The organism is Ruegeria jejuensis, from assembly GCF_041537905.1.
Taxonomy (GTDB): Bacteria; Pseudomonadota; Alphaproteobacteria; order Rhodobacterales; family Rhodobacteraceae; genus Ruegeria_C.
In genome coordinates, this window is sequence record NZ_JBGRUO010000008.1 from 1 (window position 1) to 56,344 (window position 56,344).

At 61.1% G+C, this 56,344-nt stretch carries 55 protein-coding genes and 1 tRNA gene (1 of these 56 cut by a window edge); 30 read left to right on the forward strand and 26 right to left on the reverse strand.

The window, feature by feature from the left end; genetic code table 11:
• Positions 1-166 precede the first annotated feature (166 nt).
• From AB1E34_RS10965 to ccmI, 3 genes are read right to left on the reverse strand one after another with little or no spacing between them, the layout of a single operon-like run.
• Positions 167-397, reverse strand: a complete 231-nt coding sequence (locus AB1E34_RS10965) for a DUF1289 domain-containing protein (RefSeq protein WP_372572386.1) — start codon at positions 395-397, stop codon at positions 167-169.
• Positions 398-412: 15 nt separating this feature from the next.
• The gene (gene ruvX / locus AB1E34_RS10970; RefSeq protein ID WP_372572387.1) at positions 413-877 is read right to left on the reverse strand and encodes a Holliday junction resolvase RuvX; all 465 of its coding nucleotides are present in this window, start codon (positions 875-877) and stop codon (positions 413-415) included.
• Complete coding sequence (gene ccmI, locus AB1E34_RS10975; RefSeq protein ID WP_372572388.1) at positions 874-2,097, reverse strand: c-type cytochrome biogenesis protein CcmI; 1,224 nt, start codon at positions 2,095-2,097, stop codon at positions 874-876. Before ccmI ends, ruvX begins: the two co-directional genes overlap by 4 nt.
• A gap of 176 nt (positions 2,098-2,273) precedes the next feature.
• On the opposite strand from ccmI, the gene AB1E34_RS10980 reads away from it, so the two are divergent.
• From AB1E34_RS10980 to rarD, 11 genes are all read left to right on the forward strand, one after another.
• Entirely contained in the window at positions 2,274-3,518 is a 1,245-nt protein-coding gene (locus AB1E34_RS10980; protein ID WP_372572389.1) for a sarcosine oxidase subunit beta family protein, read from the forward strand.
• A 4-nt stretch (positions 3,519-3,522) separates the two neighbouring features.
• Complete coding sequence (locus AB1E34_RS10985; RefSeq protein WP_372572390.1) at positions 3,523-4,029, forward strand: hypothetical protein; 507 nt, start codon at positions 3,523-3,525, stop codon at positions 4,027-4,029.
• A complete protein-coding gene (locus AB1E34_RS10990) occupies positions 4,016-4,354 on the forward strand; it encodes a TfoX/Sxy family protein (protein ID WP_372572391.1) in 339 nt (112 codons plus the stop codon). The genes AB1E34_RS10985 and AB1E34_RS10990 overlap by 14 nt, the downstream gene beginning before the upstream one ends.
• 157 nt (positions 4,355-4,511) lie before the next feature.
• The gene (locus AB1E34_RS10995) at positions 4,512-4,745 is read left to right on the forward strand and encodes a hypothetical protein (protein ID WP_372572392.1); all 234 of its coding nucleotides are present in this window, start codon (positions 4,512-4,514) and stop codon (positions 4,743-4,745) included.
• Between the two features lie 177 nt (positions 4,746-4,922).
• Positions 4,923-5,252, forward strand: a complete 330-nt coding sequence (locus tag AB1E34_RS11000) for a sarcosine oxidase subunit delta (protein ID WP_372572393.1) — start codon at positions 4,923-4,925, stop codon at positions 5,250-5,252.
• 50 nt (positions 5,253-5,302) lie between these two features.
• Positions 5,303-8,320, forward strand: coding sequence for a sarcosine oxidase subunit alpha family protein (locus AB1E34_RS11005; protein ID WP_372572394.1), 3,018 nt, complete (start codon positions 5,303-5,305; stop codon positions 8,318-8,320).
• Complete coding sequence (locus AB1E34_RS11010; RefSeq protein WP_372572395.1) at positions 8,313-8,879, forward strand: sarcosine oxidase subunit gamma; 567 nt, start codon at positions 8,313-8,315, stop codon at positions 8,877-8,879. Before AB1E34_RS11005 ends, AB1E34_RS11010 begins: the two co-directional genes overlap by 8 nt.
• 103 nt (positions 8,880-8,982) lie before the next feature.
• The gene (locus AB1E34_RS11015) at positions 8,983-9,393 is read left to right on the forward strand and encodes a hypothetical protein (protein WP_372572396.1); all 411 of its coding nucleotides are present in this window, start codon (positions 8,983-8,985) and stop codon (positions 9,391-9,393) included.
• A gap of 230 nt (positions 9,394-9,623) precedes the next feature.
• Entirely contained in the window at positions 9,624-10,223 is a 600-nt protein-coding gene (locus AB1E34_RS11020; RefSeq protein ID WP_372572397.1) for a superoxide dismutase, read from the forward strand.
• Positions 10,224-10,227: 4 nt separating this feature from the next.
• Positions 10,228-11,109, forward strand: coding sequence for a metallophosphoesterase (locus tag AB1E34_RS11025; protein ID WP_372572398.1), 882 nt, complete (start codon positions 10,228-10,230; stop codon positions 11,107-11,109).
• Positions 11,110-11,124: 15 nt separating this feature from the next.
• Entirely contained in the window at positions 11,125-12,036 is a 912-nt protein-coding gene (rarD, locus tag AB1E34_RS11030; RefSeq protein ID WP_372572399.1) for an EamA family transporter RarD, read from the forward strand.
• A 76-nt stretch (positions 12,037-12,112) separates the two neighbouring features.
• Here rarD and AB1E34_RS11035 read toward each other — a convergent pair whose 3' ends face one another.
• Positions 12,113-12,271, reverse strand: a complete 159-nt coding sequence (locus AB1E34_RS11035) for a hypothetical protein (protein WP_372572400.1) — start codon at positions 12,269-12,271, stop codon at positions 12,113-12,115.
• Between the two features lie 202 nt (positions 12,272-12,473).
• Positions 12,474-13,523, reverse strand: coding sequence for a pyridoxal-phosphate dependent enzyme (locus AB1E34_RS11040; protein ID WP_372572401.1), 1,050 nt, complete (start codon positions 13,521-13,523; stop codon positions 12,474-12,476).
• A gap of 100 nt (positions 13,524-13,623) precedes the next feature.
• Here AB1E34_RS11040 and AB1E34_RS11045 point away from each other — a divergent pair, with 100 nt between their 5' ends.
• From AB1E34_RS11045 to AB1E34_RS11060, 4 genes are all read left to right on the forward strand, one after another.
• Positions 13,624-14,088, forward strand: coding sequence for an Lrp/AsnC family transcriptional regulator (locus AB1E34_RS11045; RefSeq protein WP_372572402.1), 465 nt, complete (start codon positions 13,624-13,626; stop codon positions 14,086-14,088).
• Positions 14,089-14,275: 187 nt separating this feature from the next.
• Positions 14,276-15,427, forward strand: a complete 1,152-nt coding sequence (locus AB1E34_RS11050) for an amidohydrolase (protein WP_372572403.1) — start codon at positions 14,276-14,278, stop codon at positions 15,425-15,427.
• On the forward strand, positions 15,427-16,590 hold the full coding sequence (locus AB1E34_RS11055) for a M24 family metallopeptidase (protein ID WP_372572404.1): 1,164 nt from the start codon (positions 15,427-15,429) through the stop codon (positions 16,588-16,590). Before AB1E34_RS11050 ends, AB1E34_RS11055 begins: the two co-directional genes overlap by 1 nt.
• 8 nt (positions 16,591-16,598) lie before the next feature.
• On the forward strand, positions 16,599-17,342 hold the full coding sequence (locus AB1E34_RS11060; RefSeq protein WP_372572405.1) for a maleate cis-trans isomerase family protein: 744 nt from the start codon (positions 16,599-16,601) through the stop codon (positions 17,340-17,342).
• A gap of 83 nt (positions 17,343-17,425) precedes the next feature.
• On the opposite strand, the gene AB1E34_RS11065 is transcribed toward AB1E34_RS11060, so the two are convergent.
• The 6 genes from AB1E34_RS11065 to AB1E34_RS11090 all read right to left on the reverse strand — a co-directional run bounded on the left by AB1E34_RS11065 (position 17,426) and on the right by AB1E34_RS11090 (position 25,131).
• A complete protein-coding gene (locus AB1E34_RS11065; RefSeq protein ID WP_372572406.1) occupies positions 17,426-19,240 on the reverse strand; it encodes a BCCT family transporter in 1,815 nt (604 codons plus the stop codon).
• A gap of 68 nt (positions 19,241-19,308) precedes the next feature.
• Positions 19,309-20,337, reverse strand: coding sequence for an Ldh family oxidoreductase (locus AB1E34_RS11070; RefSeq protein ID WP_372572407.1), 1,029 nt, complete (start codon positions 20,335-20,337; stop codon positions 19,309-19,311).
• Positions 20,338-20,349: 12 nt separating this feature from the next.
• A complete protein-coding gene (locus tag AB1E34_RS11075; RefSeq protein WP_372572408.1) occupies positions 20,350-20,979 on the reverse strand; it encodes a DUF3726 domain-containing protein in 630 nt (209 codons plus the stop codon).
• The gene (locus tag AB1E34_RS11080; RefSeq protein WP_372572409.1) at positions 20,976-22,664 is read right to left on the reverse strand and encodes a hypothetical protein; all 1,689 of its coding nucleotides are present in this window, start codon (positions 22,662-22,664) and stop codon (positions 20,976-20,978) included. The genes AB1E34_RS11075 and AB1E34_RS11080 overlap by 4 nt, the downstream gene beginning before the upstream one ends.
• Entirely contained in the window at positions 22,664-23,644 is a 981-nt protein-coding gene (locus AB1E34_RS11085; RefSeq protein ID WP_372572410.1) for a membrane dipeptidase, read from the reverse strand. Before AB1E34_RS11085 ends, AB1E34_RS11080 begins: the two co-directional genes overlap by 1 nt.
• Positions 23,644-25,131: an aldehyde dehydrogenase family protein gene (locus AB1E34_RS11090; RefSeq protein ID WP_372572567.1), complete on the reverse strand. Its 1,488-nt coding sequence runs from the start codon at positions 25,129-25,131 to the stop codon at positions 23,644-23,646. The genes AB1E34_RS11085 and AB1E34_RS11090 overlap by 1 nt, the downstream gene beginning before the upstream one ends.
• 63 nt (positions 25,132-25,194) lie before the next feature.
• Here AB1E34_RS11090 and AB1E34_RS11095 point away from each other — a divergent pair, with 63 nt between their 5' ends.
• Positions 25,195-26,082 carry a LysR family transcriptional regulator gene (locus AB1E34_RS11095; protein WP_372572411.1) on the forward strand — a complete coding sequence of 296 codons (888 nt, stop codon included), beginning with the start codon at positions 25,195-25,197 and terminating at the stop codon, positions 26,080-26,082.
• 177 nt (positions 26,083-26,259) lie between these two features.
• A complete protein-coding gene (locus AB1E34_RS11100) occupies positions 26,260-27,468 on the forward strand; it encodes an aminopeptidase P family protein (protein ID WP_372572412.1) in 1,209 nt (402 codons plus the stop codon).
• An 81-nt stretch (positions 27,469-27,549) separates the two neighbouring features.
• On the opposite strand, the gene AB1E34_RS11105 is transcribed toward AB1E34_RS11100, so the two are convergent.
• The 3 genes from AB1E34_RS11105 to AB1E34_RS11115 form a co-directional block, all read right to left on the reverse strand.
• The gene (locus AB1E34_RS11105) at positions 27,550-29,151 is read right to left on the reverse strand and encodes a BCCT family transporter (RefSeq protein ID WP_372572413.1); all 1,602 of its coding nucleotides are present in this window, start codon (positions 29,149-29,151) and stop codon (positions 27,550-27,552) included.
• A 31-nt stretch (positions 29,152-29,182) separates the two neighbouring features.
• Positions 29,183-30,343 carry an extracellular solute-binding protein gene (locus tag AB1E34_RS11110; RefSeq protein ID WP_372572414.1) on the reverse strand — a complete coding sequence of 387 codons (1,161 nt, stop codon included), beginning with the start codon at positions 30,341-30,343 and terminating at the stop codon, positions 29,183-29,185.
• Positions 30,344-30,684: 341 nt separating this feature from the next.
• Positions 30,685-30,927 (reverse strand): hypothetical protein, encoded by a 243-nt coding sequence (locus tag AB1E34_RS11115; protein WP_372572415.1) that lies wholly within the window; start codon positions 30,925-30,927, stop codon positions 30,685-30,687.
• Positions 30,928-31,207: 280 nt separating this feature from the next.
• Here AB1E34_RS11115 and AB1E34_RS11120 point away from each other — a divergent pair, with 280 nt between their 5' ends.
• The gene (locus tag AB1E34_RS11120; RefSeq protein ID WP_372572416.1) at positions 31,208-32,428 is read left to right on the forward strand and encodes a hypothetical protein; all 1,221 of its coding nucleotides are present in this window, start codon (positions 31,208-31,210) and stop codon (positions 32,426-32,428) included.
• Between the two features lie 263 nt (positions 32,429-32,691).
• Here the strand turns inward: AB1E34_RS11120 and AB1E34_RS11125 are convergent.
• The 5 genes from AB1E34_RS11125 to AB1E34_RS11145 all read right to left on the reverse strand — a co-directional run bounded on the left by AB1E34_RS11125 (position 32,692) and on the right by AB1E34_RS11145 (position 37,469).
• Positions 32,692-32,766: transfer RNA gene (locus AB1E34_RS11125), tRNA-Glu, on the reverse strand.
• Positions 32,767-32,870: 104 nt separating this feature from the next.
• Positions 32,871-34,622, reverse strand: coding sequence for a single-stranded-DNA-specific exonuclease RecJ (recJ, locus tag AB1E34_RS11130; RefSeq protein ID WP_372572417.1), 1,752 nt, complete (start codon positions 34,620-34,622; stop codon positions 32,871-32,873).
• Positions 34,623-34,707: 85 nt separating this feature from the next.
• On the reverse strand, positions 34,708-35,685 hold the full coding sequence (glpX, locus tag AB1E34_RS11135; RefSeq protein ID WP_372572418.1) for a class II fructose-bisphosphatase: 978 nt from the start codon (positions 35,683-35,685) through the stop codon (positions 34,708-34,710).
• A gap of 102 nt (positions 35,686-35,787) precedes the next feature.
• Positions 35,788-37,074: a homoserine dehydrogenase gene (locus AB1E34_RS11140; protein ID WP_372572419.1), complete on the reverse strand. Its 1,287-nt coding sequence runs from the start codon at positions 37,072-37,074 to the stop codon at positions 35,788-35,790.
• A 107-nt stretch (positions 37,075-37,181) separates the two neighbouring features.
• Positions 37,182-37,469, reverse strand: coding sequence for a hypothetical protein (locus tag AB1E34_RS11145; protein ID WP_372572420.1), 288 nt, complete (start codon positions 37,467-37,469; stop codon positions 37,182-37,184).
• Positions 37,470-37,563: 94 nt separating this feature from the next.
• Between AB1E34_RS11145 and AB1E34_RS11150 the strand changes: the two genes are divergently transcribed.
• Positions 37,564-38,151 carry a TetR/AcrR family transcriptional regulator gene (locus AB1E34_RS11150; RefSeq protein WP_372572421.1) on the forward strand — a complete coding sequence of 196 codons (588 nt, stop codon included), beginning with the start codon at positions 37,564-37,566 and terminating at the stop codon, positions 38,149-38,151.
• Between the two features lie 3 nt (positions 38,152-38,154).
• On the opposite strand, the gene AB1E34_RS11155 is transcribed toward AB1E34_RS11150, so the two are convergent.
• From AB1E34_RS11155 to AB1E34_RS11165, 3 genes are all read right to left on the reverse strand, one after another.
• Complete coding sequence (locus AB1E34_RS11155) at positions 38,155-38,445, reverse strand: antibiotic biosynthesis monooxygenase family protein (RefSeq protein ID WP_372572422.1); 291 nt, start codon at positions 38,443-38,445, stop codon at positions 38,155-38,157.
• 50 nt (positions 38,446-38,495) lie between these two features.
• Positions 38,496-39,407: a pirin family protein gene (locus AB1E34_RS11160; RefSeq protein WP_372572423.1), complete on the reverse strand. Its 912-nt coding sequence runs from the start codon at positions 39,405-39,407 to the stop codon at positions 38,496-38,498.
• A 169-nt stretch (positions 39,408-39,576) separates the two neighbouring features.
• Positions 39,577-40,755: a reductive dehalogenase gene (locus AB1E34_RS11165; protein ID WP_372572424.1), complete on the reverse strand. Its 1,179-nt coding sequence runs from the start codon at positions 40,753-40,755 to the stop codon at positions 39,577-39,579.
• A 97-nt stretch (positions 40,756-40,852) separates the two neighbouring features.
• Here AB1E34_RS11165 and AB1E34_RS11170 point away from each other — a divergent pair, with 97 nt between their 5' ends.
• Positions 40,853-41,323: a hypothetical protein gene (locus tag AB1E34_RS11170; protein WP_372572425.1), complete on the forward strand. Its 471-nt coding sequence runs from the start codon at positions 40,853-40,855 to the stop codon at positions 41,321-41,323.
• Here the strand turns inward: AB1E34_RS11170 and AB1E34_RS11175 are convergent.
• From AB1E34_RS11175 to AB1E34_RS11185, 3 genes are read right to left on the reverse strand one after another with little or no spacing between them, the layout of a single operon-like run.
• A complete protein-coding gene (locus AB1E34_RS11175) occupies positions 41,320-41,868 on the reverse strand; it encodes a TadE/TadG family type IV pilus assembly protein (protein WP_372572426.1) in 549 nt (182 codons plus the stop codon). The two genes, AB1E34_RS11170 and AB1E34_RS11175, sit on opposite strands and share 4 nt — an antisense overlap.
• Before the next feature lie 4 nt (positions 41,869-41,872).
• Positions 41,873-42,409 (reverse strand): TadE/TadG family type IV pilus assembly protein, encoded by a 537-nt coding sequence (locus AB1E34_RS11180; RefSeq protein WP_372572427.1) that lies wholly within the window; start codon positions 42,407-42,409, stop codon positions 41,873-41,875.
• The gene (locus AB1E34_RS11185) at positions 42,406-44,106 is read right to left on the reverse strand and encodes a pilus assembly protein TadG-related protein (protein WP_372572428.1); all 1,701 of its coding nucleotides are present in this window, start codon (positions 44,104-44,106) and stop codon (positions 42,406-42,408) included. Before AB1E34_RS11185 ends, AB1E34_RS11180 begins: the two co-directional genes overlap by 4 nt.
• A gap of 446 nt (positions 44,107-44,552) precedes the next feature.
• Here AB1E34_RS11185 and AB1E34_RS11190 point away from each other — a divergent pair, with 446 nt between their 5' ends.
• The 10 genes from AB1E34_RS11190 to ribD all read left to right on the forward strand — a co-directional run bounded on the left by AB1E34_RS11190 (position 44,553) and on the right by ribD (position 54,478).
• Positions 44,553-45,983, forward strand: coding sequence for a Glu/Leu/Phe/Val family dehydrogenase (locus tag AB1E34_RS11190; protein ID WP_372572429.1), 1,431 nt, complete (start codon positions 44,553-44,555; stop codon positions 45,981-45,983).
• A gap of 6 nt (positions 45,984-45,989) precedes the next feature.
• Entirely contained in the window at positions 45,990-46,559 is a 570-nt protein-coding gene (locus tag AB1E34_RS11195) for a DUF6151 family protein (RefSeq protein WP_372572430.1), read from the forward strand.
• Between the two features lie 168 nt (positions 46,560-46,727).
• On the forward strand, positions 46,728-47,063 hold the full coding sequence (locus tag AB1E34_RS11200) for a hypothetical protein (RefSeq protein WP_372572431.1): 336 nt from the start codon (positions 46,728-46,730) through the stop codon (positions 47,061-47,063).
• A gap of 1 nt (position 47,064) precedes the next feature.
• Positions 47,065-49,014, forward strand: coding sequence for a DNA primase (gene dnaG, locus AB1E34_RS11205; protein WP_372572432.1), 1,950 nt, complete (start codon positions 47,065-47,067; stop codon positions 49,012-49,014).
• A 115-nt stretch (positions 49,015-49,129) separates the two neighbouring features.
• On the forward strand, positions 49,130-51,127 hold the full coding sequence (rpoD, locus tag AB1E34_RS11210) for an RNA polymerase sigma factor RpoD (protein ID WP_372572433.1): 1,998 nt from the start codon (positions 49,130-49,132) through the stop codon (positions 51,125-51,127).
• A 156-nt stretch (positions 51,128-51,283) separates the two neighbouring features.
• Entirely contained in the window at positions 51,284-51,691 is a 408-nt protein-coding gene (locus tag AB1E34_RS11215) for a hypothetical protein (protein WP_372572434.1), read from the forward strand.
• A 278-nt stretch (positions 51,692-51,969) separates the two neighbouring features.
• Positions 51,970-52,299, forward strand: a complete 330-nt coding sequence (locus AB1E34_RS11220; protein WP_372572435.1) for a hypothetical protein — start codon at positions 51,970-51,972, stop codon at positions 52,297-52,299.
• 34 nt (positions 52,300-52,333) lie between these two features.
• The gene (locus AB1E34_RS11225; RefSeq protein ID WP_372572436.1) at positions 52,334-52,774 is read left to right on the forward strand and encodes a secondary thiamine-phosphate synthase enzyme YjbQ; all 441 of its coding nucleotides are present in this window, start codon (positions 52,334-52,336) and stop codon (positions 52,772-52,774) included.
• A 136-nt stretch (positions 52,775-52,910) separates the two neighbouring features.
• On the forward strand, positions 52,911-53,381 hold the full coding sequence (gene nrdR, locus AB1E34_RS11230) for a transcriptional regulator NrdR (RefSeq protein WP_372572437.1): 471 nt from the start codon (positions 52,911-52,913) through the stop codon (positions 53,379-53,381).
• On the forward strand, positions 53,378-54,478 hold the full coding sequence (gene ribD / locus AB1E34_RS11235; RefSeq protein ID WP_372572438.1) for a bifunctional diaminohydroxyphosphoribosylaminopyrimidine deaminase/5-amino-6-(5-phosphoribosylamino)uracil reductase RibD: 1,101 nt from the start codon (positions 53,378-53,380) through the stop codon (positions 54,476-54,478). The genes nrdR and ribD overlap by 4 nt, the downstream gene beginning before the upstream one ends.
• 102 nt (positions 54,479-54,580) lie before the next feature.
• On the opposite strand, the gene AB1E34_RS11240 is transcribed toward ribD, so the two are convergent.
• On the reverse strand, positions 54,581-56,344 hold the 3' portion of the coding sequence (locus AB1E34_RS11240; protein WP_372572439.1) for a capsule polysaccharide biogenesis protein. The gene runs 237 nt beyond the window's last position; 1,764 of the gene's 2,001 nt are visible here — the last part of the coding sequence; its start codon lies beyond the right edge, outside the window; the stop codon is at positions 54,581-54,583.

Sequence of the window (56,344 nt, forward strand, 5' to 3'; positions counted from 1 at the left end):
AGCCCTCTTCGATATAGTCCTGAAACCGCGCCCGAAGCGCAGATGGCAGTGCTGCTGACATAAAACATCCTCCTAATAAGGAGGAATCACAAATCAATTGCGCTTGGAAGCCCCCGATTCACGTTTCAGGCGCGCCGCTTTAGATCTCAAGTTGCCTCCGGGAAGCTCAGCCCTTGAGCCGGGCCGCCCGTCCGCCGCGCCGTTTGATCAGGCGTGGGGCGCGGTCTGGCAGTTCCTCCATGATGGCGGTGCGCTCGGCAGGGTCCATCTTGGACCAGCGGGTGATCTCGTCGATGGTCCGGTAGCAGCCTGTGCAGATGCGTTCGACCGGATGCACGACGCAGATATCCACGCAGGGGCTGTCGATCTCGTTTCGTTTCCAGACCGGTTTGTCCATCAGGTCAAAGGCTTTCTACAACAGGCGCAATCTGTCCAGCGCTCCTTGCAAGATATAGCTTGCGGCCACGTGATCAATCACCTCGGCGCGACGTTTTCGTGTCGTATCCGCCTCAAGCAGGGCTTTTTCCGCCGCAACGGTGCTGAGCCGTTCATCCCAGAAGCCGATCGGCAGCTCGGTCAGCCGGGTCAGATTGCGCGCAAAAGCCCGCGTCGACTGGCAGCGCGGCCCTTCGCTTCCGTCCATGTTGCGGGGCAGGCCCAGAACGATGCCGCCAATGTCGCGATCCGCGATAATTTCAAGCAGGCGGGCCGCGTCTGTCGTGAATTTCTTGCGTCTGACAGTCTCCAGCGGGGTGGCGACGGTGCCCATCCGATCCGACACTGCGACGCCGATGGTCTTGTCGCCCAGATCCAGTCCGATCAGCGCGGTATAGCCGGGCAGGGCGGCGGCAAACTCTTCGAACGGATCAGCGATCATTGCAGGATTTCCGCCGCTTGGCCGGCCTGTCTGATCAGGGCGAGCGCTGCGTCATCGCCCGCAAAGACCTGTTGGGCCTCGTGGAAGACGCGATTGGCCTGCGCGCGCTCGTCCAGCACGCCCAACGACCGGATCAGCCGCGCCCATTCCTCGGGCGTGCCGCCGTCGGTTGCCAGCCGTTCGGACAATCCGGCGACCATGCCGCGAATGGCGTCAAGCCGCGCCTCGGGCGTCATCTCTTCCATGGCGGCCATGTCCTCGGCGCTGGGGCCGGGTTGGGAGGCGGGCTGTGGCGCATCATATCTGACGCCTGCGCGCGCGGCCACGTCCTCGATCCGCGCCCGGATCGCGTCGACCCAGGGGGCAGGGGCCGGGTTGGCCCGCAGCGCCTCTTGCCAGACGCGGAAGGTCGCATCGGGGCGACCCACCTGCAGCAGCATCACGCCCCAGTAGTATTGCGCCGGGCCGTTGTCGGGATCGATATCCAGCGCCTTTTGCAGCGCCGCCTCGGCTTCGGGCGAGACATAGCCACCCGCCGCCGCGATCATCATCTCCGCCATCTCGGAATAGTCACGTGCCGAGGCGTCGTCGCCCATAAGCCGGATCGCTTGCGCCATCGCCTCGTAAGAGGCTTTGAAATTGCCCAGATTGGCCTCGTTCTGCGCCAGCAGGATGTTGCCGCGCAGATCATCCGGCCGGGCGGTGACCGCAGCGCGCAACTGTTCCATCAGCTCGGCATATTGCTGCTCGATACGGGGCTTGGGCCGCTCTGGCTGTTCCGCCTCGGCGCTGGCCTGATCGGGACGCGTCAGGCGTCTTTCCTCGGCGATCTCCTTGCGCAGGCTCAGCGGCAGGTCGCCATAGCCGGGCGCGCCCAGCGACCGGTAGAGCATCAGGCCGCCCCCCATCAGCGCGGCGACGAGCAGCAGAGCAACCACCCATGTCACGCCACGCGGTTGCGCCACACCCTCGGCCTCTTTGCGGATCATCGCATCGGCGGCCAGAATGCGGCGCGAAATCTCGGTACGGATGCGGTCGGCATCGGCCTCGCCGATCACCCCGCGTGCCAGATCACGATCCACCCCGGTCAGCTGTTCGCGATAGACGCGCAGGTCATAAGCCGCGGTGGGCTCGTCCTTGCTGCGGCCTCGCAATAGCGCCAGCACCAGCAGGGCAGCGACAACCAGCGCGGTCAGCGAAATGAGGATCCAGAACGTCATGTTGTCTTCCTTCGGATTGCCCTCATCTAGCCCCGCAGGCGTACGGGAAAAAGATAAAAAGCATCACACGGGTTACCATGTCGCAATAAGACGATATTGCGACGTAACGCGGCGTTGGTATTCTTGGCCCGCGCGGCATACCTGCCGCAATCCCGCAGACCCGGATGGATTCGCTCATGAAACACTATTCTGCCTTTGCCGTCGCTCGCGAAGCCTTGCGCTCTCATACCGGATGGGATCGCGCCTGGCGGTCGCCTGAACCCAAGAAACGCTATGACGTGATTATCGTGGGCGCGGGCGGGCACGGGTTGGCGACAGCCTATTACCTGGGCAAGAATTACGGCATACAAAATGTCGCGATCATCGAGAAAGGCTGGCTGGGCGGCGGCAATACCGGGCGTAATACGACGATCATCCGCTCGAACTATCTGCAAGACCCGTCAGCGGCGATCTATGAGAAATCCCGCAGCCTCTATGAACATCTCAGCCAGGATCTGAACTACAACCTGATGTTCAGCCCCCGCGGCGTGATCATGCTGGCGCAGACCCATCACGAGGTGCGCGGTTACCAGCGCACGGCCCATGCCAACGCGTTGCAGGGCGTGCCGACCGAATGGATCGGGCCGCAGCGGGTCAAGGAACTGGTGCCGATCATCAATCTTGAGGGGCCACGCTATCCGGTTCTAGGCGGGCTCTGGCAGGAACGCGGCGGCACCGCGCGCCACGATGCGGTGGCTTGGGGCTATGCGCGGGCCTGCTCGGCCATGGGTATGGATATCATCCAGAAATGCGAAGTCACCGGCGTGCGCTCCGATCAGGGCCGTGTTGTTGGCGTCGACACCACCAAAGGCGCGATTGACTGCGAGAAGCTGGGCGTGGTGGTTGCGGGCCATTCCGGGCAGCTGGCCGAGATGGCCGGGTTCCGACTGCCGCTAGAGGCGGTGGCGCTACAGGCGCTGGTCAGCGAACCGATCAAACCCTGCATGGATGTGGTGGTGATGGCCAACACGGTGCATGGCTACATGTCCCAATCCGACAAGGGTGAGATGGTGATCGGCGGCGGTACGGACGGGTTCAACAACTATACCCAGCGCGGCAGCTTCCACCATATCGAGGAAACCGTGCGCGCGCTGGTCGAGACCTTCCCGATGATCTCACGTCTGAAAATGCTGCGCCAATGGGGCGGGATCGTCGACATGACCGGCGACCGCTCGCCCATCCTGTCGAAAACACCGCTGGGCAACTGCTTCATCAATTGCGGCTGGGGCACCGGCGGGTTCAAGGCCATCCCCGGCTCGGGCTGGGGCATGGCGCAGCTTATGGCCACGGGACATTCCCCGCTGACCGAGGCGTTTTCGCTCGACCGCTTCAAAGAAGGCCGCTTCATCGACGAAAGCGTCGCGGCAGGGGTGGCGCATTGATGTCATGTTAAAAGTAATCTGGGCATCCATGCGACAGTTGACGATCGCGATGTGGATTTGGCTTCTGTTGTCTTTTGCCATTCTGATCTGGGGATCTGCCGAGTCATTCCAAAGGCTGGGTTCTCTCGGGGTAGCTACGACCATAATTGGTATTGGTTGGGCGCTAAGGCGGGCAGACGAACTTGAGGGTCGGCTGCAATCGAATTTTCGAGGTCAGACAAGTCGCGGATTGGAAGCGCTAATGAAAGTTTCTTCGACCATAAGTCGGATTCTAAAATCCGACAAAGTCGAGGAGGAAATTAAAGCTGACTTAACCGAACTTTCTTCGCTATTGGCAGAAGTAGCCGAGGACCAAAAGAAGAACTCACAAGTTGATGACGAGACTTCGCGAGACTTAAGTTTTCTCAAAGGACAATTTCTTCGAAATGAAGTCTTGCTGCTTTCCCTAGGGACGCTCCAATGGGGCTACGGTGATCTGTTTCATACTGGAGTAAGAAATGTCTTATTCTGAAACCATGGCCGACCTGATGCGCGCCGATCTGGGTGTCGAACCCGGCCTCTCCGAGAAGAAGATGTTCGGCGGGCTCTGCTTCCTGCTGCATGGCAACATGGTCTGCGGGGTCCACAAGGACGGCGCAATGTATCGCCCCGGCAAACCCCGCGAGGCGGAGGCGCTCGCCGCGGGCGCGCAGCCACTCAGCTTCACCGGCCGTCCGATGGGCGGGATGGTGGAACTGGATGCGGGCGGCTTTGAGGATGCTGATCTGCGTGCCAAACTGACGGAACTTTCGCTGGTCAACGCGGCCAGCCTGCCGCCGAAGGGTGCGCAGTCATGAACGCGTACTCCGTCATGTTCTCACGATGCGCTGGAAATGGCCGGGTCATTGCAGGGATTCCAGCCAGCCCATGCCGATCCGGGCGGGGGATTTCCGCCTATGTTGCCGCCCGGCTGGCTCGCGTCAAACTGGTGCTCCCACCATTGGAGGAGTACCCATGGACGACCTCAAGCAAAGCCAATACTATCCGCCGTCCCGCACCGGTTCCGGTAGCGGCTGGATCATCGGCGCGGTTATCGTGTTCATCCTACTGCTGCTCATCACCCTGCTCAGCCTCAGCGGCACACCGTCCGGTGACGGCGCGCAGGCCCCGGCTGATCCGGCAGCTGCATCCGGCACGGCACCGGCAACCGAGACCGAACCGGCTGCTCCGGCAACAACGGTCGACTAACAGCTTTCGCGACACACGCTTTGGCGGGCACCTGATGGTGCCCGCCCCGATAGCGGCTTTCGGAGCCGCGCTCTCACCAGAAATCCAATCTTACACCGCCCGTACCGCGATCCGGCACGGGTGCATCCGCGTTTGCGCTCCGGTCCCGGCGACCGGGGCCCACCAGGGAGGCTGTTCATGCTGATCCTTCATTGTCCCTATTGCGGCGTCGATGCCGAAGAAACGGAACTGCACGCGGGTGGCGAGGCGCATGTGAAGCGCTTTGGCCCCGGCTCTGACGACGATCAGTTCCACGACTATCTCTTCATGCGCGAGAACCCCAAGGGCGTGCATTTCGAACGCTGGCACCATTCCAACGGCTGCGGCAAGTGGTTCCATGCCGCCCGCTGCACGGCAACGCTGGAGGTGTTCGGCACCTATCCGGCGCAAACCACCGAGCCGCCGCAAGAGGTCCGCGACGCCATCACCGCCAAGCGACCCGGCTGGACCTGGAGGGAATTCTCCTGATGCCCAGCACATTCCACCTTATGACCTCCCTCTGCGAAAGGTCCGCATAAATGAGCATCCGTCTTTCGAAACTCGGCCGTCTGATCGACCGGACCAAACAGGTTACCTTCAGCTTCAATGGCACGACCATGCGGGGCTATGCGGGCGACACGCTGGCCTCGGCGCTGCTGGCCAATGACCAGATGATGATGGGCCGGTCGTTCAAATACCACCGCCCGCGCGGCGTCGTGGCGAGTGGGGCCGAAGAACCCAATGCGCTGGTTGGTCTGGGCGAGGGCAGCACGTTCGAGCCGAACCAGCGCGCCACTACGACCGAGCTGTTTGAGGGGCTGAAGGCGCAGTCGCAGAACCATTGGCCGAACCTCGATTTTGATATCGGTGCGGTGAACTCGCATCTGGCGCGGTTCCTGCCGGCGGGCTTTTACTACAAGATGTTCATCCACCCGCAGCCCTTCTGGAAACATGTCTACGAGCCGTTCATTCGCAAATCCGCAGGTCTGGGCAAAGCACCCGATGCCGAGACGCGCGATGCAGATACCTATGAGCATTTCTATGCCTTTGCCGATGTCGTGATCATCGGCGGCGGCGTGGCGGGTCTGCAGGCGGCCAAGGCAGCCGCGCTGACCGGTGTAAAGGTCCTGCTGGTCGAGCAAACCGCCCATTGGGGTGGGCGTGCGCCGGTCGATGGTGGAGGTATCAATAAAGAACCTGTGGATAAGTTCGTGGAACAAATCGTCTCTGAACTGGAGATGATGGAGAATGTCACCATGCGCCTGCGCTGCATGGGGGCAGGAATCTATGATCATGGCTATGCGCTGGCTTATGAGCGTCTGACGGACCACGCGCCGCAGGTTGCAGGCCCGCGTCACCGGTTGTGGCGCATCCGGGCCAAGCAGATCGTGACCGCCACCGGCGCGATCGAACGGCCTTTGTCTTTTGCTGGCAACGACGTGCCCGGCGTGATGCTGGCTTCGGCTATGCGCGACTATGTGGTGAACTGGGGCGTGACCCCCGGCGAGCAGGTGGTTGTGGCCACCAATAATGACGACGCCTACCGCACCGCGATCACCCTGAAAAACGCCGGCGTCGATGTGCTGCGTATCCTTGATACGCGCGCCTCTGGCGGCGGCGCTTTGGCGGATGAGGCGCGGGCGCTGGGCATCCGGGTCGATCCGGGCAAGGCCATCGCCAAGGTCTCGGGCGGCAAACGTGTTAAGAAAATCTCAATCTGCAACCAGGAGGGGATTGGCGGTGCGCGCGACGAGGTGGACTGCGACGCGGTTGCCATGTCCGGTGGCTGGTCGCCGGTTGTGCATCTGTGGTCTCATTGCGGCGGCAAGCTGATCTGGGATGAGGCGCAGGCCCATTTCCGCCCCGACCCCGACCGCCCGCCGCTGGGGGCGGATGGCGCGGGTTTCGTCAGAGCCGCGGGATCGGCCAATGGCGCGCTGGCGCTGGGCGGCGTGCTGAGCGATGCCAATGCGGCGGGTCTGGCCGCAGCAAGGGCGGCGGGCGGCAAGGCCAAACGGCCCAAGGCTCCGGTTGGCGACAGCACCGCCGAACTGCCGATGGAGCCGGTCTGGATGATGCCTGCAAATGCCGACACGCCGCTGCGGATGAAATCCTGGCTGGATTTCCAGAACGACGTAAAGGTCTCGGACGTGCAACTGGCCGCGCGCGAAGGCTATGAAAGCGTCGAACACACCAAGAGATATACCACGCTGGGTATGGCAACGGATCAGGGTAAATTAAGTAACATCAACGGCTTGGCGATTCTGGCTGACTCCTTGAACGCGGAAATTCCGCAGGTCGGCACCACCACGTTCCGCCCGCCCTATACCCCGATCTCAATGGGGGCCATTGGTGGCGAGGCGCGGGGCGAGGTGTTTCAGCCGATCCGCCGTACTCCGATGCATGACTGGCATGACCGAAACGGCGCCGACTGGGAGCCGGTCGGCCATTGGCGACGCCCGTATGCCTATCAGCACCCCGGCGAAAGCGTTGAGGCGGCAGTGAATCGCGAGGTGAAGAACACCCGCGAAAACCTTGGTTTGCTTGACGCTTCCACGCTGGGCAAGCTGATCGTCAAGGGCCCCGATGCGGGCCGCTTCCTCGATATGATGTACACCAACATGATGTCGACGCTGAAACCCGGTAAATGTCGCTATGGGCTGATGTGTTCCGAAAACGGGTTCCTGATCGATGACGGCGTGGTGGCGCGGATCGACGAGGACACCTGGCTGTGCCATACAACCACAGGAGGCGCCGAGCGCATTCACGGCCACATGGAAGAGTGGTTGCAGACCGAGTGGTGGGACTGGAAAGTCTATGTCGCCAACGTGACCGAGCAATATGCACAGGTGGCGGTTGTTGGCCCCAATGCGCGTAAAGCACTGGAAAAGCTGGGCGGCATGGATGTCAGCAAAGAGGCGCTGCCGTTCATGGAGTGGCGCGACGGTCAGATCGGTGGCTTCGACTGCCGGGCCTACCGCATCTCTTTCTCGGGTGAGTTGAGCTATGAAATCGCGGTGCCCGCCTCACAGGGGCGGGCCTTCTGGGATGCGTTGATGGAGGCCGGGAAAGAGTTCGGGGTGTTTCCTTATGGCACCGAATGCCTGCACATCCTGCGCGCCGAAAAAGGCTTCATCATGATCGGGGACGAGACCGACGGCACCGTGATCCCGCAGGACCTTGGCCTGCACTGGGCGCTGTCGAAAAAGAAAGAGGATTTCCTGGGCAAGCGCGCGCAGCAGCGCAGCCACATGGCCGACCCGGATCGCTGGAAACTGGTCGGTCTTGAGACTGTGGATGGTTCGGTTCTGCCTGACGGAGCCTATGCGGTGGGCGAGGGCACCAACGCCAACGGGCAGCGCAACATGATCGGGCGGGTCACCTCGACCTATTACTCGGCCAATCTGGATCGCGGCATCGCCATGGGCTTGGTAAAGCACGGTCCGGACCGGATGGGTGAGGTGATCGAGATCCCCGGAACCGATGGCAAGAGTTACAAGGCCAAGATCGTTGATCCGGCCTTTTTCGACAAGGACGGGGAGAAGCAGAATGTCTGAACCCATCAGCGCATTAAACGGCGCCCGCACCGAGGGCATCGCCACCATCGAAGAGTTGGGCCTGCAAGGCATGATCACCCTGCGAGGCGATCTGGACAACAAGGGGCTGGCCAAGGCCGCGACCGGGGCGACGAACCAAAAGATGCCCGGCCAGCGACAGGCCAGCGTCTCGGGTGACAGCGGGCTGTGCTGGATGTCGCCCGATGAGCTTCTGGTTCTTGTGCCTTATGCCGAGGTCGAGGCCAAACTCGCCGAGATGGTCAAGACGCTTGGGTCGAGCCACGCGCTGGCGGTCAACGTCTCGGATGCCCGCGCGGTGTTCCGGGTCTCAGGCGATTACGCCCGCGAAGTGCTGGCGAAACTGGCTCCGGTCGATCTGAGCAAAGAGGCGTTCAAACCCGGCGACTTCCGCCGTACCCGCCTGGCACAGGTCGCAGCCGCGTTCTGGATGGAGGAGGATGGCTCTTTCCGGGTTGTCTGCTTTAGGTCCGTAGCAGGTTACGTGTTCAACCTGTTAAAGGTAGCCGCACAGCCGGGTTCAGAAGTTGGTGCTTTCTGAACCCTCATACCGCTACATGACAGCAATCATTGATTTTATGAAATTGGGTTGAATCTCCAATCCATTCCTGTTTTTTGCTGATGCAAACAGGAGTAGATCGAATATGAAGAAACTTTCCTTAGCCGCGATCGGTGTTATAGCAGTTTGCGGTGCGGCAAATGCTGGTGAGAAAATCTACGATTGCGAGCTCAGTAGCAACGAAAAATACGGCTGGATTCCTGATCAAATGATATTTTTGGTCAACGAGGACGACCAGTCGGTTACGGTAGCTGATCCAATCATACACAATACGGTTGGCGGCCCGATTTCCGCTACTGTTCGGTCGGTAAAGGATGGAAAATACAAGCTGAAATGGACGTTGAGAAACCTGAAGGCGCGTAGGGGGTCGCTAACGGGTAACTATCAAGCGACCCTCGATACGACGAAAGGTTATGTCAGGGCGCGCGCGAACCTCTCTGGTCTGGACAACCGACCGAGCGGGCAAGGAGCTTGCAAAATCTCCAACGCGAAATAAGTGCGCTACAAGCCGCCGATGAGTTTCTTTATGGCGGGAGGCTTTGCCCCTTTTGCCCTCTCTCGGCGTCCACTGACAGCCGAAAACCAACGAGGCTAGGGCAGAAATGTGCGACCTTACAAGTACGCTAGAAGAACCGAGTTTGTTTTATCATCCGCTCTTGACCTGCGGGCACCATCGCCGCATGTAACCGGGGGAAACGCAACATTCATTTTCAACAGGGGTCCACGATGGCTTTTGAACTTCCTGATCTTCCTTACGCACATGACGCTCTGGCATCGAAGGGTATGTCAGCGGAAACGCTGGAATATCACCACGACCTGCACCACAAGGCCTATGTCGACAATGGCAACAAGTTGATCGCGGGCACCGAATGGGACGGCAAGTCACTGGAAGAGATCATCACCGGCACCTATGACGCGGGTGCCGTGGCGCAGAATGGTATCTTCAACAACATCAGCCAGCTCTGGAACCACAACCAGTTCTGGGAGATGATGGGGCCGGGCGACAACACGATGCCGGGTGAATTGGAAAAAGCCCTGACCGAAAGCTTCGGCTCGGTTGACGAGTTCAAGTCACAGTTCAGCGCCGCCGGTGCTGGTCAGTTCGGTTCGGGCTGGGCCTGGCTGGTCAAGAATGCCGATGGCTCGCTGGCCGTGACCAAGACCGAGAACGGGGTGAACCCGCTCTGCTTCGGTCAGACCGCGCTGCTGGGCTGCGATGTGTGGGAGCACAGCTATTACATCGACTTCCGCAACAAGCGTCCTGCCTACCTGTCGAACTTCCTCGACAGTCTGGTGAACTGGGAAAACGTCGCCAGCCGGATGTAATCGGTTGAAACGAAGAAAACTACTGAAAGGCCTGCTGGCGCGAAAGCGAGCAGGCCTTTTTCGTGCCGGCTACGAGTTTTTTCTTGAACCATCCTTAAGTTTGCGTGTTCGAAAATGGCACGTCCGGCGGGAGGACTGGCCAGTTCCGCCGCTTCGTATCGCGGTTGTGTCTGATCTGCACGCGGGCGAACCTTTTGTCGGACTGAAGAGGATCGAACGGATCGTACGGCGTACAAATGCGATCGCACCGGACCTAGTACTGCTGTTGGGCGATTTTGCCCGAGGCCACAAGTTTGAGACCCGTGAGGTAAAAATTGACGATATCGCACCCGTATTGGCGCAGCTAGAGGCACCTCAGGGGGTTTATGCGGTTTTGGGTAACCATGATTGGTGGGCAGACCGAGCTGCTCAACGGCGCAAAAGCGGGCCGAACATCTATGGCGAAGCGCTTGAGCGCAACGGGATACCGGTGCTTTCGAACTCTGCCCTAAAGTTGCAAAGTGCCGGTATCTGGCTTGCCGGGCTTGAGGTCCAGCGGGCTATCCTGCGTGGATTGCGAAGGTGTCACGGATTGGATGATCTGCCCGCGACCCTGGCGCAAATCACTGATGATGCACCGGTGGTGATGATGGCACACGAACCGGACGCGTTTCCCGAGATGCCCAAACAGGTTGCACTGACTCTGTCGGGTCATACTCATGGCGGGCAAATAAGGGTCTTCGGGTGGGCCCCTTTCGTTCCTTCGCGTTTTGGGAACCAATATGCATATGGGCATGTGCGCGAGAATGGGCGCGACCTAGTTGTGTCTGGCGGTATCGGTTGCTCGATTCTACCCGTGCGATTGGGAGTGGTACCAGAGATCACCGTGATCGAGCTGTCCGCTTGACCGCAGGCGATGCGCATGACACCGGTGGCGGTGGAGGGGCCGATGACCGAAACTGCCAAAGGCATCGCCGCGATGATTGTGGCCTGCACGATCTGGGGCCTGTCGCCGCTGTTCTACAGGCAGCTCGATATGGTGCCCCCGCTGGAGCTTTTGTCGCATCGGGCTGTCTGGTCAATTGTCTTCTTTGCCGCGGTGCTCGCGCTGCAGGGCAGGCTGCGCGAAATCCCCGACGCCTATAAAGGTCGGCAGGCGGCCAAACTGTTGCTGGCGGGGCTGATGATTTCACTGAATTGGCTGGTCTTCCTTGTCTCGGTCCAGATCGGCAAGGTAACCGAGGCGTCGTTGGGGTATTACATCTTTCCGCTCTGTGCAGTGTTGGCCGGTCGCTTCTGGTTCGGTGAAAGGCTCTCCCGCGCGCAAGGGGTTGCGATCGGCTTTGCCGCGCTGGCGGTTTTGGTGCTGAGTTTCGGGGCGGGCGTGCCTCCCTGGGTCGCTTTGATGATCGGGACGGCCTTTGCGCTTTACGGGGTGATAAAGAAGGGTTTGCGGCTGGGACCGGTCCTGTCGGTGACCTGCGAGATCCTGATCCTGCTGCCGCTGTGGTTGGCGATCCTGGCCTATGCAGGCTGGGCGGGGGATGGCATGTTCGGACGTGATGCGTGGGTCACGGTATTACTGGTCCTGTCCGGGCCGGTGACGGCGGTGCCCTTGATCCTGTTCAGCTATGCCGCGCAACGGACCAAGATGTCGACCATGGGTGTGCTGCAATATATCAACCCATCGATGCAATTCATCTGTGCGGTTGTTGTCTTTGGCGAGCCGTTCACCTTCTGGCATGTGCTTGCCTTTTTGCTGACCTGGCTGGCGGTGCTGGTGTTTTCCGTCAGTTCCCTGTCAGCGGCGAGGCGGCACCGGGCGCAGGGTTGATCCAAAATAACCGCGCCCCCGTCGGAGGAAGGACGGAGGCGCGGCGGTGCCGGGGGAGCGAGAGGAGGGGTTCGATTTACTGTTTCAGAACAGTGACGGATTTGGTCACCGGCTGCTGGGTTGTCTCGGGAAATGTAAGCGGCTTTGCGATCCCATCGACCGAAAATCCAAACGCCATCACGGGTGCTGCGGCGGTTGTCAGGATCAGTGCTGCTGCAATCAAAAGGGGTTTCATCGTCTTCTCCAATCTGAACTGTTCGGTTCATATCACTTGATCTAAACAGGTCAGTTCAGTTTTCAAGAGCCGCTGAACCGAATAGTTCACTTTTTTCAAAAAAGCCGACTCAACCCCCGACTCCCAAGCCGAAGACCGAGGGTAAAACCTGTGGTTGAATTGACGTGAAAGGTGGCGCTGGATCGGCGTCAAAAGGCCCCGCTCAGGCGGGTCCTTCTGAGACGATCACCAGTGGCCGGAATTCCTGATCGTCATCCGGGTGAGGAACATCCTTGCGCAAGCCGGCAAACCCGGCAGCACCGGAGGGGGAGGTAGCGAGGCCCATCGCACCCATGGCGTCCGAGGCTGCGCGGCCTTCCTCCTCGGACAGCGTCTCATAGCGCGCGCCGCAGCGCTCTAGAACGTGCCAGGCGACAATCGAGGGTTCTTTGCAGTCCAGCCGACCCATATTTGATTCCGGCCCATCCGCGCGGGTGGGCTGCCCGGCAAGGTGGCTGGCTTTGAGACAGGGCGCGGCCTCGGGCTCCACGGTGATCAACTCGGGCTGCTCCGCCCAGTTCAGGCGGATCATATGCGCCACCGCGGCAGCGAGTCCGCCAACGCCCGCCTGCAGATACACATGGGTCGGCCAGTTGCCAGAGGTCTCGAACTCCCGGCGCAGTTCCTCGGCAATGACGCAATAGCCTTCCATGACCAGCTTGGGGATTTCGGTGTAGCCTGGCCATGTACCATCGGCCAGAAGGATCGCGCCGCTGGTATTGGCATCAGCGATGGCTGCGGCGACACTCTCGTCATAGACCTCGCCCGAGCGCACGACCTCGGCCCCCAGCGCCCGCAGCCGGTCGGCAAAGCCTTCGGGCACGGTATTGGCAAGATGAACCCGCGCCTTCGCCCCCATGGCCTGCGCGCCCGCCGCAACGCCCATACCATGATTGCCCGCGCTGGCGCAGACAAAGCTGAGGCTGCCGGCAAAGGCGCGGATGTCCGCGGCGCGCATGCGATCTGGCGTCAGGACCTCGCCGGTTCGGGTCAGCCATTCCGCCTCGATGATCCGGGCCACTGCATAAGGTGCGCCAAGCGCCTTGAATGCGCCCAGCCCCATCCGACCGGTTTCGTCCTTGGCCAGAATCTCCTGTCCGTCCGGCCCCTGCAGGCGCAGTAGGGGCGAGGTGGAATAGGCGTCCTGGCTGCTAAAAAAGCGTTGGGCGCGTTCAAAGTCCGGGGCAAAGTGAATGCTGTCGGTGTGTTTCATCCTATTAGGGTTACACCATCGTTGTGATCCGTATTTTCACGATGTAGCATTCACGCAATTACTTTTCTCCTTCGAGGACATACTGGCGAGGCGAAATTGCATGACCACAGAGATCGACGATTCTGATCGGATCATCCTTCAGGCGATTCAGGAAGACCGCCGAATCGGCCTAGATGCGCTGGCTGACAGATGCGGATTATCGGTGCCCTCGGTGCAGCGCCGCCTGAAACGGCTCAAGGACACGGGCGTCATTCAGCGCGAGGTTGCGATCCTCAACCCGTCCAGTTTCGACTACAAGATGACCTTTATTGTCCTGGTCGAGCTTGAGAGGGAGTCGCTCCAACAGCTTGATCTGTTTCGCAAACGGGTCAGGGCAGAGCCGCAGGTTCAGCAATGCTACTACGTAACGGGGGATGCGGATTTCATTCTGGTTTGCACGGCACAGGACATGCAGGATTTCGAGGCGTTGACCCACCGGTTGTTCTTTGAAAATTCCAACGTTCGCCGGTTCAGAACATCCGTCGCGATGGAGAGGACCAAAGTAGGCTTGTCTATTCCGGTCTGAATGATGCCGCGCTGGCCTGCGGTCCTGAATCAGTCAACATACATGCGGGTTTTTGAGTGGCATGTGAAAATTAAAATCGCAAATTCGGCCATTCGCGAAAAATTTCATCGCCGTCTTCCGCCATTAGTATGCCACAAGGCGATCCGTTCATCGTAGCATACAGCACCTTCATCCATGCCGTGACGCCATGACCGATTTTCACACTCGCCTGATCCAACAGCGCCGCGACTTACACCGCAACCCCGAACTCGGATTTCAGGAGGCGCGAACAAAATCCATTGTCGCGCAATCCCTGCGCAACCTCGGGATCGGTACGCATGAAGGCAGAGGTGTTGTCGGGGTATTGCGGATGGGCCAGGGCAATCGCGCCATCGGGCTGCGTGCGGATATGGATGCGCTGCCAATCACCGAAACCTCCGCCCATGGCTATCCTTCGCAGACCCCCGGTGTCATGCACGCCTGTGGCCATGACGGTCATATGACGATGCTGCTGGGCGCCGCCGAACGGCTGGCGGTTGAAGGCGGGTTCGATGGCACCGTGGTTTTTCTGTTCCAGCCCAACGAAGAGCATGGGTTGGGCGCGCAGGCCATGATCGACGAAGGCGTGCTGGAGAGATTTCCGATTGACGAGGTCTATGCCATCCACAATCTGCCCGGCGCGCCGGTGGGACAGGTCTCGACCCGCTCTGGCATCATCTGCAACAGCGAGACATTGTTCGAGATCACCCTTCACGGGCAGGGCGGGCACGCCTCGATGCCGCAGGCCGGGGTGGATGCGATCACCGTTGGCGCGGAACTGGTGCTGGCGTTGCAGACCATCGTGGCCCGCAAGCTGGCACCGGGGGCGGGCGCGGTTGTCTCAGTCACCGAGTTTCTGAGCGACGGGCAGCGCAACGTTCTGCCCGGCAAGGCCGTGCTCAAAGGCGATTTCCGGGCGCGGTCTCCGCAGGATCGGGCCGCCATCGAAACGCATATGCGCCGGATCGCCGAGGGCATCGCTGCGGCGCACGGCATTCAGGCGAGGGTGACCTTCAACACCGAGTTCATCGAAACCATCAATGCCGACGGGCCGACCCAAGCGGTCTATCGCGCCGCTGACGCTGCGGGGTGCGATCTGATCCGCAACCGCGCACCGATGAGCTTTTCCGAGGATTTCGCCCATCTCTGCGCCGCCGTTCCCGGCTGCTTCCTGCTGCTGGGCAATGGTGAGGAGGGGGCAAATGGCCAGCCGCTGCACGCCTCGGACTATGATTTCAACGACGATCTGCTGCCCATCGGGGCAGAGTTCTGGGTGCAACTGGTGCGAGACCGGTTGCCGCAGCACAAGGAACAAGCCTGATGGCAGCCCCGGATCGTGGCTTTCCCGAGGTCGAGTTCGCGGCGCGGACCAAGCGCGCGCAGGCTCTTATGGCGAGGACCGGCATGGCCGGTCTGCTGCTGATGACAGAGGCCGAGCTGCGCTATTTCAGCGGCTTTCACACGCTGTTCTGGCAAAGCCCGACCCGGCCCTGGTTCCTGTTCGTGCCAGCAAGCGGAAAGCCGATTGCGATCATCCCCGAAATCGGGGCGGAACTGATGCGCGGCACATGGATCGGCGATATCCGCACCTGGAGCGCCCCCGCGCCGGATGATGACGGTATCAGCCTGCTCACCGACCTGCTGACCCCGCTCGCACAAAATGGCGAGGCGATCGGCATCCTGAAAGGGCACGAGACCGCGCTGCGCATGCCGCTGGGTGATTATGAACGTTTGATGCGGGGGCTGACCGGGTTGCGCGTGACCGACTGCACCGGGTTGATCCGCGCCTTGCGCATGGTGAAATCCGAGGCCGAGATCGAAAAACTGGCCCATATCTGTGCCATCGGCTCGCGCACGTTTTCCCGCGTCCCCGAGCTTGCCCGCCAAGGCCTGCCGTTGGAGGATTTGTTCCGGGCCTTCCGGCGCGAGGCGCTGGCGCAGGGGGCAGATGACGTGCCCTATCTGGTCGGCGGTGCAGATACCGGTGGCTATCGCGATGTCATCTCACCCCCCTCGCGCCGTCCCTTGGCGCCGGGCGATATCCTGATGCTGGATACCGGGGCCAATTGGGACGGGTATTTCTGCGATTTTGACCGCAACTTTGCCATTGGCGTGGCCGACAGCGCCTCGCAGCGCGCCTATGAGGTGCTCTGGCGCGCGACCGAGGCCGGTATTACCGCCGCGCGCCCCGGCACCACCTGTCGAGCGTTGTTTCAGGTGATGCAGAATGTGATCGCGGAACTGGACGATCAGGGCGGCGATGTCGGGCGATTGGGGCATGGGTTGGGGATGCAACTGACCGAATGGCCCTCCCACGCCGCGTTTGACGACACCGAGATTACCGAGAATATGGTGCTGACGCTGGAACCCTCGCTCAGCTACGGCGATGGCCGGATCATGGTGCATGAAGAGAATATCGTGATACGTGCGGATGGCGCGCAGCTTTTGTCCGAGCGCGCCGCGCCAGACCTTCCGATCATATGAGGTAGGGCATGAAACTGGATTACGACACGGACCAAGGCATCGGAACACGCGCCACGCTGGGTGTGATCGTGCTGGAAACCGACGAGACGATCGAGGCCGAGTTTGCGCGGATCATGGCTTTGCGGGGGATTGCGCTCTATCATAGCCGCATTCCTATGGTCCCTGAAATCCGGCCCGATACGCTGGCCCGGATGGAAGATGATCTGCCCGCCTCGGCGCGGCTCTTTCCGCAGTCGCTGGATTTCGATGTCATCGGATATGGCTGCACCTCTGCCTCGACCGTGATCGGATCGGACAATGTGGCCCGCGCAATCCAATCGGTATTTCCCGATGCCAAGGTGAGCGACCCGCTCGCCGCCGTTATCGCCGCCGCGCAGGCGCTTCAGGTGAAACGGTTGGGCTTCATTACGCCTTACGTGCCCGAAGTCTCTGGCCGGATGCGGCAGAAACTGGAAGAGGCCGGGTTCGAGATCGCCGGGTTTGGCTCATTCGAGGAAGGCGATGATCGGGTTGTCGCCCGCATCACCGAGGCTTCGATTACAGCGGCGGCGATGCAGGTCGCCGCCACAGCCCTTTGCGATGCCATCGTGATTTCCTGCACCAACCTGCGCTGCCTGAGGGTCATTGACGAGATCGAGGCCACGACCGGCTTGCCCGTGATCACCAGCAATCAGGCGCTTGCCTGGCACATGCTGCGGCTTGCGAATGTCGGGGATGCTCTGCCGATCCTGGGCCAGCTTGGTCACCAGTAGAGCGGGCGCGTTCACTTGATGTTGTCGTAGGAACGGGCGCACATGCGGGCGACCCTCAAGTCAGGGCCGCCCGCTGTAGTGTCTTACTCTGCGGCGACGGTGTGCTTCTCACGCAACCCGTCACGATAGAGCGCTTTGGCAAGGGCAATGCACATCAGACCCATCACCATGGTAAAGGGCAGCGCGCCGATGATCATCGCGTTGCGCAAGGCATCCATCGGGTTGTTTTCGCCCGCTGCCAGGATCAGCGCTCCGATCACGGCGGTCAGGATGCAACCCCAGATGATCTTGTGCTTGTTGCCGACCTTCTGATCGCCACCCGACATGATCGTATTCATCACCAGAATGCCGGAATCCGCCGAGGTGACCAGGAAGGTCATGATCAGCACGACGCACATCACGGTGATGCCCGAAAGCAGACCGCCCGTGATCATCTCTTGCAGGGTCACGAACAGCTTGGCCGTGTTCGAGGCGCCGATGATGGCGCCCTCGGCGGTGCCGTTCAGCTCAAGATCGATCGCGGTGCCGCCCAGGATGGTCATCCAGGCAAAGCAGACCAACGCCGGAGCAAAAACGCATCCGATGATGAATTCGCGCACCGAACGCCCCTTGGAGATACGCGCCAGGAACAGACCGACAAAGGGCGAGAATGCGATCCACCAGGCCCAGTAGAAGGTGGTCCAACCGGCCTGCCAGCCAAACTGACGTCCTTGCTCGCCGGCCGCATAGGTGGCGGTCAGAACATCGTCGGGCAGCGCGGCGGCGTCGCCTTCGAGGCCCGATTTGAACGCATCGAACGACCCCCACGCATTGGTTGCACCACTGTAAAGCGCGTCAGCCATCGGGGCGGCCTCGGCTGGCAAAGCCGATGCAAAGGCGGCCTCTGACTGCGGGCTATAGGCGCTGAAGCTGAGCGAGACGAAATGCAGGATATAGTCCACAAATGCGGTTGCGTAGCTGGTCATCGCAAACAGGAACGACCCGAAGACGACGAAGACCAAGAGCAGGATCAGTGACAGCACAAGGTTGAGGTTCGACAGGTATTTCACACCCCGACCGACGCCAGACACCGCCGAAATGATCGACAGCCCCATAATGACAACCAGCCCCGAAATCAGGCCAACCGTGCTGGGTTCGGGCGTTTCACCCGTCAGGTCCATCATCCACTCCATACCTGAGATGGCATAGAGGCCGTCAATGAATTGCGAGACGCCATAGCCGATGGTCACCGACACGCCCAGAATGGTCGCAACCACCCCGAGAACGTCGACCACATGCCCCAGGAACCCGTTCATCAACCGGCCAAAGAGTGGTGTCAGCGCCGTCCGGATGGTCAGCGGCATGTTGCGCGTATAGGCGTAGTAAGCCAGCGACAGCCCCGTGACCACGTAGATCGCCCAGGCGTGAAAGCCGTAATGCAGGAAGGTATAGCGATATCCCGATTGCAGGGCGGCCTCGGTATTGGCCTCCACTGCACCGGACAGAACCACCGGGTTCGATCCCCAAAGGCCGAGAGGCTCGGCGGTGGCAAACACCATCAAGCCGACACCCAGGCCCGCGCCGAACATCATGGAGAACCAGGAGAAATCCGAGAATTCAGGCTTTTCGCCCTCCGGGCCCATGACCCGCCTGCCGGTACTTGGAATGATGGCCACCACGACCAGAAAGAAGATGAAGAAGCCAACAATAACGATATAAAACGCGTTGAAGTCTTCCAGCAGTCTCCAGTTAAGGCTGCCCAGAACGCCATTTGCATTGGCGGGCCAGACCAGAGCCCAGATCACCAAGCCGACCATGATCGCCTTGCTGAGTAAGGCGATCTCCAGACTGTGCCCCTCATAGAATCCGCTTGCAGATCTCTTGATCTGCAAGTCGGTAAACGGTTGTTTCACTGACATGTGTTTCCTCCCTGTTCGCACGTGTCCTGATTTGCCGGGAATGTTTGTTGCCGCGCGGGGTCTCCCGGTTATCCGTCGCGCTGTTGTTCTTGCAGTAAGGCGTCTATCCTGTTCAGCGTGGCCAAATTCACGGCAACCCCATCTTTTTGGGCCGCCAGCCGTTTGGCGCGGCGACCGTCACCCGGCAAATGTGCCCCGTCCTGAAAGCGGATCGCTTCGACAAGATCGGCAATACCGGTCGCAAAAACGTCACCGGCGGTCGCAGACGGGTCAATTGCGATGAAACACTGCCCGGTTCTGGGCGGGCCGCCCGCAGTTCCCGAGAAGGGCGAGGCGTGAATGCCCAGCGTTGCGCCGGTCAGCGCGGCGGCCATGACCTCGGTCAGCAGGGCGATGCCCACGCCTTTGTAGCCGCCCGATGGGGCCATCGACCCTTTCAGGCCCACATTGGGGTCAGTCGTCGGGTTGCCATCGCTATCCAGCGCCCATCCCACCGGGATCGGCTTGCCTTCGCGCGCGTGTTTCATCACCTCGCTTTTTGCAATGGTGCTGGCGCTCTGGTCGATCAGCAGGTCGGGCTGACCATCGCTGCCGGGCACTGCAAGTGAGAAAGGATTGGTGCCGACCACCGGTTTGGAGCCGCCCGAGGGCGCGATAGAGGCAGGCGCGTTGGTAAAGCCGATCCCCACCAGCCCGGCTTGTGCCAGACGGTAGGTGTGATAGCCTAGGACCCCGCAATTATAGCTGTTCTTGATCGACAGAACCGCCACGCCCTGCGCGCGCGCCGCAGTGATCAGCGGCTCGAACCCCAGATCGATCGCGGAATGAGCAAAACCGGTGGCGGCATCGACGGCCACCACGCCGGGGCGGGGCGTTGACAGGGTGGGGATCGCCTGCCCATCAACCTTGCCGCATTGCACATGCTCGCAATAGATCGGGATATAGGCCAGCCCGTGGCTGGCCACCCCGTCGGCCTCGGTGGCGGCGGTGGCCACGGCCAGTGGTCGTGCGTTGGCCTCCGAGGTTCCAGCAGCGACCAAAGCGTCAAAAGACAGCGCCTCGATCTCGGACAGCGAGAGTGTCTTGGTTTGCGTCACGTGGGTGTCTCCTCAATCATTGTCGGACAGACCGGCGCCAGCGCCCAGCAGCCGCGATTCCTCGGTGGCCGGGGCGTAGGTGAGGTGCGCGAAGCGGCTCAGCAGCGCGTGGGTCTCGGGGGCAGGGGTGGCGCGAGTGTGGTGCGGACGAAGCTGCAACAGCGCGCCACCAAGCTCTATGCGCAGATGCTCTGCGTGATCCGGGGCCTCCTGCGGCATGCTTAGCGCGGTGCCGTCGGTCACCGCTGCCCAACTCCCGCTGGTGACTGTCACAGGGCGTTCGAGCCTGCGCGCGACTTGCGCGGCGAAGGGCAGGATCAGCAAAGGCTGCGCAAGCTGCCGCATCTCGATGGGACCTTGCACCAAACGCCCGGCGCAGTCCGACAGGGTCACCCCGGCGATCAGCGGGCAGAGCGTGGTTTCGCATCGCCAGGGTCCGTCCAGGCTCTGGGGCGTATGGTCGTGCAAAGACGCGGCAAACTCCTGTTGCAGCAAAGCGGCAAGAACGGCCCCGCCATCCAACCCCCGCGCGCAAAGCCAGCGGGTCGCCTTGGCGGCATCTTCGGCCAGTCCCCAGCTATAGAGGCCGCCGCGCGTTGCACGCTTGGCGGTAGCCTCCATCTCGTTCAGCGACAGGTTCATCCCGTACCCTCTGGATAGACCCACAGATCGGCGTTCTCTGTCGTCAGGTCCTCGGGATAGGGCGCGCCCGCATACATGCAGATCCGCACCCATCGGTCTGAGCGGGGATCGAAATGGGTCGCGCCAAAGAAGGACAGTTTGGCGCGCAGCATGTCGATGGGCAGCACCGTCGCGCTGATCGTGTTGTCCTGCACCTCGCTATAAGGTGCGATCCGGCTCATTTGCAGGCGCCGGATCGTGTGGCGATGCTCGGGGTGGCGCAGCAGGAATTCCGCGATGGGTCGATCGTCACCCTGATCTGCAAGCGCACGGTGCGCCGCCGCTGCATCCCGCGCCGGGGCGAGGGGTTGTTCATATTCGGCGATGGGCTCCTCGAACCGCTCACCCATGCGCGGTTCAAGCTTTTCTTCCGAGACATACCAGGCCCGCGCGCAATGCTCCGGCGCCTCCCAGTCGAGCGACAGCGCCCAACCGAAGCGGTCTTCGATCAGCGCGCGCACCTCTTTGATCTGCATCGCGCCATCAATCACGAAGGCATCCGAGTTACTGTCAGCCATGCAACTGGCCAGACCATCCACCTCATCCGCGTAAGGCTCAAGGATCAGCGAGGCGACCAGTTCCTGGCCTTCCTCGCTCAGCGCGGTTTCCGACCAGCGCACCAGCCGGTCCCAGGGGTAATCCAGCAACAGGGCCTCTTGCTGAACATGCGCTTCAAGCGCGCGCATGTCCGAGGTCAGGTGCGCCAGCTTTTCGATCTGGATCGGGTGCTGGGATTGCCATCGCGCGATGGACACTGCGCTGCGTTTCAGGATCGCGCGGAAAATATCGACCTCGGCCTGCGTGGCGGTTTGGTGGCTGCGGACCCGTGCAATCGCCTCTTCGCGAGCCATGATCCAGTTGTTGAACAGGATCGGGTGGTTGATGATGAAAGGCGCCATGCCCAGCCCGGTGGAATTGCCGATCCCCAATTGCCGGGCAATTGCCGGATCAAGCCGCACGGCCTGATCACCGCCTTTGACCCGCGCCATATGTTCGACAAGGTCGCGCACAAAGGTGCGCGTCAGATAGACCGACAGCATCTCGGCCTGAAACGGCACCTGCAATTCTTCGCGATCCGCGATCACTTCGCGATCCGCCGCGCCCAATTTGCCCGAGCCATAGACCGCCGTGGTGCGCATCAGGTAACCCACGGCATCGATCCGGTCCTGATCGGGTTGCCGACCCGATGCCAGCGTATCTACAAAATGCGCCCAGAGTCGCACCGAACGGTTGGCGCGCGAGACCGAGATTTCCCTTTCGCTGACCCGACCCGCCTCTTGCAGGGGAACGTTCCGGGACAGCCGTTCAATGTCCTGTTCCGTAGGCACCCCGTCAAACAGCGTAAATGTGGTATCCCACGCCGTTGCGATTACCCGGTCCGAGCGCATCTCGGGCGGCAGGTCATGGGCAAAGGCCACCAGAGAATAGGCACGTTCCGGCCCCTGCGCCGTATAAACAGCGTGGCCTACTCCCTTGTCATCAATCGCAAAAACCGGACGCGTGAACGTCCAGCCATCCCGAGCCATGCGCCGCGTCAGCACCCGCATGAAGCTCAGCCGGCATTGATGCAGCGAACCAAGACGGGACAGGCGCATCACCTGTTCCGGGGCCCTGCGTGGGATGTAGGTCGGCGCGACTGAGCCCATCAAACGCATCTCTTTGGCGTGAAATTTTCCGAGAAGAACCTGTACCAGTTCCCCCCCATGATCCCTGCGACCTCATCCTCGCTCAGACCGGTTGCGCGCAGGCCAGCCTCGATATTGCCGAAGTCCCGGTTGTCAGTGAACCAGCCGGGCATCGGCGGAAAACCGGGGGCGGAGGCCGAGCCTTCGCCATAGTCGATCTCCTTGGTCCAGCGCCCGACTCGCATCCATTCGACCACGCTGTCGGGCTGGTCCTGGCACAGGTCGGTGCCGATCCCCAGATGCTCGGTGCCATAGGTTTCAGCCGTGCGCGCGATCATCTCGCAGAAACTGCCCAGCGTGCAGGCGGATTTGTCCTTCAGATGATGGGGATAGACCGAAAACCCCATCATGCCGCCATTTTCCGTCACCGCCCGGATCACCGCGTCGCGCTTGTTGCGCAGGGCGGGCGACCAGTCATGCGGGTTGGCATGGGTGATGGCGATGGGACGTTCCGAGATCTCTGCCGCCTCGATGGTGGAACGGTCGGCGGAATGGCTCATATCCACCACCAGACCGACACGGTTCATCTCTTTGATGACCTGTTTGCCCATGCGGGTGATGCCGGTATCCTCGGCCTCGTAGCAGCCTGTGGCCAGCAGGGACTGGTTATTATAGGTCAGCTGCATGAAGCGCGCACCGAGGTCGTGCAGGATTTCGACCAGCCCGATATCATCTTCGATGGGCGACGGGTTCTGGAAGCCGAAGAACACCGCCGTTCGGCCCGTTTTGCGCGCCCTGTCTATATCGCTGGCCCAACGGCCTTTCATGATCAGGTCGGGATATTGCTCGAACCAGCGGTTCCACTTTTCAAAATTCAGAACCGTTTCGCGGAAATTCTCGTGGTAGGAGATGGTGACATGGATCGCGTCCACATCCCCTTCGCGCAATTGCCGGAAAATCTTTTCCGACCAGTTGGCATATTGCAGGCCGTCGATACGCATCAGACCGGCGTTCCGGCGCTGATATAGGCGGTCTTGACGGTGGTGTAGAACTCTGCCGCCGCCTTACCCTGTTCGCGCGGACCGTAAGAGCTGTCGCCGCGCCCGCCGAATGGCACGTGATAGTCGGTGCCTGCGGTCGGCAGGTTCACGGTGACCACGCCGGTGCGCGCATTGCGGCGGAAATGGGTGGCGCGGGCGAGGCTTTGGGTGACGATGCCCGAGGTCAGGCCAAAGTTGGTATCGTTGACGACGCTCAAGGCCTCGTCATAGCTGGCAACCTTGATGACGCTGGTCAGCGGCGCAAACATTTCTTCGCGGTTGATGCGCATGTCGTTGGTGGTGTTCAGGAACACGCCGGGCGACATGTAGAATCCCTCATGCGGCATCTCCAAGCGCTGACCACCGCAGGCCAGTTCGGCGCCCTCCGACTTGCCCAGATCGACATAGTCGAGGTTTTCCTGCAACTGCTGCTCGCTAACAATGGGCCCCATCTGCACGCCGTCTTCCAGCGCGTGGCCCACTTTCATCGCCTGCGCCCCCGCGACGAGTTTTTCGACAAAGGTATCATGCACGGCAGCATGGACCACGAGGCGCGAGGAGGCGGTGCATTTCTGACCCGAGCCGCCAAACGCGCCGCCAAGCGCCAGCGTCACCGCCAGATCGAGATCGGCATCGTCCATCACGGCCAGCGCGTTTTTCGACCCCATCTCCATCTGCACCTTGGTCAGGTTCTGGATCGCGGCTGCGGCAATGCCCTTGCCCACCGGCACCGACCCGGTAAAGGAAATCGCGTTGACCTTGGGGCTTTCCACCAGACGCTGACCGACCGAGCGGCCCGAGCCCATCACGAGGCTGAACAGGCCTTTGGGGATGTCCTGACGGTCGATGATCTCGGCCAGAGCCACGGCAGAGGCCGGGGTGACATTGGCGGGTTTCCAGACCACCGCGTTGCCATAACAGAGCGCCGGCGCGATTTTCCACGAGGCGGTTGCGGTGGGAAAGTTCCAGGGGCTGATGATGGCCACAACGCCGACCGGCTCGCGGCGCACATCGATCTCGACTCCATCCCGCACACTGTCGGCGTTTTCGCCCAACTGGCGCAGACATTCGGCGGCGTAATAGGTAAAGAACTGCCCGGCGCGATAAACCTCGCCCTTGCCCTCAGCCAGCGGCTTGCCTTCTTCGCGGCTGAGCAGGGTGCCAAGCTCTTCGGCCCGCGTCATCAGTTCAGTGCCGATCGCCATCAGCACGGCCTGCTTGCGTTCCATCCCGTAGGCGGCCCATTCGGCCTGTGCCACATGCGCCTGATCCAGCGTCGCGCCAAGCTGATCCGCACTGGCCTGCGTGAACATCCCGACCAGATCGCTCAGATCCGAAGGGTTGCGGTTTTCGATCTCGCTCTCGCCAGCCAGCCATTCGCCAGCAATCAGGTTCAGTTTGGTCAAGGTGGGCCCCAAAATTCCAGTGTTCAGATTATGGGCCAGCATGGACTTCGATAGGGACATCAGTCAAACTCAATTAACTGAACCAAATTTCAGATATTTTGAAACATGGCCATCAAGATCGAAATGCTGCGCTGCTTTTGCATTGTCGCCCAGACCGGCACTCTTGCCGAGGCCGCCGACCGGTTGGGGCGCACCCAATCTGCGGTGTCGATGACGCTGAAGCAACTGGAAGATCACCTGGGAAAGAAGCTGTTCGAAGGCGAACGGAAAAGCACCTTGTCGCCGCTGGGAGAGCAGGTGTTTGATCTGGCCTCCAGGCAGGTTCGCCAGTTCGATGAAACGGTGCAGGGGATCGAGGCCGCCGCCGATGCCAGCCATGGCCTGATCCGCATCGTCTCGGTTCCCTCTGTTGCGGCGCTGCTCTTCCCGCAGGTGCTTGAACACATGACCGGGCGCTTTCCCGGCCTGAAGGTGGAATTGCGCGATACGGACAGTCAGCAGGTGCTGGACGCGCTGACCGAGGGTAAGGCCGAGATCGGGATCGCCTCGGGGTTTCACCCTCTGAACGGGATCAGGGCGGTGCCACTGCTTGAAGATCGGTTCGGGCTGGTTTGCGCCGCGGATCATCCCCTGAATACGCAGACACAACCGCCGGAAATCGCGGATGTGGTGACAAGAGCGTTTGTGCGCAACGCCTTGTGCGACTTGATCCAGACACCGCGTTTTCTGGACGCGATTGAGGCGGCGGATGTCACCATCCAGAACACCCATTCGCTGATCACCATGATCCGGACCGGCAAGTGGGTTACGGTGCTGCCGCAGACGGTTGCGCGGTTCATCCCCGAAACCACCGCCTTCCGCCCCATCGCGGATTTGCCGGACAAACGGCAGGTCTACCTCTACATCCGGGAAAAGTCGCGATTCAACGACCTGACCGAAGAATGCAGCGCTTTCATTCTGTCGTGTAAATTGGACGAGGCTAAGCAGGGTTGACTGCTCGTCTTGAGGTGTTCCTGCTTCGAACACCCCAGAAAAGGCTGGATTTGCCTTCGCGATTTTGGCAGCGTCTGTTCAGGCAAATTGGCGATGGCGTCGCCACGTTTTGAGTGTATTGAAACGCGCCACTACACACAGTCCTGAACGCCGGGACCTCTTTGATCGGAGGTCAATATGACTGCACGTCCTGAATTCTATCGCTTCCACAACGGCCAAAAAGCCGGTCTGCAATTTGCCGACAGCGAATATGCCGCGCGCATCGAAGGCTTGCGCAAAACCTTGGTCGAGCGCGGTGCGGAGGCTGCCGTTTTCACCTCGATGCACAACGTCTCATACTACTCGGGATTCACCTATTGCGCCTTTGGGCGGCCTTATGCGCTGGTTGTGACGCCGACCGAGTGCGTGACCATCTCGGCCGGGATCGATGCGGGCCAGCCCTGGCGGCGCTGCTACGGCGACAACATCACCTATACCGATTGGCAGCGCGACAATTACTGGCGCGCGATCCTGTCGGTGACCGGGCCGGGCAGGGTGATCGGCATTGAAAGCGATCACCTGACGCTGCTGCAACAGGGCAAGCTGCAGAGCTTTCTTGCGCCGTCAAACACGGTCGACCTCTACGAGGCGACGATGCGCCAGCGCATGCACAAATCGCCCGCCGAGATCGAGATGATCCGCGCGGGCGCGGCGGTGGCCGATGTCGGCGGCTATGCGATCCGCGAGGCCATCAAGGAAGGCACGCGCGAGATCGATGTCGCCATGGCCGGGCGCGACGCGATGGAGTTGGAGATCGCCAGCCGCTTCCCGGAGGCCGAATATCGTGACACCTGGGTCTGGTTCCAGTCAGGGATCAACACCGACGGCGCCCATAACCCGGTCACCGGTCGGCGGCTTGAGCGCGGGGATATCCTGTCGCTGAACACGTTTCCGATGATCTCGGGCTATTACACCGCGCTCGAACGCACGTTGTTTGTCGGCGAGGTTGACGAAGCGAGCCTGAAACTCTGGCAGGCCAATATCGGCGCGCATGAGCTTGGTATCTCGCTGCTGAAACCCGGTGCCAGCTGCGCCGAGGTTACGCAGCAGATCAACGCCTTTTTTGCCGAGCGCGACCTGCTGCAATACCGCACGTTTGGGTATGGCCATTCCTTCGGGGTCCTGTCGCATTACTATGGCCGCGAGGCCGGTCTGGAACTGCGCGAGGATATCGATACCGTGCTGGAGCCCGGCATGGTGATCTCGATGGAACCGATGCTGACCATCGCGGACGGCCAACCGGGGGCAGGGGGCTATCGCGAGCACGATATTCTGGTGATCACCGAGGACGGCAACGAAAACATCACGGGCTACCCCTATGGCCCTGACTTCAACGTGGTGGGATGAATACCGCCCTGCGCAAGCTTAGGGCCGGAACGCAAGAGAGGCAGCAAAAGCTGCCTCTCCTTTGTTGTTCTGGATCGGAAGTTACCGGTTGAGGAACTCCAGATCGTATTTGTCCGCAACATCCGGCAGCGGATGTTCGGCATGCAGTGAAGTGACGATGCCGTAGATCATGAACAGCAGGATCACCGCGATCGGCAGACCGGCCACGATTGAGGCTGTTTGCAGGGCGCTCAACCCGCCTGCCAGCATCAGAACACCCGCGACCACACCGGCGGTCAGCCCCCAGAACACACGGAACTTGACCGGCGGATGCTCATCCCCCATCGACAGCATCGTGCACATCACAAGAGTGCCCGAGTCTGACGAGGTCACAAACCACGAGATCAGCAGGATCGTGACCAGCACGGTGATCGGATAGGTCAGCCATGCATAACCGAAGCCCTTGATCGTCGCGAAGACGCCCGCGGCATAGTCGTTGTTCACCGCTTCGACCACGCCCGCATCATAGAACAGATCGACGCCAGCCGCCGCGCCGCCAAACACACCCATCCACAGCATCACGACCGAGGTCGGGATCAGCAGCACGCAATAGCAGAACTGCTTGATGGTGCGCCCCTTGGACACGCGGGCGATGAACAGGCCCACAAACGGGCACCATGCGATCCACCAGCCCCAGTAGAAGATGGTCCACCAGCTCTGCCACTGGTTATCGGGCTCGCCATTGATCCAGAAGCCCATCGGAATGACGGTCCACAGATAGTCACCAAAGCCGGAAATCGTGATGCCGAGCAGGAAGGCGGTGGGGCCAAGCACGATGAACAGGATCAGCAGGAAGATACTGGCCATAACATTGGTTTCGGACAGAATGCGCACACCTTTGCCCACTCCGGACGCCGCCGAGGCCGTGCCCAGGCAGGTGATGATCGCCACAAGGATCAACTGGTTGGTTTGGGTATTGGCCATCCAGCCCAGATCTTCGAGCCCGGCAGCGATGGGCGTGACGCCCAGACCCAGCGAGGTCGCCAGACCAAAGATGGTGCCAAACACGCCGATCAGGTCCACCAGATGTCCCCACGGGCCGTAGATTCGATCCTTGAGCACCGGGTAAAGCGCAGTGCGCAGGGTCAGGGGCAACCCGTGGCGATAGGAAAAATATGCCAGGCTCAACCCGACCAGCACATAAAGCGCCCAGCCGTGGAACCCCCAGTGGAAGTTGGTGATGGTGACCGCCGAAACGGCTGCATCCACCGATCCGGGCTCAATACCCGCGCGCTCAAGGAACGGGCTGCCCTGAATGTGGAACATCGGCTCGGCCACGCCCCAATAGATCAAACCCGATCCCAGACCGGCGCTGAACAGCATGCAGATCCACGAGAAGGTCGAAAAATCCGGCTCGTCATCGTCTTTGCCCAGCTTCACATCACCAAAGCGGCTGATCATCAGCCACAGCACAAAGAACAACGCGGCATTCACCACCAGCACATAGAACCAGTCCAGTGATCCGATGATGAAGTCCTTGCCCGAGGCAAAGACCGCGCTGGACGCCTCGACATCGCGGATCGTGTAAAAGACGAAGCCCAGGATCATCACCATGGAGGCGATGCCCATCGTGGGGTTCATCCCTTTGAACAAGCCTGACTTGGCAACAAGATTGTCAGGTCTCTCTTTTGATTGATCACTCATTTCTTATCCCTCTTTGCCCTGTTGGTCCGGCTTATCTCGTTGATCCTGCGGCACCTCTGCGTGCCGTGGCGGATGCCCATGTCTGGAACGCTTCTTCCAGACGCGCGTGGTTGTTGGCCCACCATTCGGCATCCGACAGGATGTAGAGGTTGTCCTCATAGGCAGGGCCGTTGGGAATGCGTTGCAGCACGTCATCCGACAACAGCGCCATCGAGGATTTCCGCGTCGGCCCGTTGGGCAGATACCCCACCATATCGGCCAGCGCGTTGGAACTGCTGGCGTAGCGGATGAACTCGATCGCGGCGTCCTTGTTCTGGCTGCCCTTGGGGATGCCAAAGAGGTCCAGTTCGATCACGCGCCCATCCATGTTGACGGTGAAATCCGCACCCTCTTCCTGCGCGGCGGTGGCGCCGGTCGTGGCCCAGATCGAAGACATCGCCACATCGCCCGCATTCAGCAGGCGCACCGGTTCGCGCCCGGTTTCCCAGATTTGCAAGCCGGGGCGGATATCCTCCATCTTCTTCAGCGCCCGCTCGACGCCTTCGTCCGTTTCGAGCGTGGCATATACTTCCTCACGCGGCACGCCATCGGCCATCAGCGCCCATTCCATAATCACCGTGGGGTCGTTGCGGATGGCCCGCGCTCCCGGATAGGTCTCGGTGTCGAAGAAATCGGCGATGGTCGATGGCGGTGCGTCGGCAAATTGCGAGTTCTTATAGGCATAAGCCGTGCCCCAGACGATCACACCGACACCGCAATCATTGAGCGCGCCTTCGACGAAATCCTCACGGAATGGGGTGCCATCCGCGCCATCGGGAAGCTCGATATCCGAGATATCCTCCAACAGACCTTCCTTGCAGGCCCGCAGCGAATCCGCCTGGGTCAGATCAACCACGTCCCAGATGACATTGGCGCTTTCGACCTGATCGCGGATTTCCGAGATGCCGCCATTGTAATGCGCCACGTTCACCTTCGACTTGCTCTCGGCCTCATAGGGGCGCACGAAGCCCAGCATCTGGCTGCGCATATAGGGGCCGGTCCAGGAGGTGAAGGTAATCTCCGGCATTGCGGCCGGGGGCGCCTGGGTATCGGTCGTCTCCTGTGCGCTGGCGGCACCGATCGACATCGCCGCAATGAGCGCTGCCAATCCAAACGGGTGTCCGTTGGATGCAATAGATCTGCTAAAGACCATTAAGTGTCCTCCCTTTATCAAGCTGATTATTCCTGGTTTGACCCGATCAGCGCGTCATGCGGGCCGACAAGACCCGGTATTCGGCAACAGGGTGCCCTTAGGGCAATCTTACCCTGATCATCGGGTAAATGGGCAACATCCATTGGGCAAATACGACCCCTTTGAGGGGGATAGCGACTGGCGCGCCGCAAACTTGGCCCTGTCGCGGTCGTATAGGCGTGACTTGAAACGCGGACGCCCAACGGCCCTCCATGGCCAAATGCGGTGTGAAGCGCCGCTAAAAACGCATGGTGCGACGTGGCGAAGGCACGCGTCGACGCTGGAAAGGACCGGTGGAGGGATCAGTCGCAGGTGAACGTCAGGCGATAGAATCCCTGTCCGGCAGGCTCGGAGGATTTGAACGTTGCGGGACCGCCGCAGCCTTGTTCGGCATTCAGATGCTCTGCGTCTGTTGGGGTCGGGGTCTGCAACCCGTCGATGATGACCTCGCTGCCGTTATAGTAGGTTTGGACGCCTTCGATATTGGTCGGGGTTTGACATCCTGCCAGAACAACAAGGACCGGGACAGTGGCGAGGTATCTCATGGCGCTCTCCATATGACTGCGTGAAGTCTATCAAGGCGCCGCCTTACATCAACCTTTCTGCATCCCTTGCGTGAGCCATTCACTCCGCCGATCCGCTTTATCAGGGAGAGGGGTGCCAGATCGGACCGCATCAGGTTTTCGCCAACTCTCGCAGAAACTCAGGTTTAAGGGCCACCAACAGAGTTCTTGTTCAAAGAAAGTAGGCACGCCGATCGTGCGAAACTGCCCGGAATCGTTCTATTGTCTTGTAAGTGAGTTGCTGACCAGGGAGGAAACGGATTTGGACGAGAGAAAAATTGCTATGGGTTTGGGAGGCGTGGTTGCCATTCTTCTGGTGATTGCGTTGTTTTCTTACGGGCGTGAAGATGTGGATGTTCACGATGCCGTCTCAGCGGCCCTTTCCGGCACCGAAGATAAGATTTCGGCACTTGAAAACAAAATTGGCCAACTTGAATCTTCGTTGAACGAGGTCACAGAGAAGACGGTATCTTCGGCAAGTGCCGAGGATCTGGCATCGCTGGTATCTCGTGTTGAGGATCTGGCTGGCTTGCGAGACGAGATTGACGCGCTCTCGCAGAAATCTGCTTCGGTCACCGGAGAGATTAGCGGCATTCATGACAGAATAGAGCAAACGGAGGCGGCCTTGGAGAATGCTGTCCAATCGGCCGCTGCGGCGGCCATGGCCGTGGTTCAGCCCGCTGAGCCTGCGGAAGCGGAGACCACACCAACTGGCGATACCGCCGCCGGGGCAGATACGGCGGTGTCTGACGCAAGTACAACAACAGCCGATGCGGCTTCAAATGGCTTTACGCCGGGCGAGACGGCGATTTTTGATGATGGTGCTTTGGCGGTATTTGTGTCGCGTCTCATGCCCGACAGCGCGCAAGCAGTGGTGTCCATCAAGCAAGAGAGCAAAACTCTGACAGCCGGAAGCGGTTTGGTTCTGCCGGTTGGAGATAGCCACTGCAAGCTCTTGCTTGAAAGCGTTTCAGCCGATGGCGCTGTCCTTTCCGCGATATGTGGTGATGCCTTGCCCGCGCCCGAGGGCTATATGGCTGGTGATACGGCGCTGCTTAAGGATGGGGCTATTCGCGTGTTCGTTTCATTGGTGAGCGAAGACGCCGCGCGCCTTTCCGTAAATGGGCAAATGGTCAGTCTGCCGGTGCGCAGGTCAACTCCGATCTCGGTGGGCGAAGACAAATGCCGCGTTCGAGTCGATGACATAGATCGCGGGCATGTGCGCGTAAGTGCGACTTGTGGATCCGAAATATCGGTATCCAGTGCAGTGACGGCTGGCAAAACAGTCATCTTGGGCGATGGAGCCGCGCGGATTTTTGTGGGTTCCGTCACCACCGATGACAAGGTGCGTTTCGCGGTAAACGGTCAAACTCTGAGTACCGGTGTGTCGGGTGATAGCTTCGATATCGGCGACACATGCTCGGTCACGATCGAGGATGTTGCCGACGGTGCGGCCAGCTTTAGCTACGAGTGTTCAGAATAGAGTAAGCCAAGCCGAGAAATCGAGCTATGCGTCTTGGAATGGCAGGGGGACGATGAATCTCTGGAGGTCTCCCTGCCTCCCGACTCGTGGATTGGCATACAGATTGACCGCGGCTTAAACGTGCTGCAACCCGTCCGAGCGGCACAGACCTGCCGCGTGCCGGGAGGTGCCAGGACCAGATTTCACTTGCTGGACAAAAGGCTGGGTATTGCTGAGTCGCCGCTCAGAAATATATTTATTTTCAGATATTTAGGGGAAGCTTTTGGTAGCCCGTAGGGGAATCGAACCCCTCTTTCCAGGTTGAAAACCTGGCGTCCTAACCGATAGACGAACGGGCCACGCTAGCTTGTGGAGGGGCTTTTACGGTCTAGCGGGTAACCCTGCAAGCGGAAAAATGAGCTTTTGGGGGATTTTTTTCCCAGCTTCGTATTTCTGAGTAATTTCATGAGTTTGTGGCTTCTGCCGCATCATCCAGACGCAGTTGGACGCTCTGGCGGCCGCCCCAGCTGTTGATCTCCAGCCGACCCGCAACGTGAAAGCGGGCCCCACCGTGGTTACTCAACCGTGGCCCCAGTTCGCTGTCGAACGCGCCGAATGCGATCGCGTCTATGCCACCTGACATTCCGTCGGTCAGCGACAGTTTCAAATGCGTCTCGCCCACCCGTTTGGCGAAGCGAACTGCAAGGTCGGGCAGCGCGAAACGCGGGGCAGGGGCGCTGGCCCCGAACGGCCCCGCCTCTTCCAGCTGTTCGATCAACCCGACCGAGGCCGCCCCCGGCATCAGCGCACCGTCAAGCCGCAGGTCGCGGGGGCCGCCCTCTCCGGCGCCCTGTTTGGCCAGCATCTCGGACAGCCGCTCCATCGCCGGTTCCAGCTTGTCGCGCATCACTGTCAGCCCAGCGGCCATCTTGTGGCCGCCGCCCTTGACCAGCAGCCCCTCGGCCGCCAATCGCTGGATCGACGCACCCAGATCGACGCCCGGCACCGAGCGGCCCGAGCCCTTGCCCTCGTCCCCGTCAAAGCCGATCACGATGGCGGGGCGGTTGGCGGTTTCCTTCAGGCGCGAGGCCACGATGCCGACAACACCGGGGTGCCAGCCGTCCCCAGCCGCCCAGACCAGCGGCGCATCAAGCCCGCGGGTTTCGGCCTGTTCCAGGGCTGCGGCGCGCACGGCACTCTCGATCTCGCGTCGCTCGGTATTCAACTGGTCCAACTGTTGCGCCAGCACTTCCGCCTCGACCATCGAGTCGGTGGCCAGCAGCCGTGCGCCCAGATCGGCCTTGCCGATGCGGCCGCCCGCATTGACGCGCGGCCCCAGCAGAAAGCCCAGATGGTAGGAGGTCGGCGCGGTTTCCATCCGCGCGATGTCGGACAGGGCGACGAGGCCCGGGCGCTGACGTGCGGCCATGACCTTGAGCCCCTGCCGCACTAGCGCGCGGTTTGCCCCAACCAGCGGGGCCACATCGGCAACGGTCGCCAGCGCCACCAGATCAAGCAACGCCAGCAGGTCGGGGCCGGTGGGCTGGCCCGCCTCCCGCAATTGCCGTCGCGCCTCGACCAGCATCAGGAACACCACGGCGGCAGCGCAGAGGTAACTCAGATCGCCGCTTTCATCCTGCCGGTTGGGGTTCACCACCGCCATGCAGTCGGGCAGGGTCTCGCTGCCCAGATGGTGGTCCAGCACGATCACATCTGCGCCTTTGGCGGCAGCGATCGGGTCATGACTGAGCGTGCCGCAATCGACACAGATGATCAGATCATGGGACCGCGCCAGATCCGCCATGGCGGGGGCGTTGGGGCCATAGCCCTCGTCGATCCGGTCGGGTACATAAAGCGTTGCCTCAAGGCCCATTTGTCGCAGCCAGACCAGCAACAGCGCCGCCGAACTGCCGCCATCCACGTCGTAATCGGCAAAGACCGCGATCCGCTGCCGCTTGCTGACCGCGTCGAGAAACCGGGCGGCGGCGGCCTCCATATCCTTCAAGCTGCGCGGATCGGGCAGCAGGTCTTTCAGGGTCGGTTGCAGAAATCCCTTGGCCTCCATCGCGGGCACGCCGCGCCTTGCCAGCACCTTGCAAACCGCATCGGGCAGATCCGCCTGCTGCCGGATCATGTCGGCGGCGCGGTCCGTATCTGGTGACGGCCCGATCCAGCGGCGACCGGTCAGCGATGTCTCAACCCCAAGAAAGCTCATGGCCCTGTGTTCTCATTCCTGCCCGGACATGACAAGGCCGGACCTCATCGGCCCGGCCTGCGTTTTTCACCAACGTGGCGCGCGGTTACTGATGCGAGTCCAGCGGCGTCCGGTAGGACATGCGACGCACCGAGCCCGTCTTGGAGCGCATCAGCAGCGTAGTGGTTTCGACCCAGCCCGGCTCGCGCTTGATGCGCGGCAGCAGCGAGCCACCGGTGACGCCGGTGGCGGCAAAGATCACATCCGAGGTCACCATTTCGTCACGGGCATAGATCCGGTCCAGATCGGTGATCCCGGCCTTGGCGGCGCGGCCTCTTTCGTCATCGTTGCGGAAGACGAGGCGGCCAAAGATCTGCCCGCCCATGCATTTCAGCGCGGCAGCGGCAAGCACACCCTCGGGCGCACCACCCTGGCCCATATACATGTCGATGCCGGTGGTCTCGGATTCGGCGCAATGCATCACGCCAGCCACGTCTCCATCGGTGATCAGGCGGATCGACGCGCCGGTCTGGCGCACCTCGGTGATCATCGCCTCATGGCGCGGGCGTTCCAGAATGCAGACCGTAATGTCGGACGCCGAGCAGCCCTTGGCCTTGGCCAGCGCCTCAACCCGTTCCGCCGGGCTCATATCCAGCGACACGACACCCTCGGGGAAGCCCGGGCCAACAGCCAGCTTGTCCATGTAGACATCGGGCGCATGCAGCATCGAGCCGCGCGGGCCCATGGCGATCACGGTCAGCGCGTTGGGCATGTCCTTGGCGGTGAGCGTCGTGCCTTCCAGCGGGTCCAGCGCGATATCAACGCCGGGGCCGTCGCCGGTACCAACCTCTTCACCGATATAGAGCATCGGGGCCTCGTCGCGCTCACCCTCGCCGATCACCACGACACCGGCGATATCGAGCAGGTTGAGCTGTTCGCGCATGGCGTTCACGGCCGCCTGGTCAGCGGCCTTTTCGTCGCCCCGTCCCACAAGCGAGGCCGAAGCCAGCGCCGCCTGTTCGGCCACGCGGGCAAGCCCCAGCGATAGCATCCGGTCATTGAAATCATATTTGGCGGGGCTCATTGCAAAGTCCTTTGGTCATTTGAACACGTGTTTCGGGGATAGCGCGCCTTGCACGCGCACGGCAAGAGATTTGGCGGGGCAGGGCGCTCCCCTGCCATTCGCTCAGACCTCTTCGATCCGGAGCGCCACCGGCTGTTCTGCGATGACGTCGGTCCGGTCAAATGCCTCAAGCGCGTCATCAAGCGCGGCGCGCGTGGTCTTGTGGGTCACGATCAGCACCGGCGCCTTGGCGTCGCTATGGCCATATTGGCGCATCCGGTCGATCGACACGCCTGCGTCGCCCAGAATCGAGGCCACCTTGGCCAGCGCGCCGGGTTTGTCCAGCAGCGCCATGCGCAGATAATAGGGGGCAGGCAGGCCGGTGCGGGCGGGTTGTGCCGCCTCCAGCGTGGTTGCCGGCTGCCCGAAGGTCGAGATGCGCAGGCCGCGCGCCAGATCGCAGATATCACCGACAACGGCACTGGCGGTCGGGCCTTCGCCCGCGCCGGGGCCGCGCAGCACGATCTGTTCGACCGCGTCGCCCTCGATCACCACCATATTGGTGCCGCCCTCAAGCTGACCCAGCGGAGATTGCGCAGGCACCAGGCAGGGCTGCATACGCTGTTCCAAGCCACGTGCGGTGCGTTGCGCCACACCCAGCAGCTTGATGCGGAACCCCATATCGGCGGCCTGACGGATGTCTTCCAGACTGATCCGCTGAATGCCTTCCAGCACCACATCATCAAAATTCGGTTTCGTCCCGAAAGCGATCGAAGCCAGCAGCGCCAGCTTGTGCCCGGCATCGATGCCGCCCACGTCCAGATTGGGATCAGCCTCCAGATAACCCAGCCGCCCGGCCTCTTCGAACAGCGCGTTATAGCCCAGCCCGTCCGCCTCCATCCGGGTGAGGATATAGTTGCAGGTGCCGTTCATCACACCCATGACGCGGGTGATGTCGTTGCCCGCCAGACCTTCGGTCAGCGCCTTGATCACCGGGATGCCTCCGGCAACGGCAGCCTCGAAGCGGATCACATGGCCCGAGGCCTCGGCCTGTTCGGCCAGAGCCTGGCCGTGGATGGCCAGCAGGGCCTTGTTGGCGGTGACCACATCCTTGCCCGACGCCAGCGCTGCCTCTGTTGCGTCCTTGGCGGTGCCTTCGGAGCCGCCCATCAGCTCGACAAAAACATCCACGTCATCGCGCTGTGCCAGCACCACCGGGTCGCTTTCCCAGGCATATGAGGACAGGCTGACGCCGCGATCCTTGCTGGCGTCGCGGGCCGATACGGCGGTGATCTCGATCCGTCGTCCGGTGCGTTTTTCCAACAGGTCGGCCTGGCGTCGGATGATCTTGACGACACCGGTGCCGACGGTTCCCAAACCTGCAATCCCTAACCGCAGCGGCTGCGCCATGTCTCACCGGTCCTTTCTGCTCGTATTGGCCGCGCGTTTGCAGCGGCATATCACTTGCGACCGTGCCTTATCGGGTTCACCGGGCCGGTGCAATGGAGCGTGGCGGCTTATTGGGCGTTGTCGGGCGTGGTTGCGCCATCATCGGGCTGGGGCGCCTGCAATTGCCGCGCGCGGTTCCGTAGGGCGGCGGCGCGCGCATCCAGCTCTTCCTCGATCTCCAGTGCTTCGGCTTGCGGATCGACCGGGGGGCCAAGCGCGTCTTCCAGCGGGATGAGGCTGGGATATCTGCTGTTGCGCAGTTGCGGGCTTATCTCGTCATCAAGCTCGGGCACATTGGTGCAGGCGGTCATTGCCAGCAGCATCGCCCCGATCAACACAAGAAGCCGTCCCGTCATGCGCTTACATCCTTCCACATATCGGTGATGCAACGGCATGGCCCCGCGCGCAAGTGGGGTTTTATCTGAACATATGTTCAGATAGCGTTGTCCCATGGCACGTACCCAAGGTTCACATTCCGACATTACCGGCCCGCGCATTCAGGCAGCGGCGCTAGAGCTTTTTGCCCGGCACGGCTATGCCGCCGTCTCGATGCGCCAGATCGCGGCACAGGTGGGGGTGCAGGCCGGGGCGCTTTATAACTACATCCCCGACAAGCAGACACTGCTGTTCCGGCTGATGCGCGATCATATGGAGACGCTGCTGGACACACGGCGCACGCAGGCGGGGTCGGGTGATCCCGAGGCGCGGCTGCGCGATTTCGTCCGCTTCCACATCCGCTTTCATCTGGAACGGCCCGATGCGGTGTTCATCGCCTATATGGAGCTGCGCAACCTCTCGCCTGAAAACTTCGCCCGGATCGAGGAGTTGCGCGGAGACTATGAGCGCGACCTGCAAGACATCCTGCGCGATGGCAGTGCCGCGGGGGTGTTCTCGGTGCCCGATACCAAGCTCGCCACGTTGGGCGTCATTGCCATGCTGAACGGGGTCAACACCTGGTACCGCAGCGGCGGGCGGCTGTCGCTGGACGAGGTCGAGGCGGTCTATTGGTCGATGGTGCGCAAGGCGGTGGCTGCCTGACAGCTAGGCCATGTCGAAATGGTGCAGGAAGCGGTCACGCACGATGCCTTCTTCTTCCGGCATCACATGGGGTTGCTGCCAGTCTTCCCCGGCAAATGCAGCCAGCGAGGCCACTGAATCCCAAACCATCACCAGACAGAACTCGTTCGGGGATTCGGAGCGGGGCAGCCCGGCGGTGATCGAGACAAGCCCGCTTTGCTCGCGCATCAGGGGCAGGGCGGTCTGGGTCAGGAATGTGCGAAATTCATCGACGCGCTCTTCATAGATGACAGCGCGGAATATGCGGATGATCATAATGGCCTCCCTCTTTTGAAAGGAGGCCAGTCTAGCACAGTTGCGCGGGTTCAGTGCGCCGGGCGGATGAAGGTGCCATTGCGCAGGTCGCGCATCGCCTGTTGCAGCTCGGCCCGTGTATTCATCACGATCGGCCCGTGCCAGGCCACCGGCTCGGCAATTGGCGCGCCCGAGATCAGCAGGAAGCGCACGCCTTCGGGACCGGCCTGAACCGTGATCTCATCCCCGGTGCCGAACCGCACCAGCGTCCGGTCGCCCGACATGTCGCGGATATTGACCTCTTCGCCCGCCACCTCTTTTTCCAACAACACACCACTGGGCGCGGAGGCATCGGCAAACGCCGCCTGACCTTCGAAGATATAGGCAAAGGCGCGTCGATAAGTGTCGATGCGGAAAGTTTTGCGCACCCCGGCGGGCACCCGAATATCGAGATATTGCGGGTCGGCGGCGATACCGTCCACCGGGCCGGTCTTGCCCCAGAACGACCCGACGATCACCTTCACGCGCGTGCCGTCATCGTCGATCACCTCCGGGATTTCGGCCGAGGCCACATCCTGATAGCGCGGGGCCGTCATCTTTTGGCTGGCAGGCAGGTTGCCCCAAAGCTGGAACCCATGCATCTGACCCGCCGCGTTGCCCTGCGGCATCTCCTGATGCATGATCCCTGATCCTGCGGTCATCCATTGCACGTCGCCTGCACCCAGCGTGCCGGTGTTGCCCAGCGAGTCGCCATGTTCGACGGTGCCGGACAATACGTAAGTAATGGTCTCGATCCCGCGATGGGGATGCCAGGGGAAGCCGCGCAGGTAATCCTCGGGATGGTCATTGCGGAAATCATCAAACAGCAGGAACGGGTCCAGCTCGCTGGGGTCCTGAAAGCCGAAAGCGCGGTGCAGTTTCACACCGGCGCCTTCGACATGCGGCGTCGCTTTTCGGGTTTCGATGGTGGGTCTGAGGGACATGGTTCGTCTCCTTCAATGTCGGTTTGGGACAAACCTATGGGTTTTACCCGGCAGGACAATTGTCGCCCCTCGAACGACGGCTGTGCGATTTTGCGCAGCAAAGTCGCTGCGCTGCCTCTCCTCTGTGCGCAAGGAATAATGATTTACATCAGACTGCTAGCGCCCGAAGCTAACTTCGCTCTCTCCACCATGCGCTGGGCTTGATCCGTCCACCGCGCTTGCGGTCAAGCCAGAGCGCAAGCTTGCGCAAGCGCGACAGCGCCAGTTTCAGCCAGAGCCGGTCGCGCAGGCGGGTGAAGTCCCGGTTGAACGGGCAGACCCGCATACAGATCGCGCAATCGGTGGACAGTTTGGCCCAGAAGCCAAAGCATTTCTCGGCATCCGACGTCCATTTGCGCACCCCCTTGATGGCTGACACGTTCGCGGTATCGGTCGAGGGCGGCCCATAAGGCAACGCCTTGACCGGGCAGGCATCGGCGCATTTGGTGCAGATGTCACAGAAGGCCCGCACGCCCAACGGGCGGGGCTGGTCGTGATCAAGTGGCAGATCGGTGAAGATCTTGGAAAACCGCAGGCGCGGGCCGAATTCGGGGGTGATCACCATCTGGTTGCGGGCATATTCACCCAGGCCCGCCTTGATCGCATAGGGGATCACCAGCCCGGTATCGTTCATCGACGCCACCGCGCGATAGCCCAGATTGCGGATGTAGCCCGCCACCTGCATCACCACCGCCGCCTCGTGGCTGTATTCCCGCCCCGTCGCCGCGCCGGCGAGTGCCGAGGGGTAGGTGGCGACCAGTTCTTTGTCCATCTCATGGCCCAGCACGATTACCGATGTCATGCCGTCGGGCAGATCAGAGGGCGCTTCGCTCATATCGCGGGTATCGACGCGTGCCGTATAGAGCCAGCGGGTATCCAACTCGGTGATGCCGCAAAGGTCGGCGCCAAAGAAGGTGGCTACACGCTTGATTTCCGAAGACATTTTGTTCGTCGCATCGATCTCGACCGCTTTGGGCGCTACCGGGGTGTCATCGCTGATCGCGGCCTGAAACCCTTCGCGGCGTCCCTGATCGGCGAAGCGATTGGTCATCACGTCCGAGATCAGCCAGGCCGCATTGCGCAGGGCAAAGTCGCGCTGCGAGAACCCGTCACCCCGGCGCGGCGTTGCATCCATCCGGTACGAATTGAAGAACTTCTCGCTGTGCCTGGATTTGATCCGATCATCCCACATCGCGCGCGTGAAGATGTCGTTGCGCTGGCTGAAGCGTTCGAAGGCCTCCGTCACCTGGATCCCGGCTGCGGCATCGGTGGGTCGGGTCAGCGCGTCACGATTTGCAGGATAGACCATGGCGTCAGGCTAACCACGACGCGAAGACCGGGCAATCCCCTCTGTTCGCTGCTCATGTGATGGAGTAAGCAGGCGGGCGCAACGGGCGGAGGGCAGCATGTCGGATGAGGTTTTGGCGGTCATTGAGGCATCCGCTCCACGGCGGTGGTTTGCGATAGCCATCCTGTGCGCGCTGGGGGTCTTGGTCTTCTATGTCGCGCTTGCGACTCCGCCCGCGCCAGGTTGGCAGCTGTTTCTGATCGGGGCAGGGGGGCTGTCGATCTGGCTGGCGCTGCGTCTTTATCGGGCCACTGAACACCGGATCGAATTGACCGCGACCCAACTGCGCAGCAGCGCGGGCGTGGTGATCGCCGAGATTGCCGAGATTGAGGCCCTGGATCGGGGCGCGTTTGCCTTCAAACCCTCGAACGGGTTTCTGATGCGCATGAAAAACCCCGGTGGCCGTACATGGCAACCGGGGCTCTGGTGGCGTTTGGGACGCCGTATCGGTATCGGCGGTGTCACGCCGGGGTCTCAGGGCAAGTTCATGGCCGAGGCCATCGCCACTCTAATGGCAGAGCGAGACTAGAGCTCGGCGCGCACCAGCCCAGTGAAACGCGGCCGGGTAAAGACAAGGTTTTCCATGTCGGTGATGTTCACACCAACCGCAAAGGGCGGGACATAGGTGTTGGACGTTTCGACCAGAATGACCCGTTCCTCATCCGGCATGATCGGCAGGCGATCCCGGATTTCCGCAAGCCGGTCGTCATCCATCGGGTTCGCAAAGCCGCGATTGGCCGACCAGTCCAGATAATACCCGTCGGTATCCTCATCGTAATGGACGACGCTGATACGCACGCGGCTTTCCGAGCCGGGCTTGGTCATCAGCCCGAACACCGTAGCCATCGAGTCGATATAGGTATTGTTGATCACCTCGGTCTCACGCGAAACGAGGTCGCCGATCGTATAGGCCGCCTTGAGGTTCAACGCGTTGGCTCTGTAGGCGTCGAGAAAAGTGAAAACCGCCAGGAAAGCCCAAAACAGCAGGGGCAGCATCATGAGGGCTTCGACCGAAATTGAGCCGTTTTCCTCTTTCGAGAAGCGCTTAAGTCTGGGTGCAATAAAAGGTACCATGATTTTACTGAGGCTCCTGCACAAAGGCGGTTGTCGCAAACAGCCGATACTTGCCGTCTTCGTTATCGGCCAAGGCGGCGCCAAGGTGGCTTGTTGGCAGGATCGGAGAGATCAGGACACAGGCGTGCATCACCATCAGCTCGTTGCTTTGACCATTGGTAAATCTGTATTGCGGGTTGATCACTTCGATCCGGTCGACGCAATCGGCCCCTTCCTTGGTGGTCACCGCGACGCGGGGGTCCACCGGCACCAACTCCAGCCTGAGATTGCTGTTGCAATTCTCGATGAACTCGGCACGTTCGCAAATGGTCTGTTTGACATCATCATGTTCGTACCGGGTGCCGGTGCTAAGGCGGATGTCGCGAACGGTCGTGTCCACGGCCCGTTCAAGCATTCCGCGATGGATGTTCAACATCGCCATCTCGGCGCCAGAGGCGACTAGGAACATGACGACAGGGAACACCATTACAAATTCGATCGTCGCGGAGCCGCTTTCCTTAGTTAGAAAGCCACAGAGGCGGTTCAGGAAACTAGGTCTCATTGTGTCAACCTCAGTTTGCGGATCGACGATCCGATGGACGAGAAGGCTTCGTCGATCGTTACTTCGTTGGATGCGTCACCGACTTTGTAGAAATGATTGTCAGAGCTTGCGCAGTAATCCAGCAGCGTTGCGCCGGACTCCGGTGCCTCGAAAGCGATGCTGTAGATGTAAGCGCCGCGCTCGGGGGATTTCATCAAATCGCACATCGCCCGAACGCGCTGGTCCTTGGTATCGTTGTAGGTCCAATCGACAACCGAGTTATACCAGTTGCTTGCAGCCGAACTGCCCATCCAGTCATCAAGAAGGTTGCGCACGTAGCGAACGGAGGTCTGTTCCCACAGCTCGGCATAGTCAAGCCGTGTCGCGTTGCCACCCTCTTCTTTGGTTTCGGTCTGGTATTCATACCAGCAGCTATAGTAGCCGCAGACACGGACCCGGGTCTGGATTTCATATTCCGATCCGGGTTGCGCGCCATAGGCGTGGTCTTGCCAGATGCCTTCATGATGCCAGTAATACTGGTTGGTGGAGTCGTTGTAGCTGGAATAAACCTCTTCCGCGCCATTCCACCAGATGTTTGACGGCCCTTCCCGGTAGGGGGCCTTGATCGCACCCTGATCGGTATTTGCGCCATCGGTCATCAGCACCAGAACCTTCATCGCGTCGCCGCTGTTGTAGGACGAGGGCCGATCGGCAAACTCGCTGGGAACAGTGGCAGACTCGGACCCGTCCGCCATGCCCGAGATCATGTCGACAGTGCTGTCATCAAGCAGGGCGGCGCCCCACTTCATGCCGATATCGATCGATGTGTTGCCCCAGGCACGCAGCTCGTCGATATAGGTGTTGATCGCGTTTGCGTCCTTCTGGAAAGGCAGAATCTCGCGGTTGTTGCGACTGACGCTGCCATCGGTTTCACCCTCTTCGATCAGGACACCGTCGTCGCACATCTCATAATAGACGCGCTTGTTTTCTGGGCGCAGATCGAAGGCATAGCTGCTCCAGGGCCAGGGCGACATATGCAGCGTGCGCTCACGCTCACGCGCCAGATCCATGGTTGTTGTCAGGAACTCGTCATCCGAGAAGTTGATGCAGTTGGCATGATTGTTCTGACCGCTCAGGCTCAGATGCGGCAGCATGCTGTCCGGAAAGGACACCTGCGTCGCGTAAGGAATAATCGAGATGGACAGGTCGCCATCGCGGGTATTCGCCGACATCTGGTTGACGAAGTTCTTCGCCGCAACTTTCAGGTCAACCAGCCGGTTATAGTTGTTCATCGAACCCGAGACATCCAGCACCAGCGAAATCTCTACCTCACCGATCCGTTCTTCGGCAACGCTGTGCGCTTGCACGTTCAACGTGTCGATGCCCGACAGATGCATGAACTGCGTCGGAAAGCTGGACCGGGCCGTGGCTTCGACGATCCGATATCCCAGCGGACCGATATTCTCTTCACCCGAAAATTCCGGGGTGACGATGATATCAGTTTCCCGGTCGATATAGTCCTGCAGACCCTCCTTGGTCAGATAGTCCATGACCACGTCCTTGGGGTCCTGGGTCTGATCGAGGTCGGCAGCGGCCAGCACCGCCCGGTCCAGAACGCCTTGCAGGCGGGCCCGGTCGCGTTCGTGGCGCATCACGTCGACGCCGATGCCACCCAATGCGATGATGATGAGAAAAATGTAGCACGAGAAAATCGTCATGGATCCCGTGTCGTCCGACAGAAATGACCTGCCGCGTCTGTGAAATTGTTTGGCCGCACGACGCCCCCATACGTGCGGTTTGTTAACATGGTTGTGCATACTACACCTCTATCCCCCGGACCCGATGATCCAATTCCGAAGACATACTTCAGACTTACTTCGACTATCCTAGATGCGCTGTGAACATGGCGATAATTGGGCATAACCCGCCCCAAACCTAGAATAATAGGGGCAATTCGGGGACACTTCTGCGTGCATTTGGGCTTCTGTTTCCCGCCACGCGACAGTGTCACAATGCCGCCCCGGGATCGGGCGATTCGCGCCAGAGACCTGAAAGAGTGGTTACCGACCTGCTCAAAAATGTCGCATCGCCGCGTCGAACCTGCTTAAGGTGGCGAGAACACTCGGTGTGTATGGCGAGTCGCAGAAGGTCAGGGAGGACCAATATGAGCCCAAGGAACGAACCCAGTTTTCGTGAGAGTGTGGATCTGATGTTCAACAGGGCGGTCGCCCTGATGGATTTGCCGCCGGGACTCGAAGAAAAGATACGGGTTTGCAACGCCACCTACACGGTGCGGTTCGGCGTGCGGCTTCGCGGCCAGATTCAGACCTTCGTTGGCTATCGCTCGGTGCATTCCGAACATATGGAGCCGGTGAAGGGGGGCATTCGTTATGCGCCCTCGGTCAATCAGGACGAGGTCGAGGCGCTGGCGGCGCTGATGACCTACAAATGCGCGCTGGTCGAGGCACCGTTTGGCGGCTCCAAGGGTGGGCTTTGCATTGATCCGCGCCAGTATGACGAGCATGAGCTGGAACAGATCACCCGCCGTTTCGCCTATGAACTGGCCAAGCGCGACCTGATCCACCCCTCGCAGAACGTGCCGGCCCCCGATATGGGCACAGGCGAGCGTGAGATGGCCTGGATCGCCGACCAGTATATGCGGATGAACACCACCGACATCAACGGCCGCGCCTGTGTCACCGGCAAGCCGATCAATGCGGGTGGTATTCAGGGCCGGACCGAAGCCACCGGGCGCGGCGTGCAATATGCGCTGCGCGAGTTCTTCCGTGACAAGCGCGACATGGAAAAGGCGGGCATGACCGGCTCGCTCGACGGCAAGCGCGTGATCGTGCAGGGGCTGGGCAATGTGGGCTTCCATGCCGCCAAGTTCCTGGCCGAAGAGGACGGCTCCAAGATCATCGGGATCATCGAACGTGACGGCGGTATCTACAACGCCGACGGGCTGGATGTGGAAGGCGTGCGCAACTGGATCGTCAAACATGGTGGCGTCTCCGGCTTCCCGGATGCCACCCATGTGGAGGACGGCGCGGTCCTGCTGGAAGAAGACTGCGACATCCTGATCCCGGCGGCGCTGGAAGGGGTGATCAACCTCAGCAATGCCGAACGCATCAAGGCCCCGCTGATCATCGAGGCCGCAAATGGCCCGGTCACCGCGGGTGCCGACGAGGTGCTGCGCAAGAAAGGCTGCGTGATCATTCCCGATATGTATGCCAATGCCGGTGGTGTGACGGTGTCCTATTTCGAATGGGTCAAGAACCTTAGCCATATCCGCTTCGGCCGGATGCAGCGCCGTCAGGAAGAGGCGCGGCACCAGTTGGTCATCGACGAGTTGCAGCGGCTTGACGACTATCTGGGCGACAAATGGTCCATGTCCCCGGATTTCAAGGACAAGTATCTGCGCGGCGCGGGCGAATTGGAACTGGTGCGCTCGGGCCTCGATGACACGATGCGGATTGCGTACCAGTCGATGCGCAATGTCTGGCATGACCGGGCAGATATCGAGGATCTGCGGACTGCGGCCTATATCGTCTCGATCGAAAAGGTTGCGGCCAGCTACCGTGCCAAAGGTCTCTGACCCAGGATGGCGGAGTGCGACCTGACCTTCGGCTGTCAGTGCGGCAAGCTCCGCGGGATCGTGCGTGGCGTTTCACCCCGAAACGGCACGCATGTTCTGTGTTACTGCACCGACTGTCAGGCCTTCGCGCGGCATCTGGGGGCAGAGTGGGCGATGGACCCAAAGGGTGGCACAGCCCTCTACCAGACCCTGCCATCGCGGCTCGAACTCACCCAAGGGGCCGAGCATCTGGCCTGCCTGCGCCTGACGCCCAAGGGGCTCTATCGCTGGTATGCGTCCTGCTGCAACACGCCGCTGGTCAATACGGTTGGTGCCAAGCTGCGCTTCATGGGCACGCTGTTGGCCGCTTACCCGGACGCGGATGCCGCTGATGTCATCGGGCCGGTCGTGGCCGTTGGCAACGTGGATGAGGCGACGTCGCCGACCGGGTTGAAAGCCAAGGGGCGGGTGAAAATGGTTGCGCAGATTTTGGGACGGCATCTGCGCGCGGGGTTTCAGCGCGATGGCCGGAAAACGCCATTTTTCACGAGTGATGGCAAGGCTGTCGTGAGGCCCGAGATTCTCGACCCGTCATAGCGCCGCGCCATCGTGCAATTAAGGATGTAGGGTAGGCCGATCGACGGTTCTGCTCCCAGTTCTCAGGCCCATGGCCGCCACAAACGTGCATGACTCCAAAAGGGCGATGGCAGCGCAGGCGGCAGGCGGGTAGTCTTGCGGCGTCTCAACTGATTCCGGAGGACCCCGATGATCCGCTATGTGCTTGCAGCCTCTTTGCTGGCGACGCCCGTTCTGGCCAAGGAAACCAAGGAGGAAAGCTGCGGTTATCAGGCGCAGGTCATTCAAGCCATTCAGCAGGCGCGGCTGGACCGGGTGAAACAGGCGGATGTGGCCTCGACCATCGCCGCCAGCAACCCGACCTGGCCCGCACAGTACAACGCCGCGATTCCGCAATTCGTGCCCTGGGTCTACGGCCAAAAGATGCGCGATCTGCGCAAGACCGATCTAGGGGCGCAATTGCAGACCCAATGCTTGGAAAACTGGGATAAGATCCAGCAGATGCAGAAAGAGCTGAAAAACTGATATGTCGCTGCCGCCCGGCTTTCTGGATGAATTGCGCAGCCGCTCCAGCCTGTCACAGGTGGTGGGGCGCAAGGTCACGTGGGACCCGCGAAAATCCAATCAGGGCAAGGGTGATATGTGGGCACCATGCCCGTTCCATCACGAGAAAACCGCGTCATTTCATGTAGATGACCGCAAGGGGTTCTATTACTGCTTCGGCTGCCACGCCAAGGGCGACGCGATCAGCTTCGTGAAAGAGACCGAGAATGTCTCGTTCATGGAAGCGGTCGAGATTCTGGCGCGCGAGGCGGGTATGCCGATGCCCGAACGCGACCCGCGCGCGCAGGAAAAGCAGGACCGCCGCACGCAACTGGCCGAAGTGATGGAGCAGGCGGTGCAGTTCTTCCGCCTGCAACTGAAGACCGGGGCAGGGACGGCGGCGCGCGACTATCTGGTGCGGCGCGGGCTGGACGGGGCTGCGGCAGAGCGGTGGGAGATCGGCTTTGCCCCGGATGGCTGGCAGGCGCTCTGGGATCACCTGCGCGGCAAGGGGGTCGAGGAAGACCTGATCATGGGCGCGGGGCTGGCCAAGCCCTCGACCAAGGGCGGCAAACCCTATGACACCTTCCGCAACCGCATCATGTTCCCGATCCGCGATGCGCGCGGGCGCTGCATCGCCTTTGGCGGTCGCGCCATGGACCCCAATGACAATGCCAAATACCTGAACTCGCCCGAGACCGAGCTTTTCGACAAGGGCCGCAGCCTCTATAACCAAGGCCCCGCCCGCACGGCGGCGGGCAAGGGACAGCCGCTGATCGTGGCCGAGGGCTACATGGATGTGATCGCGCTGGCCGAGGGCGGCTTTGGCGCTTCGGTCGCGCCGCTGGGCACCGCGGTCACCGAACATCAGCTGCAACTGCTCTGGCGGATCGCGGATGAGCCGATCATTGCGCTGGATGGTGACACGGCAGGTCTGCGCGCGGCGATGCGGGTCATCGATCTGGCCCTGCCGCTGCTGGAGGCGGGCAAGTCGCTGCGCTTTGCGCTGATGCCCGAAGGCAAGGACCCCGACGACCTGATCCGGGCCGAGGGGCCCGCTGCGGTGCAAAATGTGCTGGATCAGGCGATGCCGATGGTACGCCTGCTCTGGCAGCGCGAGACCGAAGGTAAGGTGTTCGACAGCCCCGAGCGCAAGGCGGCGCTGGACAAGGCGTTGCGCGAAAAGATCAAGCTGATCCGTGATCCCTCGATCCGGTCGCATTACGGGCAGGAGATCAAGGATCTGCGCTGGGAATTGTTTCGCCCGCAGCGCAAACCGAAACAGGGGGCCTGGCAGCCGCGCGGCAAATGGCAGCCGCCGAAACCGACGCCGCTGCCGCAGACCCGCGCCTCGCTGCTGGCCTCGCAGGGCGAGCACAGCCAGATCCAGATGCGCGAGGCCGTCATTCTGGCCGCCGCCATCGCAACGCCCGAAATCGTGGTCCAGTTCGAGGCGCAGATCGAAGAGATGGAGTGCCGCGACCCTGACAATGCGGCGCTGCGCGATCAGGTCCTGCGCCACGCGATTGATGCACCAGAGCACCTATCGGACAGGATTCACGAGGCGCTTGGCCCCGAGGCCCTTGAAAACCTGCACCGGCTTCGCCATGTGGCCATCAGCCCCTGCGTGCGCCGACCCGGCGATGTTGAACTGGCCGAGATGACCCTGGCCGAAGAACTCGCAAAACTCACCGCGCTGCGCGGGCTGACCGCTGAGATGGCCGAAGCACGTGAAGAGATTGCCGAGCTCGAAGACGAGGCGGTGACCTGGCGCGTTGCGCAGGCCGCCGAAGAGCATAACCGCGCCAGTCGCTCGCAGAACGAGGACAAGGCAATCTTTGACGTGGCCGACAATGGCGCGCGAATCAAGCGGGACGAACGGGACGCGCTGGATGCGATTGTCTCGGGAATCAACTTTGAACGAAAACGCTAATAAGGGCGTTTTGCTAAGGAACATGGGAAAAAAACAGGGTAAACGGGTGGCCGAATCAGATCTTCGCGCTAATGATTCGTTTCAGCCGAATCACCCAGCCCTGCAGGAGCATTGAATGGCCGCCAAAGACACCAACGACGACCGCAAGCCCGACGAACAGGAACCCGAAACATCGCTGGATATGAGCCAGGCCGCGATCAAGAAGATGATCGCCGAGGCCCGCGAGAAGGGATACATCACCTACGATCAGCTCAACCAGGTGCTGCCGCCCGATCAGGTCAGCTCTGAACAGATCGAGGATGTGATGTCGATGCTCTCCGAGATGGGCATCAATATCATCGAAGATGAAGAGGCCGAAGAGGAAGAACAGAAAGGCTCGACCGATCTGGTCACCACCGAGGGCGCGCGCGAAGTCACGCTGGCCAGTGCCGCGACCGAAAAGCTGGATCGTACCGATGATCCCGTCCGCATGTATCTGCGCGAGATGGGGTCTGTCGAACTGCTCAGCCGTGAGGGCGAGATCGCCATCGCCAAACGGATCGAGGCCGGGCGCAACACGATGATCGCAGGGCTCTGCGAAAGCCCGCTGACCTTCCAGGCGATCACGATCTGGCATGACGAACTTCTGTCCGAAGATATTCTGCTGCGCGATGTCATTGATCTTGAAACCACGTTTGGCAACCAGCTTGGGGATGAGGAAGAGGCCGAAGAACCGGTCGTCGCCCCTGCTGCCGCGCCTGTGGATGCGGCGAAACCGGCCAATACCGACAAGGGGCCGGAGCTGGATGCCGATGGCAACCCGATTGCGCAGGATGACGACGACGACGAGGACGAACAGGCCAACATGTCGCTGGCCGCGATGGAAGCGGCCCTGAAGGATCAGGTGCTGACCACGCTGGAGCGGATCTCGTCGGATTACGCGCAGCTCAGCGAGATGCAGGATAACCGGATCTCGGCCACGCTGAACGAGGATGGCTCGTTCAGCACGAAGGACGAGGACACCTATCAGGCGCTGCGTTCCGAGATCGTGGAACTGGTGAACGGGCTGCACCTGCATAACAACCGGATCGAAGCGCTGATCGACCAGCTTTATGGCATCAACCGCCGGGTGATGTCGCTGGACAGCGCGATGGTGAAGCTGGCCGATCAGGCCCGCATCAACCGCCGCGAATTCATCGACACCTATCGCGGACGCGAACTGGACCCGAACTGGCTGACCGAAATGGCCGAAAAGCCGGGCCGGGGCTGGCAGATGTTCATCGAACGCTCGACCGACAAGGTCGAGGAGCTGCGCGCCGACATGGCGCAGGTTGGTCAGTATGTGGGCCTCGACATCAGCGAATTCCGCCGCATCGTCCAGCAGGTGCAGAAGGGCGAGAAAGAGGCGCGTCAGGCCAAGAAGGAAATGGTCGAGGCGAACCTGCGTCTGGTGATCTCGATCGCCAAGAAATACACCAACCGTGGGCTGCAGTTCCTTGACCTTATTCAGGAAGGCAATATTGGCCTGATGAAGGCGGTGGATAAGTTCGAATACCGCCGCGGCTACAAGTTCTCGACCTACGCCACCTGGTGGATTCGTCAGGCGATCACGCGGAGTATCGCGGATCAGGCGCGCACCATCCGTATTCCGGTTCACATGATCGAAACGATCAACAAGCTGGTGCGCACCGGTCGCCAGATGCTGCACGAAATCGGTCGCGAGCCGACGCCGGAAGAACTGGCCGAAAAGCTGCAGATGCCGCTTGAGAAGGTCCGCAAGGTGATGAAGATCGCCAAGGAACCGATCTCTCTCGAAACGCCGATTGGCGATGAGGAAGACAGCCAGCTGGGCGATTTCATCGAGGACAAGAATGCCGTGCTGCCGCTGGACAGCGCCATTCAGGAAAACCTCAAGGAAACCACGACCCGTGTGCTGGCCTCGCTCACCCCGCGCGAGGAACGCGTTCTACGGATGCGCTTTGGCATCGGCATGAACACCGACCACACGCTGGAGGAGGTCGGCCAGCAGTTCAGCGTGACCCGCGAACGTATCCGCCAGATCGAGGCCAAGGCTCTGCGCAAGCTCAAGCATCCCAGCCGGTCGCGCAAGCTGCGGTCTTTCCTGGATCAGTAAGCAGAGATCACATCGCTAACCATCTGAACCCGCTGGGAAACCGGCGGGTTTTTTGTGGCGCCGGACAACGTGGCTGACAAGAGTGTGACGGACCATGTCCGCGTGGGGCGAAACAGCTATCTTTGAAACAGTAAAGATCAAACAGGATGTTTCGCCATGAAAAAACTCTTCCTTCCCGCTGCACTCGCTGTTGTTGCACAAACTGCTTTGGCTTCGGGGGAAACCCCGGACTTTGTGTTCGACCGGGTTAACATCAATCAGGTGAATTCCAACGTCTTCGAAGCCATTCCAAGAGGCGCGACGAATACCGACCGCATCTGGTGTGCGGCATCGGAGTATGCGGTGCGGCGTTTGGGGGCAGACTGGCAGCAAGAGCTCTATGTGGAACGCGGTTATGGTCGGAGCGAAACCACCGGCAGGCTAACGTCGATCCAATTCACTCTTGAACCCTCGGCCACCGGCGTCACGCCGAGGGATCGCGGGTTTGGATTTCAACCCGGTTCCAATGTGTCAATCCAGTTGGCGAATACGCGATGCGGACAGATCCCGTTCCGCACGAACTAGGCCGACGGAGCTGTCTTAATCGTCGCTCAGGCGAGATGCCCCTGGCTCATAAGCGATCAAGAGGGCGGCCGCAGGGCCACCCCTTCGCTAGCGGAATTTTCGCAATGAGACTATGTGCCTAGCATGCAATCCAAGCTATCTTACACTCAAGGATTGATAGTGAGGGCTCTGAAACGATGCGATATTTGGCCTTGGCGGGGCTTGTGCTTGCCTCCGCATGTGATGTTGGAACCGGGGAAGCACCGAAATATGCCTTCGTTTCTCCGTATGGACCACGTGTGAATCCGGTCAATGCCAACGAGTTCGAGGTGATCCTAAACGCCGGTGGCGCCTTTGATGGCTATTGGTGTGGCGCCTCGGAATATGCGCGCCGCAAACTCGGTGCAACTTGGTCGGACCGCGTCTATGTCGCCAGCCCGATCAGCCAAAGTGTCACCACCGACCGGCGCTCGGCGGTCCGCTTTACGCTTGATCCTGCGGCGCTGGGGATTACGCCGACCAACGAGACCTTTCAGATCGGTTTCAATGTAGGCGACAACATGTCCATCACGCAGGCAGATATGCGTTGTAGCACTGCGCGCCCCTTCACCATCGGAGGAAGAGGCTGACCTCTGACCAGGATATGCAATGCTTTGATTCAAAATGCGCTCCATCTCGGGAACAGAAACGCAGGTGATCCGGGAACTAGAGATCAAGACGCGTGGGCAGGGCCTTTATGAGGTGACGGGGCAGGTGCGCGACGCCTTGACCGGCGGCGGCGATGGGGTGCTGACCCTGTTCGTGCGCCATACTTCCTGTTCGCTGCTCATTCAGGAAAATGCCGACCCCGAAGTTCAGACCGATCTGAAAGCCTTCTTTCAACGGCTGGTACCGCCCTCGGATCATCCGTCGATGTCGTATCTGCGCCACACCTATGAGGGGCCCGACGATATGCCCGCCCATATCAAGGCGGCGCTGTTGCCGGTGAGCCTGCAAATCCCGGTTTCGAGCGGGGTGCCAATGCTGGGCACGTGGCAGGGCGTTTATCTGTTCGAACACCGCGACGCACCGCATCAACGCCGGATTGCGCTTCATTTCGGCTGAAACCACACCATAATCTAGCGGTGCATTTTTCCGGCTACCCAAAATGCAGAGGGTATCCTATAGTTGTGGATAAGTGGGCCGAAGCGCTCACAATTCGAGGCGGAAATACAAGTCAAGACAACGAGGGAGACGGCGAATGCGCTGCCCGTTTTGCGGAAATATCGACACTCAGGTCAAGGATTCCAGACCGGCGGAGGATCACGTTTCGATCCGGCGGCGGCGCTTCTGCCCGGCCTGTGGCGGCCGGTTCACCACCTATGAGAGGGTGCAACTGCGCGATCTGGTGGTTATCAAATCCAACGGCAAACGCGAGGATTTCGACCGCGACAAGCTGGAGCGCTCGATCCGCATTTCGATGCAGAAACGCCCGATTGAGCCCGACCGTATCGACCAGATGATCTCGGGCATTGTGCGGCGGCTGGAAAGCATGGGCGAGACGGATATTCCTTCGAACCGGATCGGCGAGATCGTGATGGAGGCATTGGCCCGGATCGACACCGTGGCCTATGTGCGCTTTGCCAGCGTTTACAAGAACTTCCAGGCGGCGGATGACTTCGAGGAATTCGTTCACGAGCTACGCCCGCCAAGCCCCCCCAGCGAAGAATGACGTCACCAGACGAAAGATATGTGGCGTTGGCCCTGTCCTTGGGCCGACGCGGTCAGGGTATGACATGGCCCAACCCTTCGGTCGGTTGCGTGATCGTGCGCGAAGGGCGTGTCGTCGGGCGTGGCTGGACCCAGCCCGGCGGGCGACCTCATGCCGAGACCGAGGCGCTGGCGCAGGCGGGTGGGGCCGCGCGCGGTGCCACCGCTTATGTTTCCTTGGAACCCTGCGCCCATCAGGGCAAGACGCCCCCTTGTGCTCAGGCGTTGATCGATGCGGGCGTCGCACGGGTTGTCGCGGCGGTCGAGGATAGCGATGCACGTGTGGCAGGGCAGGGTTTTGCGATGCTGCGCGCGGCAGGGGTCACCGTAGATACCGGTGTTCTGGATCAGCAGGCGATGCGCGATCATGCGGGTTTTTTTATGCGCACCGAACAGGGGCGTCCGCTGGTCACGCTTAAGCTGGCCAGCAGCTTTGATGGCCGGATCGCCACCGCTACGGGACAGAGCAAATGGATCACCGGGCCAGAGGCACGCCGCGCCGTGCATGCGATGCGCGCGCGCCATGACGCGGTGATGGTCGGCGCAGGAACGGTGCGGGCAGATGATCCGTCTTTGACCGTGCGTGATCTGGGCATTGCGCAACAGCCGGTGCGGGTCGTCGTCTCTCGCCATCTGGACCTGCCCTTGATGAGCCAGTTGGCTCGCAGCGCCGCCGAACATCCGGTCTGGCTCTGCCATGGGCCGGGCGCCGATCACGAGCGCATGCTGGCCTGGGAGAGGCTAGGCGCAAAGCTGGTGCCCTGCGCAGTGCATGGCACCCAGCTTGACGCTGCTGATCTGTTACAACAACTGGGCTCGGCCGGGTTGACGCGGGTGTTCTGCGAGGGTGGCTCGGCGCTTGCAGCGTCGCTGCTGGCTGATGATCTGGTTGACGAGTTCGTGGGCTTTGGCGCGGGGCTTGCCATCGGAGCCGAGGGGCTGCCGGCGATTGGCGCGATGGGGCTGGACCGGCTTGAGGATGCGCCCCGCTTCACCCTGTCGGAAACCCGACAGATCGGCGCAGATATCCTGCACCGGTGGACGCGTGCGTTGAAGTAAGGCGTTCGGAACACAACAAATGCGCCTTATCGCCAATGTCCCGAGCGCGCGCAGCATGACAGGGTATTGGCGATTCGAGTTTTTTCCGAACGCCCTGACTCCTCAGCGCCAATAGGGCGCATAGGTCGCAAAGACACCTTGCAGTTTTGACAGCAACCGGTTTGCCAGACCCGGATGCGGAATGTCGCCGCTGGCCAGCCGGTCGACGGCCACCTCGACCGGGCAGGGCAGGCCGGTCACCGGGTCACGATAGCGCGGGTAGTCGATCAGAACCGCATGGACCAACCCCATCAGGTCGGGCCGCGCGCCGCGCCGCGCCGGAACCGGCCCCAGATCCTCGGTCAGGCCCCAGCCCGCATAAAACGGCGCGCCCAGCGTGGTCACCTTGACGCTACGCAAGAGCGCCTCGAACCCCATGAGCGAGGTCATGGTCCAGAGCTCGTCCACCTGTGCCAACAGGGTCGCCGGGTCACTCTGCTCGGCCACCAGATCGGCCAGGCCCGTGGCGTCGAGCTTGCCCGCGCGCAGCCCCGCCTCGACATCCGGGTGCGGTTTGTAGATCAGGACCGCATCGGGACGAGCGGCGCGCGCGGCTTGCAGCAGGTCCAGATTGGTCCGCACCAGCTCTGTTCCCTGCAGGATCGAGGCATCGTCCTCGACCTGTCCCGGCACCAGAATGCGATGCCCCGCTGGCAGGTCCGGCCGGTCCCCCGCCAGATTGTATTTGGTCACGCCATCGCTGATCAGCCGCGCGACCAGCCGCTCGGCCCGCCTGCGCTCGCCATCGCTCAGGTTCTCGCGCCGCGCGATCATTTCTTCCAGATCAGAAGGGCGCTTGGGGTCGTAATAGATGCCACTGTTATCCGTCACTAGCGACAGCGGTGGCACCAGTTCTGCGCCCAGACCGCGCGAGCGCAGAAAGCCGTCTTCGACTAGGGTGGCGTCGGTATCCGTGCCCGCTTTCGAGGCCCAGATCATGCGCGGGCGGGTGTCGCCCTGAGGGCGGGTTTCGGCAAAACTGACCTTGCCATGGCTGCCGAAGGCCCGCCGGATGGCCGGGCGTTTCCACAGCCGCATGCCCGAGGCGATCCAGCCGTGATGGTCCTGCCGCCAGGCCCGCGCCTGAGCCTCCATCATGTCCAGCGCGCATTCCAGATCGCAGAGCCGGTCGCGGCAAGGGTCGTACCAGATTGGATAGAGGATCATTGCGGCGGCAAAAAGCTGCGCGCGCGTCAGCTTGCGTTCGCGTCTGGGAACCGGATTTTCATCCAGCGTCAGGCCCCAGCCCGCATAGAAAGGCGTGCCGAAGATGCGCGGTTTGTGCCCCGCCAATATGGCCTCGAACCCCAGTTGCGACGACAGCGTGTAGACGCCCACCGCCCCCTCCAGCAGCGACCAGGGGCTGATCGGCTGATCCAGCAGGCTGACGCGGTGATTTTCGTCCGCCTCCGAGTAATAGCCGCCGCGATAGCCCGCAGTGGTTTCAGGATGGGTCTTGATGATCACCCGCGCTCCGGGATGTTCCTCTTGCGCAAAGACCAGCATCTCGCGGAACAGCGCGTCATTGCCGCCGCTGGCCCGAACCGAGGCATCGTCGCGGGTCTGGTCCACCACCAGCACATAGCCGGGATCGGGCGGGACCAGCGAAGGATCGACGGCGCAATATTTGCTCAGATGCAGGGCGCGCATGCGGGCGATTGCATCGCGCGCGCGGTTGAGAAGCGCTGTGTCATCCAGCGGATGCGTGGTCAGCAGACCCTCCAGATCGGACGGGATCGTGGCATCGAAATGCACGCCCGCGCGATCAAGGTTGAGACCGATGGGCGGTTCCCCGGCGCGGCCCGGATGAAGCGAGCGCAGAAAGCT

Excerpts from the sequence above, each read along its gene's own strand:
- AB1E34_RS10965 (WP_372572386.1), bottom strand. The coding sequence starts at position 397 with ATGGACAAACCGGTCTGGAAACGAAACGAGATCGACAGCCCCTGCGTG.
- ruvX (WP_372572387.1), bottom strand. The coding sequence starts at position 877 with ATGATCGCTGATCCGTTCGAAGAGTTTGCCGCCGCCCTGCCCGGCTAT.
- ccmI (WP_372572388.1), bottom strand. The coding sequence starts at position 2,097 with ATGACGTTCTGGATCCTCATTTCGCTGACCGCGCTGGTTGTCGCTGCC.
- AB1E34_RS10980 (WP_372572389.1), top strand. The coding sequence starts at position 2,274 with ATGAAACACTATTCTGCCTTTGCCGTCGCTCGCGAAGCCTTGCGCTCT.
- AB1E34_RS10985 (WP_372572390.1), top strand. The coding sequence starts at position 3,523 with ATGTTAAAAGTAATCTGGGCATCCATGCGACAGTTGACGATCGCGATG.
- AB1E34_RS10990 (WP_372572391.1), top strand. The coding sequence starts at position 4,016 with ATGTCTTATTCTGAAACCATGGCCGACCTGATGCGCGCCGATCTGGGT.
- AB1E34_RS10995 (WP_372572392.1), top strand. The coding sequence starts at position 4,512 with ATGGACGACCTCAAGCAAAGCCAATACTATCCGCCGTCCCGCACCGGT.
- AB1E34_RS11000 (WP_372572393.1), top strand. The coding sequence starts at position 4,923 with ATGCTGATCCTTCATTGTCCCTATTGCGGCGTCGATGCCGAAGAAACG.
- AB1E34_RS11005 (WP_372572394.1), top strand. The coding sequence starts at position 5,303 with ATGAGCATCCGTCTTTCGAAACTCGGCCGTCTGATCGACCGGACCAAA.
- AB1E34_RS11010 (WP_372572395.1), top strand. The coding sequence starts at position 8,313 with ATGTCTGAACCCATCAGCGCATTAAACGGCGCCCGCACCGAGGGCATC.
- AB1E34_RS11015 (WP_372572396.1), top strand. The coding sequence starts at position 8,983 with ATGAAGAAACTTTCCTTAGCCGCGATCGGTGTTATAGCAGTTTGCGGT.
- AB1E34_RS11020 (WP_372572397.1), top strand. The coding sequence starts at position 9,624 with ATGGCTTTTGAACTTCCTGATCTTCCTTACGCACATGACGCTCTGGCA.
- rarD (WP_372572399.1), top strand. The coding sequence starts at position 11,125 with ATGACACCGGTGGCGGTGGAGGGGCCGATGACCGAAACTGCCAAAGGC.
- AB1E34_RS11035 (WP_372572400.1), bottom strand. The coding sequence starts at position 12,271 with ATGAAACCCCTTTTGATTGCAGCAGCACTGATCCTGACAACCGCCGCA.
- AB1E34_RS11040 (WP_372572401.1), bottom strand. The coding sequence starts at position 13,523 with ATGAAACACACCGACAGCATTCACTTTGCCCCGGACTTTGAACGCGCC.
- AB1E34_RS11045 (WP_372572402.1), top strand. The coding sequence starts at position 13,624 with ATGACCACAGAGATCGACGATTCTGATCGGATCATCCTTCAGGCGATT.
- AB1E34_RS11050 (WP_372572403.1), top strand. The coding sequence starts at position 14,276 with ATGACCGATTTTCACACTCGCCTGATCCAACAGCGCCGCGACTTACAC.
- AB1E34_RS11055 (WP_372572404.1), top strand. The coding sequence starts at position 15,427 with ATGGCAGCCCCGGATCGTGGCTTTCCCGAGGTCGAGTTCGCGGCGCGG.
- AB1E34_RS11060 (WP_372572405.1), top strand. The coding sequence starts at position 16,599 with ATGAAACTGGATTACGACACGGACCAAGGCATCGGAACACGCGCCACG.
- AB1E34_RS11065 (WP_372572406.1), bottom strand. The coding sequence starts at position 19,240 with ATGTCAGTGAAACAACCGTTTACCGACTTGCAGATCAAGAGATCTGCA.
- AB1E34_RS11075 (WP_372572408.1), bottom strand. The coding sequence starts at position 20,979 with ATGAACCTGTCGCTGAACGAGATGGAGGCTACCGCCAAGCGTGCAACG.
- AB1E34_RS11080 (WP_372572409.1), bottom strand. The coding sequence starts at position 22,664 with ATGGGCTCAGTCGCGCCGACCTACATCCCACGCAGGGCCCCGGAACAG.
- AB1E34_RS11085 (WP_372572410.1), bottom strand. The coding sequence starts at position 23,644 with ATGCGTATCGACGGCCTGCAATATGCCAACTGGTCGGAAAAGATTTTC.
- AB1E34_RS11090 (WP_372572567.1), bottom strand. The coding sequence starts at position 25,131 with ATGCTGGCCCATAATCTGAACACTGGAATTTTGGGGCCCACCTTGACC.
- AB1E34_RS11095 (WP_372572411.1), top strand. The coding sequence starts at position 25,195 with ATGGCCATCAAGATCGAAATGCTGCGCTGCTTTTGCATTGTCGCCCAG.
- AB1E34_RS11100 (WP_372572412.1), top strand. The coding sequence starts at position 26,260 with ATGACTGCACGTCCTGAATTCTATCGCTTCCACAACGGCCAAAAAGCC.
- AB1E34_RS11105 (WP_372572413.1), bottom strand. The coding sequence starts at position 29,151 with ATGAGTGATCAATCAAAAGAGAGACCTGACAATCTTGTTGCCAAGTCA.
- AB1E34_RS11110 (WP_372572414.1), bottom strand. The coding sequence starts at position 30,343 with ATGGTCTTTAGCAGATCTATTGCATCCAACGGACACCCGTTTGGATTG.
- AB1E34_RS11115 (WP_372572415.1), bottom strand. The coding sequence starts at position 30,927 with ATGAGATACCTCGCCACTGTCCCGGTCCTTGTTGTTCTGGCAGGATGT.
- recJ (WP_372572417.1), bottom strand. The coding sequence starts at position 34,622 with ATGAGCTTTCTTGGGGTTGAGACATCGCTGACCGGTCGCCGCTGGATC.
- glpX (WP_372572418.1), bottom strand. The coding sequence starts at position 35,685 with ATGAGCCCCGCCAAATATGATTTCAATGACCGGATGCTATCGCTGGGG.
- AB1E34_RS11140 (WP_372572419.1), bottom strand. The coding sequence starts at position 37,074 with ATGGCGCAGCCGCTGCGGTTAGGGATTGCAGGTTTGGGAACCGTCGGC.
- AB1E34_RS11145 (WP_372572420.1), bottom strand. The coding sequence starts at position 37,469 with ATGACGGGACGGCTTCTTGTGTTGATCGGGGCGATGCTGCTGGCAATG.
- AB1E34_RS11150 (WP_372572421.1), top strand. The coding sequence starts at position 37,564 with ATGGCACGTACCCAAGGTTCACATTCCGACATTACCGGCCCGCGCATT.
- AB1E34_RS11155 (WP_372572422.1), bottom strand. The coding sequence starts at position 38,445 with ATGATCATCCGCATATTCCGCGCTGTCATCTATGAAGAGCGCGTCGAT.
- AB1E34_RS11160 (WP_372572423.1), bottom strand. The coding sequence starts at position 39,407 with ATGTCCCTCAGACCCACCATCGAAACCCGAAAAGCGACGCCGCATGTC.
- AB1E34_RS11165 (WP_372572424.1), bottom strand. The coding sequence starts at position 40,755 with ATGGTCTATCCTGCAAATCGTGACGCGCTGACCCGACCCACCGATGCC.
- AB1E34_RS11170 (WP_372572425.1), top strand. The coding sequence starts at position 40,853 with ATGTCGGATGAGGTTTTGGCGGTCATTGAGGCATCCGCTCCACGGCGG.
- AB1E34_RS11175 (WP_372572426.1), bottom strand. The coding sequence starts at position 41,868 with ATGGTACCTTTTATTGCACCCAGACTTAAGCGCTTCTCGAAAGAGGAA.
- AB1E34_RS11180 (WP_372572427.1), bottom strand. The coding sequence starts at position 42,409 with ATGAGACCTAGTTTCCTGAACCGCCTCTGTGGCTTTCTAACTAAGGAA.
- AB1E34_RS11185 (WP_372572428.1), bottom strand. The coding sequence starts at position 44,106 with ATGACGATTTTCTCGTGCTACATTTTTCTCATCATCATCGCATTGGGT.
- AB1E34_RS11190 (WP_372572429.1), top strand. The coding sequence starts at position 44,553 with ATGAGCCCAAGGAACGAACCCAGTTTTCGTGAGAGTGTGGATCTGATG.
- AB1E34_RS11195 (WP_372572430.1), top strand. The coding sequence starts at position 45,990 with ATGGCGGAGTGCGACCTGACCTTCGGCTGTCAGTGCGGCAAGCTCCGC.
- AB1E34_RS11200 (WP_372572431.1), top strand. The coding sequence starts at position 46,728 with ATGATCCGCTATGTGCTTGCAGCCTCTTTGCTGGCGACGCCCGTTCTG.
- dnaG (WP_372572432.1), top strand. The coding sequence starts at position 47,065 with ATGTCGCTGCCGCCCGGCTTTCTGGATGAATTGCGCAGCCGCTCCAGC.
- rpoD (WP_372572433.1), top strand. The coding sequence starts at position 49,130 with ATGGCCGCCAAAGACACCAACGACGACCGCAAGCCCGACGAACAGGAA.
- AB1E34_RS11215 (WP_372572434.1), top strand. The coding sequence starts at position 51,284 with ATGAAAAAACTCTTCCTTCCCGCTGCACTCGCTGTTGTTGCACAAACT.
- AB1E34_RS11225 (WP_372572436.1), top strand. The coding sequence starts at position 52,334 with ATGCGCTCCATCTCGGGAACAGAAACGCAGGTGATCCGGGAACTAGAG.
- nrdR (WP_372572437.1), top strand. The coding sequence starts at position 52,911 with ATGCGCTGCCCGTTTTGCGGAAATATCGACACTCAGGTCAAGGATTCC.
- ribD (WP_372572438.1), top strand. The coding sequence starts at position 53,378 with ATGACGTCACCAGACGAAAGATATGTGGCGTTGGCCCTGTCCTTGGGC.